General features: G+C 35.4%; 49 protein-coding genes, 1 pseudogene and 1 riboswitch. Of the genes and pseudogenes, 47 read left to right on the top strand and 3 right to left on the bottom strand.

Annotated elements, in window-relative coordinates; genetic code table 11:
- Positions 1-127: 127 nt before the first annotated feature.
- The 7 genes from ACPLVF_RS07515 to ACPLVF_RS07485 all read left to right on the top strand — a co-directional run bounded on the left by ACPLVF_RS07515 (position 128) and on the right by ACPLVF_RS07485 (position 6,270).
- Positions 128-481: an Asp23/Gls24 family envelope stress response protein gene (locus ACPLVF_RS07515; protein ID WP_424907214.1), complete on the top strand. Its 354-nt coding sequence runs from the start codon at positions 128-130 to the stop codon at positions 479-481.
- A gap of 15 nt (positions 482-496) precedes the next feature.
- Positions 497-2,134 carry a DAK2 domain-containing protein gene (locus ACPLVF_RS07510; RefSeq protein WP_424907213.1) on the top strand — a complete coding sequence of 546 codons (1,638 nt, stop codon included), beginning with the start codon at positions 497-499 and terminating at the stop codon, positions 2,132-2,134.
- A gap of 16 nt (positions 2,135-2,150) precedes the next feature.
- Positions 2,151-4,178 (top strand): ATP-dependent DNA helicase RecG, encoded by a 2,028-nt coding sequence (gene recG / locus ACPLVF_RS07505; RefSeq protein WP_424907212.1) that lies wholly within the window; start codon positions 2,151-2,153, stop codon positions 4,176-4,178.
- 117 nt (positions 4,179-4,295) lie between these two features.
- Positions 4,296-4,520 (top strand): alpha/beta-type small acid-soluble spore protein, encoded by a 225-nt coding sequence (locus tag ACPLVF_RS07500; protein WP_068748140.1) that lies wholly within the window; start codon positions 4,296-4,298, stop codon positions 4,518-4,520.
- Between the two features lie 257 nt (positions 4,521-4,777).
- Positions 4,778-5,350 carry a 16S rRNA (guanine(966)-N(2))-methyltransferase RsmD gene (gene rsmD / locus ACPLVF_RS07495; protein WP_424907211.1) on the top strand — a complete coding sequence of 191 codons (573 nt, stop codon included), beginning with the start codon at positions 4,778-4,780 and terminating at the stop codon, positions 5,348-5,350.
- Complete coding sequence (gene coaD / locus ACPLVF_RS07490) at positions 5,325-5,816, top strand: pantetheine-phosphate adenylyltransferase (RefSeq protein WP_424907210.1); 492 nt, start codon at positions 5,325-5,327, stop codon at positions 5,814-5,816. The genes rsmD and coaD overlap by 26 nt, the downstream gene beginning before the upstream one ends.
- Before the next feature lie 7 nt (positions 5,817-5,823).
- A complete protein-coding gene (locus tag ACPLVF_RS07485) occupies positions 5,824-6,270 on the top strand; it encodes an ATPase (RefSeq protein WP_424907209.1) in 447 nt (148 codons plus the stop codon).
- Between the two features lies 1 nt (position 6,271).
- On the opposite strand, the gene ylbJ is transcribed toward ACPLVF_RS07485, so the two are convergent.
- The gene (gene ylbJ, locus ACPLVF_RS07480; RefSeq protein WP_424907208.1) at positions 6,272-7,531 is read right to left on the bottom strand and encodes a sporulation integral membrane protein YlbJ; all 1,260 of its coding nucleotides are present in this window, start codon (positions 7,529-7,531) and stop codon (positions 6,272-6,274) included.
- 102 nt (positions 7,532-7,633) lie between these two features.
- On the opposite strand from ylbJ, the gene ACPLVF_RS07475 reads away from it, so the two are divergent.
- On the top strand, positions 7,634-8,404 hold the full coding sequence (locus tag ACPLVF_RS07475; protein ID WP_424907207.1) for a patatin-like phospholipase family protein: 771 nt from the start codon (positions 7,634-7,636) through the stop codon (positions 8,402-8,404).
- Positions 8,405-8,406: 2 nt separating this feature from the next.
- Complete coding sequence (locus ACPLVF_RS07470; protein WP_424907206.1) at positions 8,407-9,408, top strand: YlbL family protein; 1,002 nt, start codon at positions 8,407-8,409, stop codon at positions 9,406-9,408.
- A gap of 16 nt (positions 9,409-9,424) precedes the next feature.
- On the opposite strand, the gene ACPLVF_RS07465 is transcribed toward ACPLVF_RS07470, so the two are convergent.
- Entirely contained in the window at positions 9,425-10,672 is a 1,248-nt protein-coding gene (locus ACPLVF_RS07465) for a nucleotidyltransferase (protein ID WP_424907205.1), read from the bottom strand.
- Between the two features lie 180 nt (positions 10,673-10,852).
- Here ACPLVF_RS07465 and pta point away from each other — a divergent pair, with 180 nt between their 5' ends.
- The 31 genes and pseudogenes from pta (at position 10,853) to ACPLVF_RS07310 (ending at position 40,604) form a co-directional block, all read left to right on the top strand.
- The gene (gene pta / locus ACPLVF_RS07460; protein ID WP_424907204.1) at positions 10,853-11,851 is read left to right on the top strand and encodes a phosphate acetyltransferase; all 999 of its coding nucleotides are present in this window, start codon (positions 10,853-10,855) and stop codon (positions 11,849-11,851) included.
- Positions 11,852-11,912: 61 nt separating this feature from the next.
- Entirely contained in the window at positions 11,913-13,106 is a 1,194-nt protein-coding gene (locus tag ACPLVF_RS07455; RefSeq protein ID WP_424907203.1) for an acetate/propionate family kinase, read from the top strand.
- Positions 13,107-13,161: 55 nt separating this feature from the next.
- Positions 13,162-13,704 (top strand): YceD family protein, encoded by a 543-nt coding sequence (locus tag ACPLVF_RS07450; protein WP_424907202.1) that lies wholly within the window; start codon positions 13,162-13,164, stop codon positions 13,702-13,704.
- Positions 13,705-13,723: 19 nt separating this feature from the next.
- Entirely contained in the window at positions 13,724-13,906 is a 183-nt protein-coding gene (gene rpmF, locus ACPLVF_RS07445) for a 50S ribosomal protein L32 (protein WP_424907201.1), read from the top strand.
- A gap of 139 nt (positions 13,907-14,045) precedes the next feature.
- Positions 14,046-14,621 carry a transcription factor FapR gene (gene fapR / locus ACPLVF_RS07440; protein ID WP_424907200.1) on the top strand — a complete coding sequence of 192 codons (576 nt, stop codon included), beginning with the start codon at positions 14,046-14,048 and terminating at the stop codon, positions 14,619-14,621.
- Positions 14,618-15,616, top strand: coding sequence for a phosphate acyltransferase PlsX (gene plsX, locus ACPLVF_RS07435; RefSeq protein ID WP_424907199.1), 999 nt, complete (start codon positions 14,618-14,620; stop codon positions 15,614-15,616). Before fapR ends, plsX begins: the two co-directional genes overlap by 4 nt.
- Positions 15,613-16,599 carry a beta-ketoacyl-ACP synthase III gene (locus tag ACPLVF_RS07430; RefSeq protein ID WP_424907198.1) on the top strand — a complete coding sequence of 329 codons (987 nt, stop codon included), beginning with the start codon at positions 15,613-15,615 and terminating at the stop codon, positions 16,597-16,599. Before plsX ends, ACPLVF_RS07430 begins: the two co-directional genes overlap by 4 nt.
- 20 nt (positions 16,600-16,619) lie before the next feature.
- Positions 16,620-17,456 (top strand): DegV family protein, encoded by an 837-nt coding sequence (locus tag ACPLVF_RS07425; RefSeq protein ID WP_424907197.1) that lies wholly within the window; start codon positions 16,620-16,622, stop codon positions 17,454-17,456.
- A gap of 17 nt (positions 17,457-17,473) precedes the next feature.
- Positions 17,474-18,421, top strand: a complete 948-nt coding sequence (gene fabK / locus ACPLVF_RS07420; RefSeq protein WP_424907196.1) for an enoyl-[acyl-carrier-protein] reductase FabK — start codon at positions 17,474-17,476, stop codon at positions 18,419-18,421.
- Positions 18,421-19,380, top strand: a complete 960-nt coding sequence (fabD, locus tag ACPLVF_RS07415; protein ID WP_424907215.1) for an ACP S-malonyltransferase — start codon at positions 18,421-18,423, stop codon at positions 19,378-19,380. The genes fabK and fabD overlap by 1 nt, the downstream gene beginning before the upstream one ends.
- Entirely contained in the window at positions 19,364-20,110 is a 747-nt protein-coding gene (gene fabG, locus ACPLVF_RS07410) for a 3-oxoacyl-[acyl-carrier-protein] reductase (RefSeq protein WP_424907195.1), read from the top strand. Before fabD ends, fabG begins: the two co-directional genes overlap by 17 nt.
- 90 nt (positions 20,111-20,200) lie before the next feature.
- Complete coding sequence (gene acpP, locus ACPLVF_RS07405) at positions 20,201-20,434, top strand: acyl carrier protein (protein ID WP_424907194.1); 234 nt, start codon at positions 20,201-20,203, stop codon at positions 20,432-20,434.
- Between the two features lie 128 nt (positions 20,435-20,562).
- Positions 20,563-21,807, top strand: a complete 1,245-nt coding sequence (gene fabF / locus ACPLVF_RS07400) for a beta-ketoacyl-ACP synthase II (RefSeq protein WP_424907193.1) — start codon at positions 20,563-20,565, stop codon at positions 21,805-21,807.
- 22 nt (positions 21,808-21,829) lie between these two features.
- Entirely contained in the window at positions 21,830-22,549 is a 720-nt protein-coding gene (gene rnc, locus ACPLVF_RS07395) for a ribonuclease III (protein WP_424907192.1), read from the top strand.
- A gap of 82 nt (positions 22,550-22,631) precedes the next feature.
- On the top strand, positions 22,632-22,892 hold the full coding sequence (locus ACPLVF_RS07390; protein ID WP_068748162.1) for a stage V sporulation protein S: 261 nt from the start codon (positions 22,632-22,634) through the stop codon (positions 22,890-22,892).
- A gap of 114 nt (positions 22,893-23,006) precedes the next feature.
- A complete protein-coding gene (gene smc, locus ACPLVF_RS07385; RefSeq protein WP_424907191.1) occupies positions 23,007-26,558 on the top strand; it encodes a chromosome segregation protein SMC in 3,552 nt (1,183 codons plus the stop codon).
- 104 nt (positions 26,559-26,662) lie between these two features.
- A pseudogene (locus ACPLVF_RS07380) lies at positions 26,663-27,941 on the top strand (IS200/IS605 family accessory protein TnpB-related protein).
- 152 nt (positions 27,942-28,093) lie between these two features.
- A complete protein-coding gene (ftsY, locus tag ACPLVF_RS07375; protein ID WP_424907190.1) occupies positions 28,094-28,993 on the top strand; it encodes a signal recognition particle-docking protein FtsY in 900 nt (299 codons plus the stop codon).
- 143 nt (positions 28,994-29,136) lie between these two features.
- Positions 29,137-29,496 carry a YlxM family DNA-binding protein gene (ylxM, locus tag ACPLVF_RS07370; protein ID WP_424907189.1) on the top strand — a complete coding sequence of 120 codons (360 nt, stop codon included), beginning with the start codon at positions 29,137-29,139 and terminating at the stop codon, positions 29,494-29,496.
- A 1-nt stretch (position 29,497) separates the two neighbouring features.
- Positions 29,498-30,835 (top strand): signal recognition particle protein, encoded by a 1,338-nt coding sequence (gene ffh / locus ACPLVF_RS07365; protein ID WP_424907188.1) that lies wholly within the window; start codon positions 29,498-29,500, stop codon positions 30,833-30,835.
- 14 nt (positions 30,836-30,849) lie between these two features.
- Complete coding sequence (gene rpsP, locus ACPLVF_RS07360; RefSeq protein ID WP_424907187.1) at positions 30,850-31,149, top strand: 30S ribosomal protein S16; 300 nt, start codon at positions 30,850-30,852, stop codon at positions 31,147-31,149.
- Positions 31,150-31,152: 3 nt separating this feature from the next.
- The gene (locus ACPLVF_RS07355; RefSeq protein WP_424907186.1) at positions 31,153-31,380 is read left to right on the top strand and encodes a KH domain-containing protein; all 228 of its coding nucleotides are present in this window, start codon (positions 31,153-31,155) and stop codon (positions 31,378-31,380) included.
- Between the two features lie 53 nt (positions 31,381-31,433).
- Positions 31,434-31,943, top strand: coding sequence for a ribosome maturation factor RimM (gene rimM / locus ACPLVF_RS07350; RefSeq protein ID WP_424907185.1), 510 nt, complete (start codon positions 31,434-31,436; stop codon positions 31,941-31,943).
- A complete protein-coding gene (gene trmD, locus ACPLVF_RS07345) occupies positions 31,943-32,683 on the top strand; it encodes a tRNA (guanosine(37)-N1)-methyltransferase TrmD (protein WP_424907184.1) in 741 nt (246 codons plus the stop codon). The genes rimM and trmD overlap by 1 nt, the downstream gene beginning before the upstream one ends.
- A 68-nt stretch (positions 32,684-32,751) precedes the next feature.
- The gene (gene rplS, locus ACPLVF_RS07340; protein ID WP_424907183.1) at positions 32,752-33,096 is read left to right on the top strand and encodes a 50S ribosomal protein L19; all 345 of its coding nucleotides are present in this window, start codon (positions 32,752-32,754) and stop codon (positions 33,094-33,096) included.
- A 37-nt stretch (positions 33,097-33,133) separates the two neighbouring features.
- The gene (gene ylqF, locus ACPLVF_RS07335; protein WP_424907182.1) at positions 33,134-34,018 is read left to right on the top strand and encodes a ribosome biogenesis GTPase YlqF; all 885 of its coding nucleotides are present in this window, start codon (positions 33,134-33,136) and stop codon (positions 34,016-34,018) included.
- Entirely contained in the window at positions 34,005-34,640 is a 636-nt protein-coding gene (locus ACPLVF_RS07330) for a ribonuclease HII (protein ID WP_424907181.1), read from the top strand. Before ylqF ends, ACPLVF_RS07330 begins: the two co-directional genes overlap by 14 nt.
- A gap of 159 nt (positions 34,641-34,799) precedes the next feature.
- The gene (locus ACPLVF_RS07325; protein WP_424907180.1) at positions 34,800-36,032 is read left to right on the top strand and encodes a uracil-xanthine permease family protein; all 1,233 of its coding nucleotides are present in this window, start codon (positions 34,800-34,802) and stop codon (positions 36,030-36,032) included.
- 355 nt (positions 36,033-36,387) lie between these two features.
- Positions 36,388-37,728, top strand: a complete 1,341-nt coding sequence (lat, locus tag ACPLVF_RS07320; RefSeq protein WP_424907179.1) for an L-lysine 6-transaminase — start codon at positions 36,388-36,390, stop codon at positions 37,726-37,728.
- 124 nt (positions 37,729-37,852) lie between these two features.
- A riboswitch (cyclic di-GMP riboswitch) is annotated at positions 37,853-37,940 on the top strand.
- A 91-nt stretch (positions 37,941-38,031) separates the two neighbouring features.
- Positions 38,032-38,490 (top strand): chemotaxis protein CheW, encoded by a 459-nt coding sequence (locus tag ACPLVF_RS07315; protein ID WP_424907178.1) that lies wholly within the window; start codon positions 38,032-38,034, stop codon positions 38,488-38,490.
- Between the two features lie 80 nt (positions 38,491-38,570).
- Positions 38,571-40,604 carry a methyl-accepting chemotaxis protein gene (locus tag ACPLVF_RS07310; protein ID WP_424907177.1) on the top strand — a complete coding sequence of 678 codons (2,034 nt, stop codon included), beginning with the start codon at positions 38,571-38,573 and terminating at the stop codon, positions 40,602-40,604.
- A 109-nt stretch (positions 40,605-40,713) separates the two neighbouring features.
- Here the strand turns inward: ACPLVF_RS07310 and ACPLVF_RS07305 are convergent, their stop codons facing one another.
- On the bottom strand, positions 40,714-42,021 hold the full coding sequence (locus tag ACPLVF_RS07305; protein ID WP_424907176.1) for a purine-cytosine permease family protein: 1,308 nt from the start codon (positions 42,019-42,021) through the stop codon (positions 40,714-40,716).
- A 259-nt stretch (positions 42,022-42,280) separates the two neighbouring features.
- Here ACPLVF_RS07305 and ACPLVF_RS07300 point away from each other — a divergent pair, with 259 nt between their 5' ends.
- The 7 genes from ACPLVF_RS07300 to ACPLVF_RS07270 all read left to right on the top strand — a co-directional run bounded on the left by ACPLVF_RS07300 (position 42,281) and on the right by ACPLVF_RS07270 (position 50,180).
- Complete coding sequence (locus ACPLVF_RS07300) at positions 42,281-43,981, top strand: PucR family transcriptional regulator (RefSeq protein WP_424907175.1); 1,701 nt, start codon at positions 42,281-42,283, stop codon at positions 43,979-43,981.
- A gap of 134 nt (positions 43,982-44,115) precedes the next feature.
- Entirely contained in the window at positions 44,116-44,895 is a 780-nt protein-coding gene (locus ACPLVF_RS07295; protein ID WP_424907174.1) for an aspartate/glutamate racemase family protein, read from the top strand.
- Between the two features lie 22 nt (positions 44,896-44,917).
- Positions 44,918-46,513: a hydantoinase/oxoprolinase N-terminal domain-containing protein gene (locus tag ACPLVF_RS07290; protein WP_424907173.1), complete on the top strand. Its 1,596-nt coding sequence runs from the start codon at positions 44,918-44,920 to the stop codon at positions 46,511-46,513.
- Between the two features lie 15 nt (positions 46,514-46,528).
- Positions 46,529-47,698, top strand: a complete 1,170-nt coding sequence (locus ACPLVF_RS07285; RefSeq protein ID WP_424907172.1) for a DUF917 domain-containing protein — start codon at positions 46,529-46,531, stop codon at positions 47,696-47,698.
- Positions 47,698-47,949, top strand: a complete 252-nt coding sequence (locus ACPLVF_RS07280) for a hypothetical protein (RefSeq protein WP_424907171.1) — start codon at positions 47,698-47,700, stop codon at positions 47,947-47,949. The genes ACPLVF_RS07285 and ACPLVF_RS07280 overlap by 1 nt, the downstream gene beginning before the upstream one ends.
- Positions 47,950-47,952: 3 nt before the next feature.
- On the top strand, positions 47,953-49,038 hold the full coding sequence (locus ACPLVF_RS07275; protein ID WP_424907170.1) for a M24 family metallopeptidase: 1,086 nt from the start codon (positions 47,953-47,955) through the stop codon (positions 49,036-49,038).
- Positions 49,039-49,049: 11 nt separating this feature from the next.
- Positions 49,050-50,180, top strand: coding sequence for a DUF917 domain-containing protein (locus ACPLVF_RS07270; protein ID WP_424907169.1), 1,131 nt, complete (start codon positions 49,050-49,052; stop codon positions 50,178-50,180).
- Positions 50,181-50,640 lie beyond the last annotated feature (460 nt).

Here is a 50,640-nt window from a genome sequence, read left to right as displayed (position 1 = left end):
ATTGCAATAAATAAGTGATAAAAATTAAAAAAATGCTACAAAGCAAAAAGCTCTGAGTGTAATCTTAAAAAAAACACAAAAATATATTATAATTGAATATACATAGGTTAAAAAAGGAGGGCCAAACTTGAAAAATTTAATCAAAACTCCCCTTGGAACCATAAATATTTCTCGCGAAGTAATTGCCGTTCTTGCGGGTAATGCTGCAGTAGAATGTTATGGCCTAGTAGGTATGGTTTCTCAAAAAATGAGTGATGGTATTATTGAACTTCTTGGGAGGGAAAACTTAGGGAAAGGTGTAGAGGTACATATTGATGATAATAGTTTGACAGTAGACCTTTATATCGCCGTCCAGTATGGAATTAAGATAAGCGAAGTAGCTCATAATGTGATAGAAAAAGTGCATTATAATTTAAATAAATATTTGGGTATTGCACCAGACAAAGTAAATGTTATTGTAAAAACCGTACGCGTAAAATAAAAGGGGGTTTATGCATTGCCGCTTGAATTCATCGATGGAGATCTTTTTCGTAAGGCTTTAATTTTTGCCTCAAAAAATCTTAGTGAAAACAGGAAAATCGTAGATTCACTAAATGTGTATCCTGTTCCGGACGGCGACACAGGTACAAATATGTCATTAACCGTTGAGCAGGCTGTTGAAGAAATGAAAAAAATAACAGAAAATAATATTAAAAAATTAGCTGATGCAGCAGCCTGGGGAGCTTTAATGGGGGCAAGGGGGAACTCAGGTGTAATACTATCTCAGCTTTTTAGAGGTTTTGCTTCTTCTATCAGTGTTGATAAAAAGAGATTAAAAGCTAAGGATTTTGCCTTTTCCTTTCAAAAAGGGGTAGAAGAGGCTTATAAAGCGATATTAAAGCCGGTTGAAGGGACAATACTAACCGTTGCGAGAGAAATGGCGCAGAAATTGCAAGCAGAATCATCGAAAAATAAAGATATTATAGCGATATTAGAGGCAACCATTGAACACGGCAAAAAAATACTTGAAAAAACCCCCGAAATGTTAAAAGTACTAAAAGAGGCTGGGGTAGTGGATGCAGGAGGTAAAGGTCTTATTTTTCTCGCCGAAGGATTTTTGTTAGCTTTAAAGCAGCCTGGGGAAATACCCGACGAACTATTATCCACTGCAAAAAAAGAGGAACTTGATAAAAAGATTCAACTAAAGGAAACTGAACTTGCATTTTTATATTGTACTGAACTTATTATAGAAGGGAAAAACCAAATCCCTATAGATAGATTGAGGAGTGCTTTAATAGAATTAGGCGATTCATTAATAGCAACCGGAATGAACAATGTGGCAAAGGTTCATATACATACAAATCATCCAGGGAAAGTTTTAGAAGAAGCTTTAAAATATGGAGAATTAAAAACAGTAAAAATTGACAACATGAAGTTACAGCATCAAGAGTATATTTTAAACAATGACATAAAAAATGATATCAAAAATGACTTCAAAGAAATTTTGATAATAGCAGTTGCTTCGGGCGATGGAATTAAAGAAATATTTAAAACCCTTGGAGCTGATATAATCATAGAAGGCGGACAAACTATGAACCCAAGCACTGAAAGCATACTTTCAATTATTGAAAATCAAAGCTCGCCTAATGTGATATTACTCCCTAATAATAAAAATATAATTTTAACTGCAGAACAGGTAAAGAAAATCAGCGAAAAAAATGTGTATGTAATACCTACAAAATCAATTCCTCAAGGAATTTCTGCACTAATGGCTTATAACCCCGATTTGGATGTCCTTTCTAATGTAGAAAATATGAATAAAGCGTATAGCAATGTAGTAACTGGAGAGATAACTTTTGCCGTAAGGGATTCTAAGTGGAATGGCCATGAGATAAAAGAAGGAAATATATTAGGCATGGTAGATGGTGAGCTTAAAGTTATTGGAAATGAATGTAGAGATGTTTTATTAAAATTAATAGAAACCATGAAGGGGAAAAAGGACGGAAACCTATTGACCATTTATTCTGGTGCAGGGATTAACGAAGAAGAGACAAAGGAAGTAAAAAAATTAATAGAAAATAACTATCCTGATATGGAAGTCGAAATATATGAAGGAGGGCAAAACCTATATTATTATATACTTTCTTTAGAATAGACGCGGGGTGGTTAGTTTGGACTTAAATTCAGATGTTCGATATTTGAAGGGGGTCGGGCCGGCAAGGGCGAAACTTTTAAAAGCCCTTGAGATAAATACCGTAAAAGACCTTCTATTTTTTTTCCCAAGGGACTACATTGATCTTACTCCTGTAAAGTTGAAGGAAGCATCAGACGGGCAAAAAGCAACATTTTTTTTAACAGTCAAAGAGCAGGGCTATGATTTAAATACAAAGAGCAATATATTATTGACGAAAATTCCCGTAACTGATGGGGAATGTGATGCGAATTTAGTTTTCTTTAATCAGCCGTATATAAAACATAATTTTTATAAAAATAATAGGATATTAGTTATTGGAAAAATAAGGAAAATATTTGGACAATATGAAATTTTAAGCCCTCAGTATTATGCGGTGAACGAAGATTTTAAAAACGTTAGTAAGATTTTGCCCGTATATCCTTTGACTAAAGGTTTAACACAAAAAAATTTAAGCAAAATAATAAAAGAGGCTTTTCAAGAGTATTATAAAAAGCTGGAAGATGAAGAAATCCTTCCTCAAATAATAGTGAAAAAATATAATTTACTGCCAAAAGCAAAAGCTGTAAAAGAAATGCATTTTCCTCAAAGTTGGGATATGCTAAAAAGAGCCAAAGACAGCCTTGCCTTTGAAGAATTACTTATTTTTCAGCTGGGGATGAAGGCTACAAAAGAGTATCTTTTGGGAAAAAGAAGGAAAAATATATATAAGGATTTTAATTTGACTCCTTTTTTAAAAAATCTCCCCTTTAAACTTACTGCAGGTCAGAAAAAGGTTTTAAAAGAAATAATCCAAGATTTAAAGAGCGTAAAAGTAATGAATAGACTCTTACAAGGAGATGTGGGTTCAGGAAAGACGGTAGTGGCTGCCTGTGTTATATATCTTGCTCATAAAAATGGATATCAATGTGCGTTTATGGTTCCTACAGAGATATTAGCTCAACAACATTATGAAAATTTGAATAGATTTCTAAAACCCTTTGGCATTGTAGTGGAAATATTAAAAGGGAACATGGGAGCAAGAAGAAAGGAAATATTAAGCAAAATAAAAAATAAGGAAATTGACGTAGTGGTAGGGACTCATGCTCTTTTACAGGAAGATGTAGAATTTGCAAATTTAGGCCTTGTTGTGACAGATGAGCAGCATAGATTTGGGGTTAGACAGAGGGAGGAATTAGTAAAAAAGGGAAGCCATCCAGATGTTATAGTGATGAGCGCTACACCCATTCCGAGGACATTGGCACTAACCCTTTATGCTGATCTTGATATTTCTATTATAAATGAAATGCCTAAGGGGAGGAAGAAAGTCGCTACATATTTGGTAAGTAGTGAATTAAGGCAAAAGGTATATAAGTTTATGATTTCTGAAATTGAAAAGGGGCATCAGGTATATATTGTTTGTCCTGCTGTTGAGAAGAATGATTTTGGCCTTTTGAGCGTGGAAGAAAAATACGAAGAAATAGTTAATAAATTCCCCAAAATAAAAGTTGGTATTTTGCACGGCAAGTTAAAAAATGAAGAAAAGGATAAAATTATGGAAGATTTTATTAACAAAAAAATCGATGTACTTGTTAGCACTACAGTTGTAGAAGTCGGAGTGGATGTACCTAATGCAACCTTAATTATAATCGAAAATGCTGAAAGATTTGGCCTCGCACAGTTGCATCAATTAAGAGGTAGGGTAGGCAGGGGGAATTTAGATTCTTACTGTATTTTAATTACCGATTCACAAAATCAAGAAGCAAAAGAAAGGTTAAAAGTACTTTTAAAGACATCAAACGGTTTTGAAATTGCGCAAAAAGACTTAGAAATAAGAGGTCCGGGAGAGTTTTTAGGTGAAAGGCAGCATGGACTTCCGGAATTTAAATTTGCAGGTTATATAAACAACATTAAAATGCTTGAAGAAGCTAAAAAATTAGCTGAATATATTTACGACAGCGGTTTGTTAAAAAGCAAAGACTTTGAAAAAATACGGGAATTTATTAGTGATAAAGTAAGGCATTTATAGAAAAATTCAGAAAAAAAATTATTGATAAACTTTGGTATAATAGCCAGATAGTTCTAGTATGTAGTCCTTTTTGCGTGGAATTATAATAATAGAAAACGCAAAAAGGAGGTGAGTAAAATGGCACTTGGACAAAAAAGAAATAAACTTGTAGTTCCTGAAGCAAGAAGGGCTATGGAACAATTCAAGGCTGAAATTGCTCGCGAAGTAGGTATTACTGCTCCTCCGGATGGGTATTGGGGCAATTACTCTGCCAGGGACTGCGGTGCTGTTGGAGGACACATGGTTAAAAGAATGATTGAGGATTATGAGAGACGCTTGAGTGGTGGAACACCTACTCAGTAAATAGATAAAAAGAACAGGCTCGGCATAAGAAGAGCCTGTTCTTTTTATCTATTTATTAATAAAAAAAATGCCGGCAAAATTGCCGGCTTGGGAGAGGAGAAACCGGAGGAAGAGCTTATGGGGATTTTTCATTATATATGATATTCATTTTTTATAAATTTTATACCATATTTTGCATAAAATAAAGAGGTTTTTTATTTAAAAAATAGGATTGTTATGTTAGAATAATACTGAGACTTGCAGAAGGTGAAAATAAAATGAGAATAATAGGTGGTATTTTTAGGGGGAGGAAATTAAAATCCCTTAGAGGGATGAATACAAGGCCTACCTCAGATATTGTAAGAGAATCTTTATTTAATGTTTTAGGAGAAAAAGTAGTAAATTCAGTATTTGTTGATATTTTTGCAGGGACTGGAGCTGTTGGGATTGAGGCTTTAAGTAGGGGAGCAAGGAAGGTTTATTTTATCGAAAAGGATTACAAAGCTTGTAAAATAATAAAGGAAAATTTAAATAATTTAGGGGTTTTAAAAGAGGCAATCATTATAAAGGGAGAAGTTCCAGGTATTATATTTGATATAAATCCAGAGGACGATTTTGACATAATTTTCCTTGATCCTCCTTATAAAAAAGGTTTGACATTACCGAGTATACATGCTTTACAAAAAAAGGGCTTAATAAAAAATAATACCTTAGTTATTATTCAATGTCCTTTTGATGAAAAAGTAGATTTGCCTGAAGGATTTTCAGTAATTAAAGAGAAAAAATACGGTATTACGAAACTTATTTTTTTTAGGAGGAGTATGTGTGAGGATAGCGATTTATCCAGGTAGTTTCGACCCTATAACAAATGGACACATTGATGTAATTGAAAGGAGCTTAAAGCTTTTTGATCGTATAATAGTAGCTGTTTTAAAAAATCCAAACAAAAAGCCATTATTTTCTGTGGAAGAAAGGGTAGAAATGATAAAGGAGGCCACAAAACATATAAACAATGTAGAAGTGGAATCATTCAGCGGTTTATTAGTGGATTTTGCAAAAATAAAAAACGCAAAAATAATTATAAAAGGGTTGAGGGCTGTTTCAGATTTTGAATACGAGTTTCAGATGGCATTAATGAATAAAAAATTGGATAAGGATATTGAAACCGTTTTTATAATGACAAATACGCGGTATTCGTTTTTAAGTTCCAGTGTTGTTAAAGAAGTGGCAAGCTTTGGGGGATGTGTGAAAGATTTGGTGCCGCCTCATGTAGAAAAAAAACTAAAAGAAAAATTTTTAGAAAGTATTAAGAGGTGAGCTATTAATGGATACTTATTATTACATTGAACAAATTCAAAAAATGGTATCAGAAGCTTCTAAGCTCCCTTTTTCTAACAAGATAGTTTTGGACCAAGATAAAATTTTGCAGCTGATTGACGATTTAATTAAATCCCTGCCGGAAGAAATAAAAAAATCAAAAAAGATTTTAGAAGAAAGACAAAATATATTGCTTGAAGCACAAAGAGAGGGAGAAATGATTATAAAAGAGGCAAAGGAATATATAGAAAAAATGGTTGATCAAAATGAAATAACAAAGCTTGCAAAAGAAAAATCGGAAGAAATACTATCATTGGCAAAAAAAACAGCCCGTGAAATCAGGGTAGGTGCAAACAAATATGCCGATGAAGTTTTAGAAGAACTTGAAAACCAACTGCACAAAATCCTTCAGTCAGTTAGAAAAGGAAGGGAAGAGTTGAACAGTAAATTGTGAGTTATTTTTTAATTACTTTAAATCCAAAAACTTCAAAACCCTTCCAAAGATATATAATTGCTGAAGATATCAATAGGATAAACAAGAGCAATACAAAAACTTGACTTGATACTGAAAAAATTGACAGCCAGCTTTGGGGAGTATTTTTTGGAACAACGGCAAAAACCGGCAATGAAAAATTATTATAATCGTTTATTGGTATGGCCATTAAAGCATAAGCAGTTATTCCTGCGAACACGGCGTGTAATAATCTTGCAAAAATATAGGGCCCTATTTTTATATCTGTATCACTTACCATACTCATAACTTGAAAATGTACTGAAAGGCCACTCCAAGCTATAATGGAACTTGCAATTATTACTCTATCTAATAAAGGTGCCTGGGCTTGACTTGCAAGCTGAGTACCTAAGGTAATTTCAAAGGTTCCACTTATTACAGCCTGGGATAGATTTGGATTTATTCCGATGAGGTTTAATATTTTTCCTATAAAGGGAACTAAAAGAGAAATAAAACCTGCTACTGTTAATATCCTGATTATCACAGAAAAGAGAATTATAAATCCTAAAATAAGGAGTAAAGAATTTATAGACTCTTTTATACAGTCACCAAGCATTTTACCGATTGGCCTGCCATCTTCTTTTCTTGCTTTTAAAAGTTCTCTAACGGCTTTTAGCAATATGTTTTCCTTTTTTTTGTTAAATCCGATAGATTCGGTTTTAGGCGAGTTGAATGCATAAAATTTTAATATGATACCTAAAAGTAGAGCAGAGATATAATGAGATAGAGCTATAATAGACCCTAAGCGTACATCTTTAAACATTCCTACGGCTACTGCACCGACCATAAAAAGGGGGTCTGCAGTATTTGTGAAAGACATGAGCCTTTCAGCTTCATAAGTGTTGCAAATTTTTTTCTTTACTAATTTACCAGTGAGCATTGCCCCGAGAGGATAACCGCTGGCAAGACCCATTGCCATAACGAAAGACCCGGCTCCTGGAACATTAAATAGCGGTCTCATAAAGGGTTCAAGAAGTACCCCCATAAAGTGCACTACACCAAGCCCCATTAAAAGTTGGGAACCTATAAAAAAGGGCAGAAGTGCCGGAAGAACAATGTTAAACCAAACATCTAGGCCTTCAAAAGCTGCTTGGAAGGCTTCTTCTGGGAACCGAACTATGGAAATTGTTATAATTACCGCTAAAACTGGTAAAATAAGTTGGCTAATCTTGTATAAGCGGCTTTTTTGTATTTTGAACCGCATAAATAATGCCTCCTAATTTTTTATTACCTTCATGATAACTATGTTTATATAAAATATATATTTTTCAATTTTTACTGTTATTCATTTAAAGGGGGAAAAATTTTGGGCAAAAAAATAGGACTTGCATTGGGTTCTGGCGCTGCAAAGGGTTATGCCCATATAGGAGTAATTAAGGTTTTAGAAAAATATGGTATTCCGATACATATTATAACAGGCTCAAGCATAGGCAGTTTAATTGGAGCGCTTTACTCTGCGGGAATAAGTTTAAAAACTATTGAAGGTTTGGCATATAATATAAAAAGGCGCCATTTTCTTGATATAACCTTACCTAAATCTGGGCTTATCGCAGGTAACAAAATTTATGAAATGTTAAAATTGTTAACTAAAAATAAAGATTTTTCAGAGCTCAACATCCCCCTCGGTGTTGCTGTAACCGAATTGAAGTCAAAAAAATTGTATATTTTAAATGAAGGGAATGTGGCTTTTGCAGTTAGAGCAAGCATATCTATTCCCGGAATTTTTAATCCTGTTTTTACTCAAGATGGGAAAATTTTTGTAGATGGTGGAGTCCTGGAAAGAGTTCCTGGTAAGGCTGCAAGGGAAATGGGTGCAGATATAGTTATCGGTGTAGAACTTGGATTCAGTGAACGTCAGCGCTTTCATACCATATACGATATTTTATTTGAAACCTTTGATGTTATGGGCCGGGAAATACAAAATTTAAAGGGGTATGATTGCGATGTTTTAATAACTCCCCATTTGGAAAGGATAAATCCTATGGCTTTTGGAGAGCCTCAGTATTGCATTGAAGAGGGCGTTAAAGCAGCGGAAAGGGCAATTCCCCATATATTATCTTTATTGGAGGAAAAATAATTATGAAAAATGTCCTTAGGAAAAATTTTAAAGTCGTAATTTTAATATTAATAATACTTTTAACTTTTAATCTTTACCTCAGTAAAAATTATTCTCTTATTGCGCCCGGGATTACTGTCGATTTAAAACAAATAGTTTATGTAGAGGGAGGAGACAAGGAGGAAAAGGGCTCCTTTTATTTAACGACAGTTTCTACCAGAGATTTAAACATTCCCCTTTTCCTATATGCATTAGTGAGCCCTGCTGTTGATATAGAAAAAAAGGAAGATATTATACCGCCGGGTTGGGACATGAAAAAATACATTGAATATATGAGACAATGGATGGAAGAAAGCCAGAAAATTGCAGAAGTTGTTGCATTAAAAAGGGCGGGGTTTGATACTCAAATCCTTGGTAATGGTGCAAAGGTAGTGGAAGTACTTGAAGAAAGTCCGGCAAAGGGTAAAATTTTTCCCGGCGATGTAGTGAAAAAGGTCGATGGCGAAAAAGTAAATATTGCTGAGGAGATGATAAGCAAGGTATCAAAAAGAAAAGTAGGCGATTTGGTAACCTTAGAAATTGATAGGCAAGGAGAGAAAAAAATTATTACAATTCCCACCATTGAAAGTAAGACAGAAAAAGGCAAGGCAATGGTAGGGCTTTTGATAACCACTATGGATTGGAAACCCGTATTGCCTAAAAAAATTATAATCAATACTGGTGAAATAAGCGGCCCATCTGCTGGGCTTATGTTTACTTTGGAAATTTTAAATCAGCTTATACCCGGTGATTTAACAAAGGGCAAAAAAATTGCAGGGACGGGCACCATCAGCCTTGACGGATCTGTTGGTGAAATAGGCGGCGTAAAACAAAAGGTTTTAGCAGCTTACAGGGATAAAGCTGAAATATTTTTCGTTCCTTTAAAAAATGCTGATGATGCTAAAAAAGCTGCTAAAAATTTAAACATAAAAATAGTGCCTGTTAGAAATTTAGATGATGTTTTAAATTACTTAAAATCCTTATAGATTTAAACAGCATTGTTCAAGAGATTATTATTTTATTGTAATAATCTAAACCAAATATTCTTTGATCCTTAGAAGGCCTTACCAATGAATATATATCTGAGGCTAAAATATCTTTTTCAACTATTTTTCTTGATTCTCCCTTTATTTTACTAAAATCCTTTGCCTTTGTTATTATCGGCAGATCGGTTTTTTTTTCAATTTCTTTTAAATAGGCAAAACCTTTTTTAGAACACCCCAGTATTCTTATGTATTGAGGTTTACGGTTATTAAGATCTTTCTTTGTTATACCTAAGAGGATTTGAATAAGTATTCTTCTAATCCTTGTTTCCGGAAATCTTTTTGTTTTAATGTTTTCAATCAATTCTTGAAGATTTTTTGATTTTTTTAAGGCTTTTACAATCCTTTTATCAAGGCCTTCTTTTACATCAAAAAATGAAGTTAGATCATCATGAGACATTTTTAAGAGTAAAGCAAAAATTATTTCTTCAAAGTCTTCAAAAAAGACTGGACCTTTTTTCATTTCTAATTCCCTTTTTATTACTTCTAAAGTAAAATAAGGCAGAGAATCTTTTAATTCTTTCCTATTTATTACATCCTCCTCACTGCCATTGTCTTTTAAAAATCGTCTTACAGCTGTAGCACTTGGAAGAGGTTTTAATTCTGTTTCATGATAGTCAGAGCCTTTGCGCAAAACTGGAAGAATTTCAATGGGGTATTTATTTTTTAAAAGGGCTTTGCAGTATTCAATTCCTAATATAAAATTTGGTTTTTTTAAAAGGGTGGAAAGTTCATCTTCTGGGATGTCCTTTTTCAAAAATTCAATTAAAGCAGCCTCTCTTGCAGAGGGAAAGGATAAGCCTTTTTTCAAGTTAATTTTTAACAATTCTTTAAATCTTTCGGGTTCTTGTATCAATATTTCTGCAATTTTTTTTAATTCTTTTTCTCTTTTTTCTTCTACACCAAAACTTAAATAATTAACAATCTTAATTTCTCCCAAAAGGTTAACTGCAGCTTCGGCAAAAACTTCTGCAGTACTTGTTGCAAAAACTGTAGGTAGTTCGATTACTATATCTGCACCACCTTTTAAAGCCATTTCTGTTCTTGACCATTTATCAAATATTGCTGGTTCTCCCCGTTGGACAAAATTACCGCTCATTGTTATAATCACTGCGTCAGGTTTATATTCTTCCTTTATTTTTTTCAAATGATAGTAATGCCCATTATGAAAAGGATTGTATTCAGCTATTATTCCAATAATTTTCACGAAAATATTCCCTCCTTTAATTAAAATATTAAAGCTCCTTAGAAGGAAAATCAAATTTTTTATAGAATTTTAAACTCTGTTATTTAAAGCACTTGTAATTAGACATTAAATTGATATATTATTAATTAGTTAGATTAATAATATTAGATTAATAATATTAGCTGAAAGGGGTATTTACATATGGATTTAATTCAAAAGATAAGGGAAAGGGCAAAGGCCACTAATAAAACAATAGTTCTTGCAGAAGGAATAGAGGAAAGGGTTATAAATGCTGCTGTAAAAATTCGCGATGAAAAAATAGCAAAGGTAATACTTTTAGGTGAGGAGAAAAAGATTAAAGAAGTAGCAGGGAATCTTGACTTATCTGGAATTGAAATTATTGACCCAAATCTTTCCGGAAAAACCAAGGACTATGCAGCCCTTTTATATGAACTGAGAAAAGAGAAGGGTATGACAGAAGAAAAAGCAATGGAACTCGCAAAAGACCCCATTTGGTACGGCACCTTAATGGTTAAAAATGGTGATGTTGATGGAATGGTAGCAGGTGCAATAACTGCAACAGCTGATATTTTTAGACCAGCTTTTCAGGTTATAAAAACGGCTCCAGGAGTAAGCGTAGTATCCAGTGCATTTATTATGGTTGTTCCCAATTGTGAATACGGTTCAAACGGTATTATTCTTTTTGCTGACTGTGCGATTAATCCAAATCCTGATGCAAAACAGCTTGCAGAAATTGCTATTGCATCTTCAAGGACGTGGAAGGCTTTAATGGATGAGGAGCCTATAATAGCGATGCTGTCCTTCTCTACTAAAGGAAGTGGGCAGCACGAAATGGTGGACAAGGTGGTAGAAGCCACAAAAATATTAAAAGAAAAAGCCCCTGATTTGAAAGTAGACGGCGAATTACAAGCTGATGCAGCCCTTGTTCCAAAGGTTGCAAAAACAAAAGCACCAGGAAGTGAGGTAGCAGGAAGAGCCAATATACTCATATTCCCTGACTTAAATGCGGGTAATATCGGATATAAATTAGTCCAGCGCCTTGCAAAAGCAGAAGCTATTGGACCAATCAGCCAAGGGCTTGCAATGCCTATAAATGATCTTTCAAGAGGCTGCAGCAGCGATGATATTGTTAATGTTGCAGCTATTACTGCTTTACAAGCTCAGAGCTTAGTAAAATAATTTTTTAAAAATCAAATTAAAATAAATTAAAAAATATATAATTAAGAAAGGGTGTTAATTGGTGAAAGTACTTGTAATTAATTGCGGCAGTTCCTCATTAAAATATCAGCTCTTTAATATGGAAGACGAATCGGTAATGGCAAAGGGGCTTGTTGAGAGAATAGGTTTAGAAGGTTCGATGTTAAAGCATCAGCCTGCTGGAAAGGATAAGGTGGAAATCACTGCTGAAATTCCCAATCATAAGGTTGCAATAAAGGTTATGTTAGATGCATTATTGCATAAAGATTACGGTGTAATTGAAGATATTAGGGAGATTTCGGCGGTAGGACACAGGGTTGTTCATGGAGGAGAGAAATTTTCCGGCTCTGTTTTAATTGACGATAAAGTGATGGAAGTATTAAAAGAATGCATAAGCCTTGCACCGCTACATAATCCGCCTAATATTTATGGAATAGAAGCTGTAAAAGAACTATTGCCTGATGTGCCAATGGTAGGTGTTTTCGATACTGCTTTTCACCAAACTATGCCTGAATATGCTTATATTTACGGAATACCTTATGAACTTTACCAAAAATATGGTGTAAGAAGGTATGGATTCCACGGCACTTCTCATAGATATGTCTCACTTAGAGCAGCACAATTTTTAGGGAAACCAATAGAAAGCCTTCGCCTTGTTACTTTGCATCTTGGCAATGGTTCCAGCATTTCGGCAGTAAAATATGGGAAATCTGTAGAAAACAGCATGGGCTTTACTCCTCTTGAAGGAATACCGATGGGAACAAGATGCGGAAACTTAGATCCATATATACCAATTTTCATTATGGAGAAAGAAGGCGTAGGCCTTGATAAAATAAATGATTATTTAAACAAAAAATGCGGTGTATTAGGCATCTCGGGAGTAAGCAGCGACTTTAGAGACATAGAACAAGCTGCTGCAGAAGGAAATAAGAGGGCAAAACTTGCTTTAGAAGTTTTCACATATCAGGCTAAAAAATATATTGGAGCTTATGCTGCCGCAATGAACGGCCTTGATGCGGTTGTATTTACTGGAGGAATAGGTGAAAACTCCATTCTGGTGCGCAAAATGATTTGTGAGAATATGGACTTTTTCGGAATTAAGATAGATGAAAACAAAAACAATGTCCGCGGGAAAGAAGCCGATATATCAACTGAAGATGCGAAGGTAAGGGTTTTAATCATACCGACCAATGAGGAGTTAATGATTGCAAGGGACACAGTGGCTCTTATTAAATGATTAATAATTATTGACATAAACTTTTTATAACCTTATAATAAAGAAGATATTTTTAATGAAGGTGAATCACTTGCAAATTAATATTTCGGAAATAAAAAACAAAGTTGGGGCATCTTTGGAATTTGAATTTGAAGAAAAAATAGACAAAATTGAGTATAAAAAAGAAACTTTAAGATTTACTGAACCTATTAAAGTTATGGGAAGAGCTACAAATTTGGGCAAAAAGATATACTTGGTTGAAGGCAATATAAGGGCATCTTTAGAAGATAACTGCTACAGGTGTTTAGAAATAACCCCGGTCCTTCTTGATTTGAATTTTTCGTTCCGTTTTGGTGAAAATATTAAGTCAAGTCTTGAGGAACCTTATTTAGATGAAAATGGAAATGAAATTTTTCCAATAATCGGTGAAAATATTGATTTGGACCTTTTGATTGAAAACGAAATTATATTAAACTATCCAACAAAGATTTTATGTAGCCCCGACTGTAAAGGTATTTGCGAAAAATGCGGGAAGAATCTAAATGAAGGGGATTGTAGCTGTAAAAGAGGCGCAATTGATCCAAGGTTAAGCGCCCTGGAAAAATTCTACAACAGGTAGGAGAATAGGAGGTGTAAATATGGCAAACCCAAAGCGAAGGTTTTCAAAAGCAAGGACCGGCAAACGCAGAGCCAATTGGAAGTTAACTGCACCCAATTTGGTAGAGTGCCCGCAGTGCCATGAAATGAAAATGCCTCACAGGGTATGTCCAAACTGTGGTTACTATAACCATCGTCAGGTTTTAAAAGTAGAGGCTGAATAAATTAGAAATTTGCCAATAAAAGGAGAGAAACGTGTGTGTTCTCTCCTTTTTTATTTTTGATATTGATTTTTACTAACTAATAGTATAAAATATTAGTAGTTACTGCTAACTGTTGTTGTTAATTTCAGAGGTGAGGTATTTGAGTAAAAAAAATTTATCTAAAAGAGATAGGCAGCAGGAACTTCAAAAATTGCTTGAAAGCGACCCTTTTTTGACCGATGAAGAGTTAGCCGATATTTTTGATGTTAGTATTCAAACTATTCGACTCGACAGAATGGAGTTAAAAATCCCGGAATTAAGGGAAAGAATAAAGCAGGTGGCTCAAAAAAACTATTCAAAGGTAAGGGCATTGAGTGCAAAAGAAATAGTAGGAGAATTGGTCGATATTGAACTTGGTAAAAGAGGGATTTCCATCCTTGAAACTACCGATGAAATGACTTTTGAAAAAACAAAAATTGTAAAGGGTGAATATATTTTTGCACAAGCGAATTCCCTTGCAATAGCGGTTATTGATGCAAATGTGGCTTTAACTGGTGTAGCGAATATTAAATATAAATATCCTGTAGTTTCAGGACAAAAACTCGTGGCAAAAGCTGAGGTAACAAGGGTTAGGGGAAATAAACACTTTGTATTTGTGAAGGTCTTACATAAGGAAAAAGAGGTTTTTAGAGGGAAATTTATTTTAGTTTCATTGGATAGCGAGGTGAGCCAATGAAAATAATTGTGGATGCTATGGGGGGGGATTATGCACCCCGGGAAGTCGTAAAAGGTGCAATTAAAGCTTTAACGGAATTAAATTGTGAAATTATTTTGGTAGGCAAAGAAGAGAAAATAAAAAGAGAGTTAGCCGATTATAAAGGAAGTTTTGAAATTGTGAATGCAGAAGAGGTAATAACAAATGATGAATCTCCTGTTAAAGCTGTGCGAGCGAAGAAGGATTCTTCAATTGTCAAGGGATTAAAACTATTAAAAGAAAGAAAAGGAGATGCCTTTGTTTCTGCAGGAAACACAGGGGCTTTAATGGCTGCCGGCCTATTTAGCTTAGGGAGGATATCAGGCATTGAAAGGCCAGCAATAGCGGTACTAATCCCAACAGAAAAAAGACCCACGCTTTTATTGGATGTGGGGGCAAACAGCGATGTGAAGCCCAAAAACTTGGTCGAATTTGCAGTAATAGGCAGTGAATTTTATAAAGAAATAATGGGAGAAAAAAACCCAAGAATTGGACTTTTAAATATTGGTGTAGAAGAAGAAAAAGGGAATATGGTGGTAAAGTCTGCTTATAGCCTCTTAAAAGAGCTTAAAACTGTAAATTTTAAGGGAAACGCAGAAGCAAGGGATTTTTTCAAAGGTGATTTTGATGTGGTGGTCTGTGATGGATTTACTGGAAATATTTTTTTAAAAACTGTAGAAGGGTTTGGAAAATTTCTTTTTGATAAGATGAAAGCAGAGTCAAAAGCGAGTATTACATATTCCATTGGAGGACTTTTACTAAAACCTGCTTTAAAGAAAATCAAAGATTCGCTGGATTACAGCGAATACGGAGGAGCTATCTTATTGGGGCTTGACGGTGTATTGGTAAAATGCCATGGATCTTCAGACAATAAAGCTATTTTTAACGGTATAAAAGCAGCTTTAAATTTTGCAAAAAGGGATATAACCTCCAAAATGAAAGAAGCACTCAAGGGATTAGAGGAGGTAGAAGCTTGACGAACAAAATAGGTATTTTAGGTATAGGTTCCTATTTGCCAGAAAAAGTGTTGTCTAATATTGATTTAGAATTGATGGTAGATACATCCGATGAGTGGATTAAAGAAAGGACGGGAATTAGTTATAGAAGAATTGCTGAAAAAGATGTATCCACATCGGATTTGGCCTATGAGGCATCAAAAGAAGCCCTTAAAATGGCAAATTTAAAACCAGAAGATATTGACTTAATAATAGGAGCTACCGTAACACCGGATATGCTTTTTCCTTCCACGGCCTGTTTGGTGCAAAAAAAGCTAAATGCTTTTAACGCGGCTTGTTTTGACCTTTCAGCGGGTTGTACCGGCTTTATATACGCGTTAATTTGTGCTCATGAGTTTGTAAAAAGCGGCATGTATAAAAATGTGCTGGTTTTTGGTGCGGAAACCCTATCCCGGATAGTAGATTGGGAAGACAGGAATACATGCGTCCTTTTTGGTGATGGGGCAGGTGCTTGTGTTGTAGGAAGGGTAAATGAAGGAGGAGTTATTTCGAAAATTTTAGGAGCAGATGGGACGAAATCTGACCTTTTGTATCTTCCCGCAGGAGGTTCACGGGAGCCTGCGAGCTTTGAAACCGTGAAGGGAAAAAAGCATTTCATTAGGATGAATGGCAGAGAGGTATTTAAATTTGCTGTATCTATAATTGAAGAAATGGTCATAAAAATGAGTAATCAGAGTGGATGCCAAATAGAAAAAATCGATTACTTTGTTCCCCATCAAGCGAATATAAGGATAATAGATTCTGCTTTTAAAAGGTTAAGGGTGCCTTTTGACAAGGTTATTGTAAATCTTGATAAATACGGGAATATGTCAGCGGCGTCAATTCCTGTTGCGTTGGATGAAGCTGTTAGAACAGGGAAAATAAAAAAAGGAGATAAAATTATGCTTCTGGGTTTCGGTGCAGGATTAACCTGGGGTGGAGTGTTGATCGAATGGGGTGTATAAAAATTAGGGAGTGATATATTATGGAAAGAATAAAGATAGTTACTGACAGCACATGCGACCTACCAACTGAAATGTTAAAGGAATACAACATAACTGTTGTTCCTCTTAAGGTTTACTTTGGAGATAAAGAATATAAAGATGGGGTAGATATTACTGCCGAAGATTTTTATAAAATGTTAAAGACTTCACCTCATCACCCTCGCACATCCCAACCTTCACCCTATGATTTTGTAGAATGCTACAAAAGTTTGAAAAAAGATGCGGACAGGATTATTTCTATTCATATATCCGGAAAATTGAGTGGAACTTACAGTTCTGCTCTAATTGCGAAAAAAATGCTCGATATACCTGTAGATGTAATTGATACCGAGGGTGCTTCGATTATGGTAGGTTTTATAGCAAGAGAAGCAGCAAGGGCTTCAATTCATGGAAAGTCAAGGGACGAAATAATTGACATAATAGAAAACTTAAAAAGGAAAATAAAGATTTATTTTTCAGTAGACACTTTAGAGTATTTGCAAAAGGGTGGAAGGATAGGAAGAGCAGCAGCTTTTATAGGTACTCTTTTAAATATAAAACCAATTTTAACTTTAAAAGAAGGAATTATTACACCCGTTGAAAAGATTCGGGGAAAAGAAAGGGTATATCTTAGATTAATCGAATTGATAAAACAAGAAAATATACAAGGACCTTTAACTATAGCGGTAATGAATTCAAATGCTGTGGATGAAGCAGAAAAATTTAAAGAGATGCTCTTAAAAGAATTTAATATAAAGGAATTAATAATAGCTAACTTAGGGCCTGTCATAGGAACCCATACGGGTCCCGGTGTAATTGGGGCAGTATTTTACTATTAAGTTACGGGGGGAAAGGAATGTTTCACACCGAAATATGCGAACTTTTAGGGATAGAATACCCTATAATTCAAGGGGGAATGGCTTGGGTTGCAACGGCAGAACTTGCAGGAGCTGTTTCTAATGCTGGAGGTCTCGGAATAATAGGTGCAGGGAATCTTCCACCTGAAAAATTAAGGGAAGAAATAAGGAAGGTAAAAAAATTAACGGTTAAACCTTTTGGGGTAAATGTCTACTTTATGTCGCCTTATTTGGATGAGGTAATAAAGGTAGTTATTGAGGAAAAAGTACCTGTAATTACTACAGGAGCTGGTAACCCCGGAAAATATATAGATTCTTTAAAAAAAGCTAATATAAAGGTAATTCCTGTTGTTGCATCTGTAGCTCTTGCAAAAAGGCTTGAGGGCATTGGTGTTGATGCGGTAATAGCTGAAGGTATGGAATGTGGTGGTCATATTGGGGAAATTACTACCATGGCGTTACTTCCTCAAATTGTGGATGCTGTGAATATTCCCGTAATAGCTGCTGGCGGCATTGCGGATGGGAGAGGATTTTTAGCATCCTTGATAATGGGGGCAAAGGGGGTACAGATGGGAACCCGCTTTATATGTTCCGAGGAGTGTACCGTGCATGAAAATTATAAAAAGGCTATTATTGATGCAAAAGATAGGAGCACTGTTGTTACAGGAAGGCCTACAGGACATCCTGTTAGGGTATTAAAAAATAAACTTTCACGGGAATTTGAAATTTTAGAACAAAGAGGAGCAGATATCAAAGAATTCGAGGCTTTAGGAGCAGGAAAATTAAAAGCAGCGGTCGAGGGAGATATAGAATACGGCTCTTTAATGGCAGGTCAAATTGCAGGGCTTATTAAAGATATAAAGCCAGTGAAAAAAATCATAGAAGATATTATTAAAGAAGCTGAAGATATTGTATTATCAATAAGTGAAGGAAGGTTGTGGAAGTAATGGTTAAGATAGCTTTTTTGTTCCCCGGACAGGGTTCACAATATGTGGGGATGGGCAAGGATTTATACAGTAAATTCAAGATTGCGGAGGAATTATTTAAAAGAGCAGACGAGGTTTTGGGTTTTCCTATTTCCCGAATATGTTTTGAAGGTCCAGAAGAAAAATTAAGAGAGACCGAAAATACACAACCGGCAATACTGATACACAGCTTAATATGTTTTCATTTATTGAAATCCTATGGTATTAATCCCGATATTACATGTGGACTTAGCTTAGGGGAGTATTCTTCCTTAGTTGCAGCAGAAGCTCTTTCATTTGAGGATGCTGTAGTTCTTGTAAAAAAGCGGGGAAAATTTATGCAGGAAGCCGTTCCTATTGGTGCTGGCGGAATGGCTGCTATTATGGGGCTTTCGAAGGAAAAGGTTTTAGAAGTTATAAAGTTGGCGTCAAAGGAGGGAGTAGTTGAAGCGGCAAATTATAACTGCCCTGGGCAGATAGTAATTTCTGGTGAAATTAAGGCGTTGAAACTTGCTATGGATATTTCAAAGGAATACGGTGCTAAAAAGGTTATGATGTTGAATGTTAGCGCACCTTTTCACTCAAGCCTTTTAGAAAGTGCAGGTGAAAAACTAAAAAAGGAACTTGAAAATATTAAAATTTCAAAACCTAAAATACCTGTAGTTTTTAACGTAAATGCGGAAGTGGAAGAAGAACCTCAAAAAATAAAACAACTGTTGATAAAACAGGTCAGTTCACCAATTCTTTTTGAAGACAGTATAAGAAGGATAATAAAAGAAGGAGTAAATATTTTTGTAGAAGTAGGACCGGGTAAGGCCTTAAGTGGATTTGTAAAAAAGATAGATAAAAGTGTTGAGGTATTAAATGTTGAGGATGAAGAAAGCTTAGAAAAAACGATAAATTTTTTAGGGGGATTTATAAAAAATGAATCTGCAGGGTAAAGTAGCTGTGGTTACTGGCGGTTCAAGGGGTATAGGAAAAAGTATAAGCCTAAAATTAGCCGAACTGGGCAGCACTGTAGTGATAAATTATGTTAAAAATGATTCTTATGCCCTTGAGGTTGCCCAGCAGATTGAAAAAATGGGCAAAAGTGCGTTTTTGGTGAAAAAAGATGTATCAAAAATTAATGAGGCAGAGGAGTTGATTGAAGAGGTATATAAAAAATTTAATAGTATTGATATATTGGTAAATAACGCGGGAATTACGAAGGATACACTGTTTTTGCGAATGACCGAAGAGGATTTTGACAAGGTTTTGAACACGAATTTAAAAGGAACCTTTAATGTTACAAAAGCTGCGGTAAAATACATGGTCAAAAAACGTTATGGAAGAATAATAAATATATCATCTATAGTAGGTATTTACGGTAATGTTGGGCAAGCAAACTATGCTGCTGCAAAAGCAGGTATTATAGGGTTTACAAAATCTTTGGCAAAAGAATTAGGAAGCAGGGGTATTACTGTAAATGCTGTAGCTCCAGGGTTCATAAAAACTGATATGACTATACCCCTTATTGAGAAGGAAACTGAAGAGAAAATAAAAGAAAATATTCCCTTGAGGCGAATTGGTCTTCCAGAGGATGTGGCAAATTTAGTGGCTTTCCTTGCTTCCGATGAAGCTTCTTACATTACTGGTCAAGTCATTGCTATTGACGGTGGTTTAACTTTGTAATAATCTTATTATTGAATAACAGAATAAATTTTTAGTAGTATAATATTATAACTAAGGGGAACTTTTTAATATTTGAAGGGAGGTGAAGTAATGGAGATTTTAGAGAGAGTAAAGAAAATTATTGCTGACCAGCTTGGAATGGATGAGGATGATATTACTCCCGATGCTTCTTTCATAGATGATTTGGGAGCTGATTCTCTTGATATTGTTGAACTTATAATGGCTTTTGAAGAAGAATTTGACTTAGAAATTCCCGATGAAGATGCAGAGAAGATTAAAACTGTTCAGGATGTTGTTGATTACATAAAAAATCGCATTGGATAGAATAACCTAATTTTAGATGGGTGTGTAAAGCAAAGTCCCGTGGATATCTACGGGACTTTCTTTAGATATAAAAAATTATTTATGAAGAGGTCTAAAAAGATTAAAATAGTATTGGAGGAGATAGACTAATGAGAAAAAGGGTAGTAGTTACAGGACTTGGAGTAGTATCACCTGTTGGGATAGGGATTGATAAATTTTGGAATTCATTGATAAGAGGGATATCGGGAGTAAGCCTTATAGATTCAATAGATACGTCTGATCTCCCAGTTAAGATAGGTGGAGAAATAAAAGAGTTTAATGCCGAAGATTTTATAGATAAAAAAGAGGCTAAAAAGATGGATAGATTTACTCATTTTGCAGTTGCTGCTGCAAAAATGGCAATAGAAGATGCGAAATTGAAAATAGATGATACAAATAATGAAAAAATTGGTGTGGTTTTTGGATCTGGCATAGGAGGAGTTATAACTTGGGAAGAACAGCATAAAGTTTTGTTAGAAAAAGGAGCTAAAAGGGTAAGCCCATTTTTCGTACCTATGATGATAGTCAACATGGCTTCAGCTCAGATTTCAATGATGTTTAACTTAAAAGGACCAAATTTTACTACTGTAACAGCATGTGCGTCAGGTACTACAGCTATCGGAGAAGCTTTTAAAATTTTACAAGAAGGTCGTGCAGATGTTATTATTGCAGGTGGTACAGAAGCCCCAATTACACCCCTTTCTATTGCTGGCTTTTCTTCTATGAAAGCCCTGTCAACGAGAAATGATGATCCTCAGAGGGCTTCAAGGCCTTTTGACAGAGAAAGAGATGGTTTTGTAATGGGTGAAGGTGCGGGAGCACTTGTCCTTGAAACTTTGGAAAATGCCTTGAAAAGAAAGGCAAAAATTTATGCTGAGGTTTTGGGATATGGCTGTACAGCAGATGCCTATCATTTGACTCAGCCTGCTCCCGATGCCGAAGGTGCTGCAAGGGCAATGGAAATAGCAATATCTGATGCAAATATAAGACCTGAAGATATTGATTACATTAATGCTCATGGAACATCTACGCCATTAAACGACAAATTTGAAACCATCGCTATTAAAAAAGTCTTTAAAGAGCATGCGTATAAACTTTACATAAGCTCAACAAAATCTATGACAGGACATTTACTAGGAGCTGCTGGAGCTGTTGAAGGAATAGCGACTGTTTTGACAATTTATAATGATGAAATTCATCCTACCATAAATTACGAATATGAGGATCCAGAATGCGATTTGAATTATGTTCCCAATAAATCCATAAAAACAAAAGTTAATTTTGCCCTTTCAAATTCAATGGGATTTGGAGGGCATAATGCGAGTATAATATTTGGAAAATATAAAGGAGATTAATATAATTTTAGGAAGGGAGTTTATGGAGGAGCAAAGGAAAATAAAGCTTTATGAGTTCCAAAAGAAAATAGGAATAAATTTTAATAATTTAGAATTGTTAAATAAAGCTTTTATACACCCTTCTTTCTCTTATGAGAGGCATACAGGGAATGAAGAAAATAATCAGAGACTGGAATTTTTAGGAGATGCAGTATTACAACTTATTATAAGCCAGTGGATTTATGAAGAGTTTCCGGAGTGTTCAGAAGGGGAATTGACTAAAATAAGGGCTTTTTTGGTGTGTGAAGATAGCCTTTCTAAAATATCAAAGAGTTTATATTTAGGCGATTATTTAATTTTAAGCAAAGGAGAAGAACTTAGCGGGGGAAGGGAAAAAAATTCGATTCTTGCTGACACTTTTGAGGCTTTGCTCGGTGCGATATATCTTGATCAGGGACTTGAAGCTGCAAGAGAATTTACAATGGAAAGATTTAAAGACATGGTGGGAAAATTAAAGAAAGGCATTATTATTACGGATTATAAAACTACGCTACAAGAGATACTGCAGAGAAAATCCCCAGACAGAATATTTTACAATGTAATAAAAGAAGAAGGCCCAGATCACGACAAGACTTTCTATGTTGAAGTGAAATGGAAGGATGAGGTTTTAGGAAGAGGGTTAGGGAAAAGTAAAAAGGAAGCGGAACAACATGCAGCTAAAGAAGCTATAGACCGTCTTGATAAAAAGTATAAATTTTGGTAATTATTTTTTATAGAAAGAAGGAATTTTATAAGTCTCATAGAATATAAAATAATAAAAATATTTTAGAGGGGGTAATTTTGTAATGGAAGTACTAAAGGTATCAGCTCAATCAAAACCTAAAGCTGTTGCTGGTGCACTGGCAGCTGTGTTAAGGGAAAAAGGAGTTGCAGAACTCCAAGCAGTGGGTGCCGGTGCCGTAAACCAGGCTGTTAAGGCCATTGCAATTACAAGAGGTTTTGTTGCTCCGAATGGTTTAGATTTAGTAGCTATTCCTGCCTTTGCAGAAATTGAAATTGACGGAGAAGAAAGAACGGCAATAAAATTTATTGTTGAACCCCGTTAAATTGTATTGCAAGTAAAATACCTGTCTTTCAAAGGCAGGTATTTTTATTTTGAGAGATTTTATGATAAAATTTATAATATTGTATGTCTTATAGTATATCGATAGGAGGGTAAAATGTTTCTTAAAAAACTTGAAATACAAGGATTCAAGTCTTTTGCCGATAGAATACATATAGAATTTCAGCCCGGTGTAAATGCGATTGTCGGCCCAAATGGCAGCGGAAAGAGCAATATTACAGATGCAATAAGATGGGTTTTAGGAGAGCAAAGCATAAGGAGTTTACGAGGAAGCAAATTAGAGGATATTATTTTTGCAGGAAGTTTAAAAAGAAAACCTCTTGGGATGGCAGAAGTAACCGTTGTCTTGGATAATGAGGATCATTTTCTACCCCTTGATTTTACTGAGGTATCTATTACAAGAAGGGTATTTCGCTCTGGTGAGAGCGAATTTTACTTAAACAAGGTGCCCTGCAGATTAAAAGATATACAGGAACTTTTAATGGATACGGGAATAGGAAAGGATGGCTATTCGATAATAAGTCAGGGGGAAATCGATGAATTCCTATTATCAAAGCCGGAAGAAAGACGGTTGATTTTCGAGGAAACGGCAGGGATTACAAAGCATAAGGCGCGCAAGAAGGAGTCAGAAAAAAAGCTTGAAGAGACTTCAATGAATATTTCAAGATTGGATGATTTGATAAATGAACTGGAATTTCAGTTGGAATCGCTATATGCGGAAAGGGAAAAAGCAATAGAATATAAGAGACTTTCTGAGATAGAAAAAGAGGTTGAAGTAAATATTATTTTGATGAAGTATGAAAAACTTGAAAGGGAAATAAAAAGCTGTGAAGAAACTTTGACAAAAAAAGAAGAAGAATTGGAGAATTTAAAAAATAATGTTTCTGAAGCTGAGGAGAAATTAAAAAGTAAGAATAATTTATACGAAAAGGAATTTTTAAGGTTAGAAAATTTAAAAGAAGAGGTGTTCAAAAAGACTGCAGAACTGTCAAATTTAAATAAGGATTTAGAATTTATTAAAGAAAAATTAGAAGAGTATAAGAAACAAAAAATGGAACTATTAAAAAAGATTGAAGAATTGTCAGGCAAAAAGTTAGAATACAAAAGGAATTTAAAAGAAAAAACCTTACTTTTAGAAAGGAAAATATGTGACGGAAATTCTCTTGAAAGCAAGGTATCAGCTTTAAAAAAAGAAATTGAGGACATAAAACAAAAAATATTTAATGAAGAAAAACAGATTGAGGATTTAAAATCCTTTGCAATAGAGTATTTAAACTCTATTTCTGAGAAAAAGAATATTCTTTCAAGCCTCAAGACCATGAGCGATACCCTTAAGAAAAGAAAAGAACAGATTTTGGAGGAAATAAACAGGTTAGAAAAAATAAACCATATTACCTTTCAGGATATCGACAGCATTGATAATAAATTAAAAAAATTAGAACACAATTCTTTAATATATAAAAACGGCGTAGATAGGTTGGCAAATGACCTTTTTAAACTTGAAAGTACAAAAAGGGAATTACAAAAATTATTAACGGATAAAATATCGAAATACCACGAGCTACAATCAAGGTTAAAGGTGCTTCAGCAGCTTGACAATAATTATGAAGGATACCCTTCAGGGGTTAGGAATCTGTTATTAGACCTGAAAAATGGTAAGGTAAAAATACCCGGAATTTACGGTTCATTAGCAGAACTTATTTTTGTTGAAAAAGATTTAGAAGTAGCAATAGAAGCTGCTTTAGGGGGCTCTCTTCTTGATATAGTTTGTGAAAATGAAGAAGCTGCAAAAAAAGCGGTAGAATATTTAAAAAAGAATAATTTGGGTAGGGCTACCTTCCTCCCCCTTACTATGATGAGACCGAAAATTGTAAATAATGAAGAGCTGAACCAATTCAAAAATAATAAGGGCTTCATTGGTGCTGCCGAATCCCTTGTAAAGTATGATAATAAATTTAAAAACTGCGTCTTAAATTTACTGGGAAGGGTATTAGTTTTCGAAGATATCGATTCTGCAATATTATCTTTTAAAAAGAACCCCTCTTTTAAAATAGTTACATTAGATGGAGAGATAATTAGCCCGGCAGGTTCTATAACAGGGGGAAGTTTTAGAAAATCTTCATTATTGCTAAGCCGTAAAAGGGAGATTGTTTTATTGAAAAATGAGCTGGATAAAATTAATGAAGAAACAGCGGTATTAAATAACAAAATATACCAAATTGACCGTAAAATTGAAAATAAGAATTATGCGGTAAATTACTTTAAAAAAAATATTGAAACAATTAAAATAGAGATTGCTGGGTTGATCCAGGAAAAGAAAGAAAAAAAGAAAATTCAAGAGGAAAGGAAGGAAAGGATAGATATTCTCAATTTGGAACTTAATCAGATCGAAAAGGATTTGCAAGAGATTGATATTGAGATTGTTAAAACAAGGGAAGCCATTGATGAAATTAATTCCAACATAGAGACTAACCAACAAGAAATTGAAAAAATTAAAAAGAGTATAAACTATGTTCTTCTAATTAAAGAAAAAAAAGAAAAAGAATTGGAAGAAGTTGAAGAGAAACTTGCTTTATTTAAAAATGAGGAATACGGCTTAAAGTTAGAAATACAGCATACAGAAGAAAATTTAAAAGCTATGAAAAAGGAAATCTTAGATTATAGTCAAAGATTATCAAAGCTTTACGAAATAGAAGAAAAAACTATTGATGAAAAAAATATTAAAGAAAAGACTTTTTTAGAAATTGCTGCAGAAAAAGATTTTTTAGAGAAGGAATACGAAAGGTTAAAAGTAAATTTTAGAGAAATTGAGGATGAAGCAAAAAATTTACAGAAGGAGATAAGTTTAATTAGAAAAAAATTAGAAAAACTTGAAGCTTTGGTTAATGATTTAAAAATAAAAAAAGCATCCTTTGAGTTAGAAAAAAAATTCTTAGAAAACAACCTTTTTGAAAAGTATAAGTTGAATCTTACGGAAGCACTAAAACTGAAAAAAGATATTGGGGATATTCAAGAAGTCCAAGAGGTTTTAAATAATGTTAAAGAAGAAATTTCTAAATTAGGAGAAGTTAATTTAGGTGTAATAGAAGAATATGAAAAAATAAAATCAAGACAGGATTTTTTAAAATCCCAAAGAGAAGATTTAATAAGTGCAAAAGAAAAATTAAATAATTTAATTTATGAGATTACAAAAACTATGGAAAAGATGTTCGTAGAAACTTTTGAAAAAATACGAGCGGAATTCCAAAAAGTTTTTGCAGAACTTTTTGGAGGAGGAAAAGCTGACATTTATTTAATAGACAAAGCCTCGCCCCTTGAAACGGGTATTGAAATTGTAGCACAGCCTCCTGGGAAAAAACTTCAAAATATAAATTTGCTTTCAGGAGGGGAAAGGTCCCTTACAGCAATTGCTTTATTATTTGCAATTTTGAATGTTAAACCTACTCCCTTTTGTATTTTGGATGAAATAGAAGCCGCTTTGGATGATGCTAATATTGAAAGATTTGCAAATTACGTAAAAAAAGTATCAAAAAATACTCAGTTTATTATTATTACACATAGGAAAGGTACTATGGAGATAGCCGATGCATTGTACGGCATCTCAATGGAAGAAACTGCGGTTTCTAAAGTGGTATCCATTAAAGTTTGAGGAGGTTAGCAATAGTTGTAGATGATAATGCAAAACGGTATAATACTAATCAGGTAATAATGAATGTTGTTAAGTATGCATAAAGCTAAGAGGTGCTAAAAAACATGCTAACAATCCAAGCTAAACTTGTTTTTGACAGTAAAGAAGATAAACAAGAAGTATTAGACCTTATGAGAAGATGGTCATCCTGCGCAAGATTCGCATATAACAGACTTTTAGAAGGTAAAAGCAGAAATACACTAAAAAAAGAACTTCAAGGGATTTTTAATTTAAATTCGAGGTATGTAGATGATGCGATAATGAAGGCAAAAAGCGTTTTAGAGTCTTGCAAAGAAAGGGAAGAGAATCCGAGGAAGGTTATCTTTGGCGGCAGGAGTCTATTTGAAAAACTAAAGAAACGGCACATAAATGGAAGAGCATACAAGGAGCTAAAACTTGAGTGGCAAGAAAGAAGGAAAGGCAATCTCTACTCAAGGGGAGATAAGAGCAAGAAAGGGAACCTGAATACAAGGATCGAGATAGATGAATATGGTATGAGATTAAGGATAAACGTAGGGGAAAGAAAGTATGTATATCCCAAGATACAAGCGGGATGGAAAAAAGGAAAGAGCCGGGAGGAATTACTACAAGCAATAAGCACCAGGGAAGAACCATATTCCGTCGAGCTAAAACTCAAAAACGGGAAGGTATATGCTTACTTTACAATTGAAGAAAACTTTCCGGAAGTTTTGGTAACAAAGGAAAATGGAGTTATAGGCATAGATGTTAACGCATATCCGGACCACATAGCGTGGTCAGAAACAGATGAGAACGGTAAGCTTGTAAGTTATGGCAGAATACCGATGCCTGAACTTACAAGCGGCAATTCAAATAAGAGGGAATATTATAGATGGCAGTATGCTCATGAAATAGTAAGGATAGGTCAATCCTGCCTATACATCAGTGATAGGGATGCTGAAGTATGCACCGCAGTATATGATAAGCAAGGACATAGCAGCAGCGTATGTCATAGCAAGAAGAGGACTTGGATTAAAAGAGCAAATTCCCGAAGGGTATATGGCAATTCTAAAAGATTTAGATGCTGACGAATTGGAGGAATTAAAAGAGCACGTAAAGAGAACGGTTAAGAACAAACAACTAAAGAAAAGGCAACTAAAGGAGATAGACAGAGCGATAAAACTGATAAAAAGCCTTGGGAGTGAGCCAGGGAAGGCACTAATACCTCTGGGTGGAACAAGTATTAGTGCCTATAGCACAAGCTATAATCTCTGGCGAGTTCTCAAGGTAGCGGTGGTAACGCCACTCTCCCCTGAGAGGGTATTAAGGGACGTCTCTGTCCTGAAGGGAGTATTACATTCAGGGCAAGTGGGGAGACCCGGTTAAGGGCGCGAGTTCCTGCTTCTTGGGGCAGGGGCTATGGGAGTGCTTAAATACCGCCTGCTGGGAATGAGCACTCTCTGAAAGGGCGGAATACAAATAGCCCAGCCGTCTAAACTGGGAAGTTTGTCACAGTTTAGATGACCAGGTATAATAGTATGGGGTTTTTTAATAAAATAAAAGAAAGTTTATCTAAGACAAGAAATAATTTAGTAAATAAACTGGAAGGAATATTTAAATTTTCGACAAAAGTGGATGATGAAACCTTAGAAGAGTTAGAAGAAGCATTAATAACAGCAGATATTGGCATAAAAGCTACCGAAAATTTAATTTCAAAGTTAAAGGAAAAGGTAAAAGCCAACAGAATAAAGGATACTGAGGAACTAAAACTGGTTTTAAAAGAAGAAATGATAAACCTTTTCCCAAAACCCAGTTTTAATTTAAAAACACCAGTTATAATTTTAATAGTAGGAGTAAACGGTGTAGGCAAAACCACTACTATTGGAAAACTCGCAAATAAGTTAAAATCGGAAGGCAAAAAGGTTATTATTGCAGCAGCTGATACCTTTAGGGCAGCAGCGGTGGAGCAGTTGGCCATTTGGGGGCAAAGGGCGGGTGTAGAGGTTATTAAGCAGATGGAAGGGTCGGATCCATCTTCCGTTCTTTTTGATGCAATTCAAGCAGGAAAAGCTCGCCGTGCAGATGTTATTATATGCGATACTGCGGGAAGGCTTCATACGAAGAGAAATTTAATGGAGGAGTTAAAAAAACTTTACAGGGTTGCCGACAAGGAATTCCCTGAAGCAGAAAAAATAAGTTACCTTGTTTTAGATGCTACTACAGGACAAAACGCCATTGCGCAGGCTAAAATTTTTAAAGATGCGGTTAATGTAAACGGCATTATCCTCACTAAATTAGACGGAACTGCTAAGGGAGGAGTAGCTCTGGCTATTGCTTCAGAAATGGAAATACCTGTATGTTATATTGGAACCGGTGAGGGTATTGAAGATATTGCAGAATTTAATCCGAGAGAATTTGTAGATGCAATTTTTAGTTAATAGCTTCTTTTGGTATTTCTCTTGCAACTGCTATAATTTTTGCGAAAAGAAAAATGTTTTGATACATGATTGACAGTGAGATAATTTTTGTATAAAATCTGTATGTAAAGCATTTATACTTTACAGATGAAAAGATGAGGAATATGGAAGATATTGTAAAGCTTAGTTTGTTATATGATTTTTACGGAGCGCTTCTCACAGAAAAGCAGAGGGAATATTTCGAGCTTCATTATTTTAATGACTTAAGCCTTAATGAGATTGCCCAGCATTTTAATGTGACCCGCCAAGGGGTGTTTGATATTATTCACCGTTCCTTAGAATTTTTAAAACAATGCGAGGAGAAATTAGGGCTGGTTGAAAGGTATTTAAAACAAAAAAAGGTTTTGGAAAGGATAAAATCTCAATTGGAAGAAATTCGGCCTTATATAAATAGCGAAGGTTCTGGTATTTTAGAGCGAGCAATTAGAGATTTGGAAAAGCTCGTAAAAGAAGGGTGGGAATAGATTGGCTTTTGAAGCCCTTGCTCAAAAATTAGATGCTATTTTTAAAAGGTTGCGTGGTAAAGGAAAGCTTTCCGAGTCGGATGTAAAAGAAGCAATGCGGGAAATTAAGCTTGCACTATTGGAAGCAGATGTAAATTATAAAGTAGTGAAGCAATTTATTGCAAAAGTCACAGAAAGGGCTGTAGGTCACGAAGTAATGGAAAGCCTTACTCCGGGGCAACAGGTTGTAAAGATAGTTTACGATGAATTGACGGAGTTGATGGGTTCTAAGGAATCAAAACTCAACTTGAAAGGGAATCCAGCAGTTGTTATGCTGGTGGGATTACAGGGTTCTGGTAAAACAACCACTGCGGGTAAATTGGGCCTTTATCTTTCAAAGATGGGTAAACGGCCTTTGCTTGTGGCGGCTGACATTTATCGTCCGGCGGCCATAAAGCAGCTACATGTAGTAGGGGAAAAGGTGAAAGTACCAGTCTTCTCTATGGGGGAAAAGAATCCTGTAGATATTGCGAAAGCTTCGATAGAACATGCTTTCCGACACGGAAATGATGTAGTCATAATTGACACTGCAGGAAGGCTTCACATAGATGAAGAATTAATGGAAGAACTGCAAAATATTAAGAGGGTTGTAAATCCTTGCGAAATTCTCCTTGTAGTCGACAGTATGACTGGTCAAGATGCTGTAAATGTTGCTGAAACTTTTCACAGTAAATTGGAGCTTACAGGCTTAATTCTTACAAAACTCGATGGTGACAGTAGAGGTGGAGCTGCGTTATCAATTAAGGCAGTTACAGGATGTCCTATTAAATTCATTGGAATGGGAGAAAAATTAGAGGATTTAGAACAGTTTTACCCCGACAGGATGGCTTCAAGAATCCTCGGTATGGGCGACGTTTTGAGCTTGATAGAAAAAGCTACTGCAAATATAGATATTAAAAAAGCTAAGGAATTGGAAGAAAAAATAAGAAAAGAGCAGTTTGATTTAAATGACTTCTTAGAGCAGTTGAAACAGGTCAGAAAGATGGGCTCTCTTGAACAGATTTTTTCAATGATACCAGGTTTTTCGCCTCAAAAAATGCAGGGCCTTGATTTTAATGAAAAGGAACTTGTTAAAATAGAAGCAATAATTAATTCTATGACAAAGGAAGAAAGGAGTAATCCTTCAATAATTAATGGCAGCAGAAGAAAAAGGATAGCAAGAGGTAGTGGGACCACTGTTCAGGATGTAAATAAACTTTTAAAACAATTTGAACAGACGAGAAAAATGATGAAGCAATTAGCTGAAATGGAAAAATCCCATAAAAAAGGGAGATTTAAATTACCCTTTTTCAATTTTTAAAAGGAGGTGAAAAAATGGCAGTAAGGATTAGATTGAGAAGGATGGGGGCTAAAAAAAGGCCATTTTATAGAATTATAGTGGCAGACAGCAGAAGCCCTCGGGATGGTAGGTTTATTGAAGAAATAGGGTATTATAATCCGCTTACAGACCCTGCTGAAATCAAAATTGATGAAGAAAAAGCCCTTGGATGGATCAAAAAGGGTGCACAGCCTACCGATACAGTAAAGTATCTTTTTAAAGTCACAGGTCTTTTAGAAAAAATTAAGAATAAAAATGAAGATTCCAACCAAACTCCAGAGGCAAAGGAGGAGTAACAAATGGTAGAATTGGTAGAATATATAGCAAAAGCATTAGTTGATCATCCTGAAGATGTAACGGTCAATCGTGTAGAAGGAGAGCAATCGGTAATTCTTGAATTAAAAGTCCATCCTGACGATATGGGCAAAATTATCGGAAAGCAGGGAAGGATTGCAAAAGCAATTCGCACAGTAGTTAAGGCTGCTGCTGCCAAACAGGGTAAAAGAGTGGTAGTAGAAATCCTATAAAAGCGGGTTAGGATACTACCTAACCCTTTTTTAAGGAAATGGAGGTCATCGGTTTGAAACAATACATAACCGTTGGCCGAATTCTCTCTCCTTGGGGAGTAAAAGGCCAGGTTAAGGTTGAACCCCTGACCGATGATATAAAGAGGTTTAAAAATCTAAAAGAAGTTTTTTACGAAGAAGGGAACAGCTTAAAAAAATTAAATATTGAAGAAGTAATTTTTATAAGAAATGCTTTTGTAATTATAAAATTTCAAGGAATAGATGATAGAAATGAGGCTGAAAGATACAGAAATGTATATATAATGGTTGACCGAAAGGACGCAGTTAAATTGCCAAAAGGACGCTATTTTATATGTGATATAATTGGTCTTAAAGTTTATACTTTAGAAGGAGAATACTTAGGAGAAATAACAAATGTAATTCAGACGGGAGCAAACGATGTATATGTTGTAAAAAGCAATGAAGATAAAGAAATATTAATTCCGGCCATAAAGGAAGTAGTAAAAAATATTGATGTAGAAAAGGGCTATATGCTTATTTACCCTATGGAGGGATTAATTTAGTGCTTAAATTTTTTGTTCTTACTATTTTCCCCGAATTTTTTGAAAGCCCCCTTCATGTAAGTATTTTAAAAAGGGCAATTGAAAAAGGGCTAATTGGCGTAGAGCTTATTAATATTAGGGATTTTGCAAGAGATAAACATAGAAAGGTTGACGACTATCCATACGGTGGCGGCGCTGGAATGGTAATGAAGCCGGAGCCGATTTTTGAGGCCGTTGATTATGTTAATTCTGTAACTAAATCATCAAAAAAAAGGATTATTTTGCTATCACCCCAGGGCAAAATATTTAATAACGAGATAGCTAAGGAACTTTCAAAAGAGGATGAATTAATAATAATATGTGGCCACTATGAAGGGGTAGATGAAAGGGTAAAAACCTTGATAACCGACGAAATTTCCTTAGGTGATTTTGTCCTTACAGGAGGAGAGATACCGGCACTTGCTATAATAGATGCAGTATCAAGGTTTATACCAGGTGTTTTAGGCAGTGATGAATCTGCCATAAACGAATCTTTTACCGATGGATTATTAGAATATCCCCAATACACGAGGCCAGAAGAATACAGGGGGCTTAGGGTTCCTGAGGTGCTCCTGTCTGGAAATCACCGCGAAATAGCCCTTTTTAGAAGAAGGGAATCTTTAAGGCTTACTTATGAAAAAAGGCCGGATTTATTAAAAAAAGCTAAATTAACTGAAGAAGATAAAAAACTACTTAAAGAACTTAATATCAATTTAGAATGACACCTTTGTTGTAAATGAGACTTCCTTATGCTATAATAACACTTGTTAAAAGAAGGGAGGTTTATGAGATGTCCGATATTGTCAGAGCAATTGAACAAGAACAGATGAAAACGGATATACCGGATTTTAGGCCCGGCGATACCGTAAAAGTATATACAAAGGTTATTGAAGGAAACCGCGAAAGGATTCAGGTTTTTGAAGGAGTTGTTATTGCGAGAAAAGGCGGTGGACTTAGAGAAACCTTTACTGTAAGGAAAATTTCTTATGGTGTCGGTGTCGAAAGGGTATTTCCGCTTCATTCGCCAAGGATAGAAAAAATTGAAGTTGTCCGCAAAGGTAAGGTACGCAGGGCAAAACTTTATTACTTGAGAAAACTAAGAGGAAAAGCAGCAAAGATAAAGGAAAGGGACTGATGGCAGTCCCTTAATTTATTAAAGAGGTGATGGTAGATTGGAAATTCAATGGTACCCAGGACATATGGCGAAAGCAAAGAGGCAGATGAAGGAAGTTTTAAAAGTAGTTGATGCGGTATTAGAATTGGTAGATGCGCGAGCACCTGAATCCTCACACATTCCCGATATTAGAGATATTGTTAGTGAAAAACCAATTATCAGGGTTTTAAATAAAGAGGATTTGGCCGAAAAGAATGTTACCGAAAACTGGATTAAATACTTTAAAAACCAAGGTATAACTTCATTTTCCGTTGATTCGATCCATAAAGAAGGGATAAAAAATATTATCGATTACCTGAAAAGGATAAAAAAACAAAAAAATGGTGTGGTTCGCTGTATGGTAATGGGGGTACCAAATGTAGGAAAATCTTCTTTTATAAATCAAATAGCTGGGAGAAAAGGGGCGAAGACAGGAGACATACCCGGTATAACAAAGGGTAAAATGTGGTTAAAAGTGAACGAGGATTTGGAACTTCTTGACACACCGGGGATTTTATGGCCAAAGTTTGATGAAAAGGAAGTAGGAATTAAACTTGCAATATTGGGATGTATTAAAGAAGAAATCTACGACGCTGAGGAAATAGCTTTAATATTAGTAGATTTTTTGATTTTTAAAGCAAAAGAGGAATTAATGAAGAGGTTTAAATTGAATACCTTAGGTACACCACAGGAAATTTTAGAGAAAATAGGCGAAAAGAGAGGATGCCTCCTGCCCGGAGGTAAAATAGACACCTTGAAAGCTGCTAAAATTGTGTTAAAAGAGTATCGCGAAGGGAGAATTGGTAGAATCTCCTTAGAAGAACCAGAGAATAAAGGTTTTTGGGAAAAATTCAAGAATAATATTGAAGCTAAGGAAGAAGGTTTTCTTTATGAAGAGCATTAAGACTGAAGAAGAGAGGTTAAAACAGCTGTTTAAATTTGAGAAAGATCTTAGAAAAAAAGGTTATAAGTTAATTGCAGGTGTAGACGAGGCAGGAAGAGGACCGCTGGCGGGACCTGTCGTTGCTGCTGCAGTGATACTGCCGGAAGATGTATTTATTCCTAATTTGAAGGACTCAAAACTTTTAAGCGAGAAAAAGAGAGAAGAAGTTTATGAAGAAATAGTCAAAAATGCAATTGCTTATTCTTTTTCAGTAGTTGATGAGAGATACATCGATGAAAACAATATTTTAAAGGCAACGCTTTTTGCCATGAAAAATGCAGTGTTGGGGTTAAAAATCCCTCCCGATTATGTGATAGTAGATGCTTTAAAAATACCTGAAATTGACTTTCCGCAGGAAGGTATAAAGGGAGGAGATAGGATCTGCGGAACTATCGCAGCCGCATCAATAATTGCAAAAGTTGAAAGGGACAGAATTATGAAGCGCTACCACGATATATATCCCCAATACGATTTTTTACATAACAAAGGGTATGGAACAAAAAAACATATTGAATCCATTAAGAAATATGGATATTCGCCTATACACCGAAAAACTTTTAGCATTAAAAATATTGATAAATAAAAAAATATCTTGTATCTATAGCTCAAATTTCATAATACAATTTTTGCCATTAAAGTAGTGCTGAAAGAAACCATTTTTTACGCTATTTGTATTATAACAATATTTGAAGGGAAAATATTTTATAAAAGTTAGTTTATTTAAAAAATAGGAGGGTGTTAAATGGCAAAACAAAACGGAGAAATTCGTGGCCCTATTAGGGCGGGAGATTATCTACCATTACATCAACTTCTTATCTTAGGTCTACAGCACACCTTTACAATGTTTGGTGCTACAGTTCTCGTTCCGCTTTTGACAGGTCTTGATGTTGGAGTTGCTTTGTTTACTGCTGGTATCGGTACATGGTGGTTTCATTTAGTAACAAAGATGAAGGTTCCAGTATTTTTAGGGTCATCCTTTGCTTTTATTGCTCCTGTCGCTTTAGTTGTAAAACAGTACGGTATACCTGCGGCTCAAGGTGGAATAATAGTTGCTGGTCTTATATACTGTGTTATGGCAGCCCTTGTATATTTCTTAGGTCCAAGCTTTATAGAAAAACTATTACCGCCTGTGATAACTGGCCCTATTATTATGGTTATAGGTTTAACTCTTGCACCTGTTGCTATAAGTAATGCCAGCAAAAACTGGATTATAGCCTTTATAGTTTTATTAACAGCAATAATAATTAATATTTATGGCAAAGGTTTTATTAAACTTGTGCCGGTTATAATAAGCTTGATTGTAGGTTATATAATTTCAGCAATTGCGGGGATAATAAATTACGAACCCGTAATACAAGCCCCGTGGATAGCAATGCCCAAATTTACTTGGCCAGTATTTAATGCTGCTGCCATTGGACTTATTGCACCTGTAGCGGTGGCTACAATGGTAGAGCATGTAGGAGATGTCCTTGCAGTAAGTGCGACAGTAGAAGAAGACTTTATTAAAGATCCTGGACTACACAGGACATTAATCGGAGATGGCATTGGCACTTCCATTGCAGGGCTATTTGGGGGGCCTGCAAACACAACTTATTCGGAAAATACAGGTGTTCTTGCTCTGACAAGGGTATGGAAACCCGAAGTAATGAGAATTGCAGCTAGCATGGCCATACTCCTTTCTTTTATTCAAAAAATAAGTGCGGCTATTAGGACCATTCCCGAACCAGTAATCGGGGGAATTTCAGTTGTTTTATTCGGGATGATTGCAAGCATAGGTATAAGGACGGTTGTAGAAAATCAGGTTGACTTTAAACAGCCAAGGAATCTCATAATAGCAAGCGTAATTCTTGTCTTAAGTATTGGTGGAGCAGTTATTAACATTGGTAGTTTCAAAATGGGTGGAATGGGTTTTGCTGCTTTGGTAGGAATTATATTAAATCAAATCCTCCCAAACCATGAGAAAACCACCGAGTGATAATACTTTTTAAAACAAAGAAGGTAGGAAAAATCCGACCTTTAATACGAAACTCAATCACGATCCTATAAAACCATGGTAAAGTATTTGGAAGATGCTAAAGATAGGCTAAATATCGAGGTGGCTCTTCAAATTTACAAAATATTAGATAAAAAACAAATAAACGATAACCTTCGTTAATAAAAGATATACGCCGATATTTTTTCAAAGGTATCGGCGTATATTTATTAATTTTAATTAATTCAAATAAATGCAAAAGTTTATGGTTAAATAAAAAGATATTGAATAAATACACAAAAATATGTATAATTATAAGCATAGTTACAAAAATTATAAAATTAAGGAGGCAAAAAAAATGTTGTCACCCCATGAAGTGATACCTACCCTTGAAAAGTATATTTTGGTGGATGGTTATCCAATAGTGGTTGATTTGGAGAAGTCTTATGGTAGTCATGTTGTAGATGCAAGAGATGGCACCGACTACCTTGATTTTTACACCTTTTTTGCATCTTTACCCTTAGGATTGAACCATCCAAAACTTGCCAATGAGGAATTTAAGGAAAGGGTATTTAGAGCTGCGGTTAACAAAGTAGCTAATTCGGATATGTATACTGTAGAAATGGCACGATTTGTGAAAACCTTTATGGAAGTTGCCGCACCGGAAAATTATGTGCACCTTTTCATGATAGACACAGGCACCTTAGCCGTAGAGAATGCACTAAAGGTTGCGATGGATTGGAAGGTGAGGAAAAATTTAGAAAGAGGTTATAATGAGAGTGCTCAAAAGGGAACAAAGGTTATACACTTTAAGGAGGCTTTTCACGGAAGGTCAGGTTATACCCTTTCCCTTACTAATATTGCAGACCCGAGAAAGAATATGTATTTTACGAAATTCAACGATTGGCCGAGGATAACAAATCCCAAGATAAAGTGGCCATTGGAGAAGCATTTGGACGAAGTGAAAAGGGCGGAAGAAGAAGCAATAAGCCAAATTAAAAAAGCTATAAGAGATAACCCTAATGATATATGTGCGATAATAATAGAGACGATACAGGGAGAGGGAGGAGATAACCACTTCAGGCCCGAGTTTTTGAAGGCATTGAGGGAGATATGTGATGAAAACGAGATAATGCTTATTTTTGATGAAGTGCAGTGCGGTATGGGCATAACCGGGAAGATGTGGGCATTTCAGCATTATGGGGTAGAGCCGGATGTATTTGCTTTCGGGAAAAAATCACAGGTATGCGGTATATTATCTACGAGGAGAGTAGATGAGGTAGAGAAAAACTGCTTTGTGGAAAGCAGCCGTATAAACTCCACATGGGGCGGGAATATAGTAGATATGGTTCGCTCAACAAGGATACTTGAAATTATAAAAGAGGACAATGTATTAGAACATGTAAACGAGGTATCAAAGGTTTTACATAAGTATTTACATGCATTAGAAGATGAATTTCCCGAATTGGTAAGCAATGTAAGATATAAGGGGTTAATGGCGGCTTTTGATTTACCGAATCAGGAATTACGGGGTAAGTTTTTGAAGTACTGCTTTGAAGAGAAGATGATTGTTTTGCCGACAGGAGTAGTGGGGGTAAGGTTTAGGCCGATACTTACGGTTACGGAAGAAGATTTGATGGAAGGTTACAAACGCATGAAAAAGGCTTTAATAAAAGTAAGACAAGAAAATAAATTATGATGTTGTGTTTTAACAGTTTCCTTAGGGCCTTCTATCAAGGTTAATGAGAAGGCCCATTTTTTATAATATTCTAAAACCTAAATAAAAAAATATTGACGAAAATTGTAAAATATGGCAATATAAATATTGATAAAGGCAAACCCGCTGAAAAGCGGGGACGCAAAGCCACGGGCCTAAATCCCTAATTGGGACATGGTAGCCGGGCTGCCGAAGAGTGTATGAAAATTAATATTCTGCGGCAGCCTTTCGCAGGAAGCCGCTTTTTTTATGTTTAAAATTACAGTTAAAAAAGGGGGGAAAGTAATGCCTAAGCAGTTGGTTGTTTTTGGCCTTGCAGAGGAACTTTATGGACTTGATATCTTCGATGTGCGTGAAGTTATCAAAGATGCTCCTATTACAAAAATACCTAATGCGCCTGAATTTGTAGAAGGTGTGGTAAACTTAAGAGGTAAAATCATACCGGTTATAGACCTTAAAAAGCGCTTCGGGATTGGGAAGGGAGAAAAAAGTAAAGACAGCAGGATAATCATAGTGGAAATATCAGGGCAAGAAGCGGGTCTGATAGTTGACTCGGTAGATGAAGTAATAACCATTGACGACAATTCAATCGAGCCTGCACCACCTGTCACCACAATAAACGCTGCTTTTATTGAAGGATTAGCAAAGAAAGAGGACAAGCTTATTATATTGATAAAACTTGACCTTCTTTTAGATGCGGAAAAGAAGGAAGTTTTAAAAAATATAAGTCAGCAGGTTAATTAAGTGAAAATAATTAAGTAAAGGGGGTTAAGGTCGCACATATATTATATAAATATTACAGCGGTGTGCGACGAAGGAGAATTATGTTGGGGATAAGTACAAGTTTAAGGACGAGAATGACGGTTTTATTTGGGCTTGTTGTTTTAATAGGCTGTCTTGTATTATTTTTTGTAAGTGTAAGCCGCGCTTCAAGCGCCCTTGAAGCCCAAGCAAATGAGGCCTTATTAAAAACTGCGAAATTGGCAGCCGAGACTATAGATACACGTGTTCAAGCAAAAATTACCATAATTGAAAGCATTGCGCAAAGGAATATTATAAGGGGAAAATCGGGCGATAGAGAAGCTACCCTTGAAGAGAAACTGCAGCTCCTAAGAGATGAATTAAAGAGAATAGAAAGCCAAGGGTTTAAGCGATTAGCCATTGTGGATAGGAACGGCAATGCTGTTTATCAAGATGGAAGCACCGCAAATTTGGCAGATAGGGATTATTTTAAAAAGGCCCTTGAGGGCAAAACCAATATTTCCACTGCTCTGATAAGCAAAGTCGACCAGACCGTAATCTTTGGTATTGCAACGCCAATCCGCCACTACGCCAGCAACGAAATCATAGGTGTTTTGGCGGGTATAATAGATGGTGAACAACTAAGTCAGCTTGTTTCCTCAATAAACTATGGACGCACAGGTTACGGCTTTGCTGTGGACAGCACTGGGAAAATGATAGCGCATAAAGAATTTGAAAGGGTAAAGAATCAGGAAAACATAATAGAAGAAGCAAAGTCTGATTCTTCCTTATCTGCTCTTGCATCCATTATTTCCAAAATGGCAAATGGAGAAGAAGGAGTTGGCCGATATACCTTCCAGGGTGTAGAAAAGATAGTCGGTTATGCTCCTGTAAAAACTACAGGATGGTCAGTAGGTATTAATGTCCCTGTAGCTGAAGTGATGGAAAGGGCTTCAGGTTTAAAGCAGGCCATGATAATAATTTCGATAATAATTGTAATTATTGCATTGGCACTAACCTTTATAATAGCGAGAACTATTACAACGCCGCTGATACTTGCTGTAGACCATTTGGGTCTCATAGCAACAGGAGACTTTACAAGGGCTGTTCCTGAGCAATTCCTCCATCGCAGTGACGAAATAGGAAAGCTTACACAGGCTATCGATAAACTGCAGGCCAATATTAGGCCATTGCTTTCAGGCCTAAAAACCGACGCAAAGACATTGGCTGGAAATTCCGATGCCTTGAGTGCTGCTTCCCAAGAAATAGCTGCTTCTTCCAACGAGGTTGCAAAAGCTATTCAGCAGGTGGCTTCTGGAGCATCTGACCAAGCCCAAGATTTGCAAGAGATAGTGACCCTTATAGGGAATATAACGACAAGCTTAGAAAAGGTATACAATGAACTTAGTCACGTAAAGGCAAACAGTGAAGAGACTTCTCGATTAGCAAACACTGGAAAGAAAGAGTTAGACAATCTTATTTCTTCAATTAGGGGAGTGCGTGAAGCATTTGGGGTAGTAGTTGAAAGGCTTGAGGCTCTTAAAGGTTCGGTAGACCAAGCAGGGGAAATTTTGGAGGTTATAAAGGGAATAGCAGAGCAGACAAATTTACTGGCATTAAATGCAGCTATTGAAGCAGCGAGAGCTGGAGAAGCGGGGAGAGGGTTTGCTGTTGTTGCAGCTGAAATAAGGAAACTTGCAGAGCAATCCCGTGTATCTTCTGATAAGATAAGGGCTTTATTAAACGATATAACCTCGGAAACCGATGAGGTTGTAAAGACTTCTGAAGAAGTAACTACTCAGGTGAATAACCAATTAGAGAATGTAGAAAATACCGTCAAAGCTTTTGATGACATATTAGAGTCAGTAGCAGCTATAGCGCCGATGATTAAAGCGACATACACAGAGGTGGATAATACCGTAAAATCAAAGGACATAGTATTAGAACGTGTTCAGAGCATAAGTGCAGTTTCAGAGGAGACATCAGCGTCTGCTGAAGAGATATCGGCATCTGCCGAAGAACTTTCCGCATCAACAGAAGAGATAGCTGCAAATGCACAGCAAATTCTGGAAGTTGCAAAGAGAATGGAAGAAAAGGTGGAACAATTCAAGGTATAAAGTTAATATTTATAATGGATTAAATTAGAAAACAGGAGAGATTGATAAAACTCTCCTGTTTTTTTAATTGGTATTATATTGTTTTTTAATTAGTATTATGTTGATAGATTTATTTTGTACTACTGTAATCTATATCAGTTTTTGGTTTAAGGAATAAGTCTAATACTCTGTGGTATACATAATATATAAGCCCGCCAATAATCATACCATTTATCGCTGGTATGAAAAATTTAGTTTTCCATGAAATTAATCCGCCGATTAGTACGGAAATTAATCCAGGCAAATAAATTCCTTCCTTTTGAATAAATTTTTTCTTGGATACGAAGTAATATTCAGTGATAATTACACCAGCAACTGGAGTAACCCATGAAGCCAATATTGATACAAAACCGAGAAAACGGCTTACTATACCTGAAATAGCTAAAATTGTCCCAAGAAATGCTGCTATAAATGTAAGATAGAATCTACTACCGCCAAAAACCTTTTTTAAAGCCAATCCAGAACTATATGCCGCTGTAATGCATGTAGTCCATTGCAGGAGAAAAACAAAGATTAGAGCCATTGAGGGCATTCTCAATTTCATCATAACCTCTACAATGTTCCAGGGTTCCTTAACCCCAAGTTTAGTTGCTGAAAGGGCCATTATCATACCTGCTATAGTGAGAACAGAAGTAGCCGGGAAGAGGCCAATAATGCCCGAATATGCGACATCACTCCATTTATTTTTAATCCATCTTGTGTAATCAGCTACAAAAGAACATCCAACAGCGATCATACCTATCTGCAAATTTATACCCCAAAAAATTCCCATGTTTTGAGCAGGATTATATGTCCAAAGTCCGGTTATTCCAATTCCCATTATGGCTTTGGCTACACCAAATATAATAATATAAACCATTATCGGCAAACTTACCCAGTTAAGCCATGCCATGGAAAGTATTCCATACATTGCTGGCAGTGCAAACACAATACCGAAAATCAATGTAATAATATTATATAAAGTTTTGCTCATTGGGATTATCGCTGCCAGTGCCTGTGTTGCTATTTCAACTTCAATTCCATACCATGCTATACAAGGGATAGCTGTTACAATGAAGGATGTGGCTATATTACTCCCATACTTACCGAAAGCACATTCACCGATATAATAGGTATTAAGCCCTTGTTCTGTTCCAATTTTACCGAGAGGAATGTAAAATAATATTAAAAGTGCTATTAATCCTCCAAACATAGCTGCAACAGCTTCTGAAAATTTAAGTCCGTAGATTAATCCTCCGCCAGCCATGCTACATGCTAAAACAGCACACATGCCAATATAAACGCTTGCTGCATAAAACCAATGTCTTCTGAGATTTGATGGGATAGGTTTTTGGGAATACTCTTCTTCAAAACTCACCTGATTTTTTTTGTCCTCCATAAAAACTTAACCCCCTTTTGCTATTTATAAATTTAGCTAGATAAAATAAAAGTGAAAAATAAAAAAAGTAAAAAAATTTAGAAGAACGATTATAAGATGGATTTTAAAAAAAATTAACACAAATACAAAAAAGTTGGTATAATATATTCAACAAAATTTACGATTTTCCTGCTGATTTAGACAAAATAGCATTGTTACAAAGTAACAAATTTATAAAAAAATGTTGTCTTTAATAGACAGTAATGGAGGTAAAAAAATAATGGAAGGTATTACTGTTAAAGAGGCCTATGAAATTTTAAAAGAATATGGAGTTAAATGGGTAGCAGGGATAGAAGGTGAAAATAGAGTTGTAAAATCAGTAAGCGTTATAGAGATTCCTGATTGTTTTGAATGGCTTCAAGGAGGAGAGATGATTTTAACAACTTTATATCAATACAAAACCTTAGATGAAAAGCTTGAACTTATAGAAGGATTAAATAAAGGAAATGCAGCTTGTATTGCTATTCATCCCGGGAAAGAGGCTTGTATGAATATACCTGATATACTGATTGATTTAGCAAATAATCTTAGATTTCCGATTTTTATAATACCCAAAAAGTTACCTTATGCATTGATTATTAAAAAGATTTATGAAGCTTTGCTGAATAAAGAAGAACTTGCTTTAAAAAAATCATTAGAAATAAATTCTTTAATGAATCAAATACTTATATCTAATGGAGGCGTTCATGAAATTATAGACAGGTTATCAACTATTATAAATAACTGCGTGGTTTTTGCTGATGAATTTTTCAGGCCAATTGCTGCTGTTTTTAGGGGAAAATTTAAATCAAATGTAGAAGGTATGCTATCAGAACTGTGTTGCTATGCAAAGGAATATTTTAAAAAAAATTCTAATGTTAGATTGCAAAAAGAAGTGAGAGAAATAGCTCGTATAACTATAAAAAACGGTTTTGATGTGATAGTACACGTAATTAAAATCAACGAATATATTGACAATTATCTATTAATAATACAAAACCAAAATTTAACGGAATCTGAAAATGAATTGTACAAAATAGCTTTATCCAGTGCTATTACAGCATTAAAAATAGAAAGATTAAAAAATCTTGCTGTTTTAGAGGCAGAGGAAAGGCTAAAATTTGATTTCTTTGATGATATAATAAGCGGGACATATTCATCAGATGAGCTTATGAAAAAAAGGGCAAAGACAATAGGGCTAAATTTATTAGATAAAAATTTTGTAGTAATTTTCGATATAGACCAATTTGAGCAATACTATAAAGAGAATATTGAAAAAGGAGAAACCCATATTCAAAAGGTAAAAATGGATTTAAAGAAATCTATTGAAGAAGCAATAGAAAAAATTAGAAACAGAGTGATTCTTTTTCTACCTAAAAGTGATGAATATATTCTAATAATAGGATTCAATAATATAGAATATGCAAAAGAAGCGATGTATAAAAATGTTTTAATCGACTTGTTTTCAAAGGTTACGAAAAATTTTACAGTTAAAAATCCCGGAATAACCCTATCAATAGGCATAAGTTCAGCCTTAGAAAGCATAAATGAACTGAAAAGAGCCTATGATGAGGCTGCATTTGCAAGGGAAATAGGGAATAAATTGTTCGGTTATGGTAAAATTTTCTTTTATGATGATTTAGGCATTTATAAAATAATATCAATCCCTAATAAATTAGAAGATATTTTAAGAGATAGATGGTTTTATAAGCTGTATGACTACGATAAAAATAAGAACGGCAATTTAATAGAAACCCTGGAAATTTTTTTGGACAACAAATGCAGCATTAAAGAAACTGCAAAAAAGTTATACACTCATCCCAATACAGTAAAATACCGTATTAAAAAGGTAAAAGAATTAATAGGGGAAGATATTTTACAGGATGAACAAAAAAGGCTTTATTATCACATTCTTATTAAAGCTATAAAGATGCTGCAGTGAAATTTTTTTTATTATGCAATAAAAATCTTGTTCTTATAAAACAAAAAATTTATAGTTTTTTGTCTTAAAAAGATATAGCAATTTAAATTAATAAAAAATTATTATAAATATAAAATAGTTAAGCAATAGGGAGGATGGTGGTATTGGCAAAAATATTATGGATTAACCCAGTAGGGACCGATACCTTTGATAAGCCGATTAAAGAAGCCTTGGAAGAGATCAAACAGCCGGAGACTGTAGTTGATGTTGTGTCTTTAAAGAAAGGGCCTATGCACTTAGAATACAGATATTATGAGGCTTTGGTTATTCCAGATGTTTTACATGTTATAAAACAGGCAGAAAAAGATGGCTATGACGCGGCTGTAATTGGTTGTTTTTATGATCCAGGGCTTCATGATGCGAGGGAAATAGTGGAAAAAATGGTTGTTACCGCTCCGGCCGAAGCCTGCATGCATATTGCAGCAACTCTCGGGCATAAGTTTTCTATTATAGTTGGAAGAGATAAATGGATTCCTCAAATGATGGACAATGTGGTATTAAACGGCCTAAAAGACAAATTGGCATCATTCAAATCCTTAGGGCTTGGAGTTTACGACTTTCACGCTGATGAAAAACTTACAATACAAAAATTAAAAGATGCTGCAAAAGAAGCTGTTGAAAAGGATGGAGCCGAAGCGATAATACTCGGCTGTACAATACAGTTTGGATTCTATAAGGAACTTCAGGAGTGTGTAAAGGTGCCGGTGATTGATGCAATAATAGGGCCTTTCAAATATGCAGAATTTCTTGTAGAGTTAAGAGACAAATTCGGTTGGCTCCATAGTAAGAAATATGGTTTTGAAACTCCACCTCTTTTTGAAATAAAGCAGTGGAAATTAGAGGAACAATATAATATCAAAGGATTGTGGGAATAAAAAGATTTAAGGGGGAAAAAGTATGGAAAAGGATGTCAGAATTGGATTTGATGTTGGCGGTACTTTTACCGATGGAGTTATGATAAGAGGTAAAGAAGTTCTGGCTAAGGCAAAAGCACTTACTACGACTGATGTAACAACAGGAATAATTAATGCCCTCGATATTTTGCTAAAATCCGGGAAAGCTGATGTTTCCGAAATTGGCATGGTGTCCTTAGGAACAACCCATACAACAAATGCAATAATTGAAAGGAGAAATCTAAATAAAGTAGGCATATTCAGGCTTGGTGCACCTGCTACTACAGCTATTCCTCCACTGACGGGTTGGCCTGAAGACTTAAAAGAAGCTATCGGTGGAACAGATAATATATTTATTATCCGCGGTGGAAAAGAGTATGACGGAAGAGATATTGTGCCCCTTGATGAAGAGGCTATTAAAAAAGCGTGCGATAAAATAAAGGGTAAAGTTGATTCAATAGCGATAACAGGTGTGTTTTCACCTATGATACCGGATCAAGAGGAAAGAGCTGCTGAGATAATAAGGGAAGAGCTTGGAGATATTCCAATAACACTTTCAAATCATATTGCATCTATATCACTTCTGGAAAGAGAAAATTCTACTATACTGAATGCATCAGTTATAACTGTTATGAAAAGGGCGGTTGATGCCTTAAAAAAAGCAACTAAAGAAAGGGGTATTGATTCACCACTTTTTATAGTTCAAAATGATGGAACTGTAATGTCAGCTGATTATGCAGTGAATTACCCAATTTTCACAGTTGCCTCAGGTCCTGCAGCTAGTGTCAGAGGGGCAGTGTTCCTTTCGGGGATAGATAACGGCGTTGTAGTAGATATAGGAGGAACTTCGACGGATATTGCTTATATTGTAAATGGTTTCCCGAGAGAATCTTCCATAACTGTAACAATCGGGGGAGTAAAGACGAATATTCGTTGTCCTGACCTCATGTCGATTGCTTTAGGAGGAGGTACAATAGTAAAGACTAAAGGAAATGAAATTATTGCTTATGGTCCTGAAAGTGTAGGATATAATCTTGTAAAGCTTTCTAAGTCATTTGGGGGACCAATTATAACAACTCATGATATTGCAGTAGCCAAGGGAATACTCGATAGAAAACTTGACATATTCGATACAGATTTTGCTCCTTATATCGAGAAGGTTAAGGCTTTGGATAAAGATTTGGTAGAAGCTGCCTATAATAAAATAAAAAATACTTTAGAAATAGCTATTGACCAGATGAAAACTGTAGCTGGGGATGTTAAAGCAATTTTTGTAGGTGGAGGTGCTTTGGTTGTACCAAAAGAGAACTTAGAAGGAATTTCAGAGGTTATAATGCCACCTCATTTTGAGGTATGCGGTGCTATTGGTACTACAATAGCCGAAATAGGAGCTTATGCTGAAGGAGTTGCGGATTTAGAAATTGAAAATAGAGAAGAGGCTATTAACAAAGTGATTGAGAAGGCAAAAGATGAGGCAGAAAAAGCTGGTGCATTAAGAGATTCTGTGGAAGTGCTTGATGTAGAAGAAATTCCGTTTGCCTATATGCCCGGAAAACGCGAAAAGATAAGAGTAAGAGTAAAAGGCAAAATATTTGACTAAGGAGGTAATAAGACAATGAGTAGTAAGGTTTTTGAGACATTGGAGCGATGGGGAGTAAAAAATTATAAAATTATAGATAAGAAAGCAGTTAAAGAAATTACTTTGGGTGCTTCTATCTTGGCTACGGGTGGAGGAGGAGATCCTGAAATTGGACTGTTATGGGCATATAAGGTACTTGATGAAGGAAAAACCATCGTAATGATAGATCCAATGGATGTGCCTGATGATATATTAGTTGCTAGCTGTGGCTGCCTTGGAGCACCGGTAGTACTTACTGAAAAGCCGCCTTCATATGATGTTTTGAATAACGCGATAAAAAAGCTCCAACAGTACCTTGGGAAAAATTTAGAGGCTATGATTCCAATAGAATGCGGCGGAGTGAATTCTACGGTAGCGTATGCAGCAGCAGGAGAATTTGAGGTTCCGGTGATAGATGCAGATGGAATGAACAGGGCTTTTCCTGAGCTGCAAATGACTTCATGGGTTACAAATGGTGTAAATGCTTCTCCTACTGTATCATGCGATGATCGAGGAAATGTAACTATAATTGATACTGGTGATGACAACAAGATGGCAGAAAATATAGCAAGGCGAGCAGCTATGGCGTATGGTGGTATTTCCTGGATTGCTACCTATCCTATGACGGGAAAGCAGGTGAAAGAAGCTTCTATCCTCAACTCTCAGAGTATTGCATGGGAACTGGGGAAAGCTGTATACCGTGCGAGAGAAAAACACCTTGATCCTGTTAAAGAAATGCTCGATAGCCTGGAAAACACAAGAAATGTGAAAGGAATGAGGGTTTTTAAAGGTAAAATTGTAGACATTTCAAGGGAATTTGGAGGTGAAGCTACTAAAGGATTCAGTCTTGGAAGAATAAAAATGGAAGGTCTTGATGAATATAAAGGCAGCGTGGCTGAAATTGACTTTCAAAATGAATGGCTTAATTTGAGGATAGACGGAAGGATAAGGTGCTTGCCGCCTGACCTCATAGCAATAGTGGATTCAGAAACGGGAGAGCCGATCCGCACAGATATAATGAAGTACGGTTATAGAGGTTCTATTATACTAATTCCAGCCCATGAAAGAATGAGGACACCCAAGGGCATACAATTGTTTGGACCAAGGTATTTTGGGTATGATATGGATTATGTGCCGGTAGAAGAATTGAATAAGGAGGTAATATAATGGCTGGTGGTTTTAACGAAGCGGAAAAAGCCATTATAAAGTTTGTAAAGGAAAACCCTTATTGTGAAAGGAAAAACTTAATTGAGGCTTTGGGTGGTATCCCAGGCTTAGAAGAGGCATTGAATAAATTGGCAGATGATATGGTACTGATAGAACTTACAGGGCCCACAGAATCAAGCCTTGAATCAAGGGTGCCTAAGAAGATTTACATAATAAATCCGGAAAAAGAAAATGAATTAGAGGGGATATAAATAATGGATTACAAACATCGAGTAGATAATCTTATAAAGCTGATGAAAAAATTAGATGTGGATGCGGCAATTTTGGGGGATAGAGCAAATGTAAGATATTTTACAGGCATGAGGTTTAATGCCGCATCCTTTTCTATACTTTTTATTTCCAAGGATGGCGATGTGGTGCTTTTAACGGCTGTTCTGGATTATAACCGAGTAAAAAGAGATTGCTGGATAAAGGATGTCAGGAAATTCCCGGAGGATGATCCAAATTATTTAAAACCTTTAAAGGAATTGCTTTATGGGAAAAACATTAAAAGGATCGGTGTTGAATTTTCTTCAGTAACTATGGAAAAGGAAATTTTGATAAAAGAAGTCACTAATGCAGAACTTGTAAATATACAAGACGATCTTCTCAAGTTTAGAATGATTAAAGATAAGGAAGAGATCGAAATTATAAAGACAGCTGCAAAAATAGTTGAAAAAGCGATGATTAAAGCAATCGATAGTATTAGAGAAGGGATTAAAGAATATGAAGTATCAGCTATTGCTCAAGACGTTATAATGAGAGAAGGGGCGGAGGGACTATCCTTTGAACCTTTTGTCATGTCGGGAGAAAATGCATGGTTGCCTCAAAGATTTTCTTCTGATAAAGAACTAAGGAAAGGGGAACTTGTGCTGTTTGATTTAGGATGCGTTTACAATGGATACTGTTCGGATATTACCAGGACTTTTTCCTTAGGAAGCTTATCTTCCGAGCAAAAAAATATATTTCGGGTTGCCTATGAAGCCCAGCAGAGAGCCATAACTGCAATAAGACCGGGCATATTAGCAAGAGACATAGACAAAGTAGCAAGAGATTATATTGCCCATAACGGGTATGGAAAGTATTTTCCACACCTTACAGGTCACGGCCTTGGACTCAGTATTCATGAGATGCCTATATTAGATTCAAATAGTGATATTGTACTTGAGGCGGGTATGGTAATTACAATCGAACCGGGTATATATGTTGAAGGAGTAGGGGCTGCGCGAGTTGAGGATATGGTATTGGTAACAGATAGCGGGTATGAATTACTGACAAATGCTCCTCGCGAGCTGATATAGAGGTGGTTTTTATGGGTGTGCGAAATATTTTAAAAAGCTGGGATATAAAGGATTATAAAGTTGTTGATGAACAAGGTCTTAAGGAAATTACCCTTGGAGCTTCGATCCTTGCTACGGGAGGCGGCGGTGATCCTGAAATAGGGTTTTTGTGGGCGCTGAACGTGCTAAAAGAGGGGAAGGAAATAATTTTAATAGATCCAAAAGACATGCCAGATGATGCGATGGCTTGTATGGCTGCATGCTTAGGTGCTCCTGTAGTGCTTACGGAAAAGCCGCCGGGAGGCAAGGAAGTGCTGTGGTGTTTGGAAAGTTTGAAAAAATATTTGGGAAAAGAGATTCAAGCGATTATTCCTCCAGAGGCGGGGGGCGTTAATACACCTGTTCCTATGGCAGTAGCGGGAGCTGTTGGTATACCTGTTGTCGATGCAGATGGAATGGGAAGGGCATTTCCAGAACTCCAAATGACATCATTTTATACTCATGGTGTTATGCCTTCTCCGACAGCTGCTGCCAATGAAAAGGGAGCGGTTACTATTGCTGATACCGTTAGTGCTTTAATGGCAGAGAGAATAATAAGAAATGCAGCTATGGCATATGGAGGTATATCCTGGATTGCAGGATATCCGATGACGGGTAGCCAGCTCAAAAGGTCTGCCATATTTAATTCCATTTCAAAAAGCTGGGAACTTGGGAAAGCAATTTATAATTGCAGAAAAACTCATGAGGATCCTATTGAAAAAGTTGTGAAAATTGTTGGAGGATACAAAGTTTTTAAAGGAAAAATAGTTGATATATACCGCGAATTTGGTGCGGAAAAGACAAAAGGATTTTCTATGGGAAAATTAGTTTTAGATGGGCTTGAAGAATATAAAGGTGAAAAAGCCATTGTTGATTTTCAGAATGAATGGTTAAGGCTTGAAGTAAATGGAAAAGTAAAATGTCTACCACCAGATTTGATAATGATTTTGGATTCGGAAACTGGAGAGCCAATAAGGACTGATATAGTAAAATATGGATATCGTGGAAGCATAGTAGTAGCCCCAGCTGATGAGAAGATGAGAACTCCCATGGGCATAGAAACATTTGGCCCAAAATATTTTGGTTATAAAGAGGATTATATCCCAGTAGAAGAATTAGTATAAACCTCCCTCAAAAATACATTATTTTTACAGGGTATTCTTTGTGAATACCCTGTTTTTTTATTATTTTCCGCTTAGCCTATTCTAATTATTCAGCGAATAATTTTGTTATTATAGGATAAAAATACAAAGAAAATATATTTTAAAAAGATATTGAAAAAAATATAAAAAAATACAATTTTAAACATATTTGTTTGGAAAGTGTAAGTATAAATGTTTCAAATTATATAAAATGCTTTTATTCCATTAATTATTATGACATTTAAAAGCGAAATTTTTTTTTATCCTTAAAATATTGTCAGATCAAAGGGGTTTTTTATAATTTGCTCAGTGAGCAAATATTTTTGCTTTAATAGGACAAAATGCAAAATAACAAGAAATTATTTTTCATAAATTATTATTAATTTTCAAAAAAAAAAAAAAAAAAAAAAAAAAAAAAAAAAAAAAAAAAAAAAAAAAAAAA

The sequence above is a fragment of the Thermovenabulum sp. genome, from assembly GCF_049701175.1.
In the GTDB taxonomy this organism is placed as follows: Bacteria; Bacillota; Thermosediminibacteria; order Thermosediminibacterales; family Thermosediminibacteraceae; genus Thermovenabulum.
The sequence above is the reverse complement of the archived record's forward strand: the minus strand, read 5'-3'. Positions and strand labels throughout refer to the sequence as shown.

Coding starts and splice junctions, on each gene's coding strand:
- ACPLVF_RS07500 (WP_068748140.1), top strand. CDS start 4,296: ATGGCACTTGGACAAAAAAGAAATAAACTTGTAGTTCCTGAAGCAAGA.
- rsmD (WP_424907211.1), top strand. CDS start 4,778: ATGAGAATAATAGGTGGTATTTTTAGGGGGAGGAAATTAAAATCCCTT.
- ACPLVF_RS07485 (WP_424907209.1), top strand. CDS start 5,824: ATGGATACTTATTATTACATTGAACAAATTCAAAAAATGGTATCAGAA.
- ylbJ (WP_424907208.1), bottom strand. CDS start 7,531: ATGCGGTTCAAAATACAAAAAAGCCGCTTATACAAGATTAGCCAACTT.
- ACPLVF_RS07470 (WP_424907206.1), top strand. CDS start 8,407: ATGAAAAATGTCCTTAGGAAAAATTTTAAAGTCGTAATTTTAATATTA.
- pta (WP_424907204.1), top strand. CDS start 10,853: ATGGATTTAATTCAAAAGATAAGGGAAAGGGCAAAGGCCACTAATAAA.
- ACPLVF_RS07450 (WP_424907202.1), top strand. CDS start 13,162: ATGAAGGTGAATCACTTGCAAATTAATATTTCGGAAATAAAAAACAAA.
- rpmF (WP_424907201.1), top strand. CDS start 13,724: ATGGCAAACCCAAAGCGAAGGTTTTCAAAAGCAAGGACCGGCAAACGC.
- plsX (WP_424907199.1), top strand. CDS start 14,618: ATGAAAATAATTGTGGATGCTATGGGGGGGGATTATGCACCCCGGGAA.
- ACPLVF_RS07425 (WP_424907197.1), top strand. CDS start 16,620: ATGGAAAGAATAAAGATAGTTACTGACAGCACATGCGACCTACCAACT.
- fabK (WP_424907196.1), top strand. CDS start 17,474: ATGTTTCACACCGAAATATGCGAACTTTTAGGGATAGAATACCCTATA.
- fabD (WP_424907215.1), top strand. CDS start 18,421: ATGGTTAAGATAGCTTTTTTGTTCCCCGGACAGGGTTCACAATATGTG.
- fabG (WP_424907195.1), top strand. CDS start 19,364: ATGAATCTGCAGGGTAAAGTAGCTGTGGTTACTGGCGGTTCAAGGGGT.
- acpP (WP_424907194.1), top strand. CDS start 20,201: ATGGAGATTTTAGAGAGAGTAAAGAAAATTATTGCTGACCAGCTTGGA.
- fabF (WP_424907193.1), top strand. CDS start 20,563: ATGAGAAAAAGGGTAGTAGTTACAGGACTTGGAGTAGTATCACCTGTT.
- rnc (WP_424907192.1), top strand. CDS start 21,830: ATGGAGGAGCAAAGGAAAATAAAGCTTTATGAGTTCCAAAAGAAAATA.
- ACPLVF_RS07390 (WP_068748162.1), top strand. CDS start 22,632: ATGGAAGTACTAAAGGTATCAGCTCAATCAAAACCTAAAGCTGTTGCT.
- smc (WP_424907191.1), top strand. CDS start 23,007: ATGTTTCTTAAAAAACTTGAAATACAAGGATTCAAGTCTTTTGCCGAT.
- ftsY (WP_424907190.1), top strand. CDS start 28,094: ATGGGGTTTTTTAATAAAATAAAAGAAAGTTTATCTAAGACAAGAAAT.
- ylxM (WP_424907189.1), top strand. CDS start 29,137: ATGGAAGATATTGTAAAGCTTAGTTTGTTATATGATTTTTACGGAGCG.
- rpsP (WP_424907187.1), top strand. CDS start 30,850: ATGGCAGTAAGGATTAGATTGAGAAGGATGGGGGCTAAAAAAAGGCCA.
- ACPLVF_RS07355 (WP_424907186.1), top strand. CDS start 31,153: ATGGTAGAATTGGTAGAATATATAGCAAAAGCATTAGTTGATCATCCT.
- rplS (WP_424907183.1), top strand. CDS start 32,752: ATGTCCGATATTGTCAGAGCAATTGAACAAGAACAGATGAAAACGGAT.
- ACPLVF_RS07330 (WP_424907181.1), top strand. CDS start 34,005: ATGAAGAGCATTAAGACTGAAGAAGAGAGGTTAAAACAGCTGTTTAAA.
- ACPLVF_RS07325 (WP_424907180.1), top strand. CDS start 34,800: ATGGCAAAACAAAACGGAGAAATTCGTGGCCCTATTAGGGCGGGAGAT.
- lat (WP_424907179.1), top strand. CDS start 36,388: ATGTTGTCACCCCATGAAGTGATACCTACCCTTGAAAAGTATATTTTG.
- ACPLVF_RS07315 (WP_424907178.1), top strand. CDS start 38,032: ATGCCTAAGCAGTTGGTTGTTTTTGGCCTTGCAGAGGAACTTTATGGA.
- ACPLVF_RS07310 (WP_424907177.1), top strand. CDS start 38,571: ATGTTGGGGATAAGTACAAGTTTAAGGACGAGAATGACGGTTTTATTT.
- ACPLVF_RS07305 (WP_424907176.1), bottom strand. CDS start 42,021: ATGGAGGACAAAAAAAATCAGGTGAGTTTTGAAGAAGAGTATTCCCAA.
- ACPLVF_RS07300 (WP_424907175.1), top strand. CDS start 42,281: ATGGAAGGTATTACTGTTAAAGAGGCCTATGAAATTTTAAAAGAATAT.
- ACPLVF_RS07295 (WP_424907174.1), top strand. CDS start 44,116: ATGGTGGTATTGGCAAAAATATTATGGATTAACCCAGTAGGGACCGAT.
- ACPLVF_RS07290 (WP_424907173.1), top strand. CDS start 44,918: ATGGAAAAGGATGTCAGAATTGGATTTGATGTTGGCGGTACTTTTACC.
- ACPLVF_RS07285 (WP_424907172.1), top strand. CDS start 46,529: ATGAGTAGTAAGGTTTTTGAGACATTGGAGCGATGGGGAGTAAAAAAT.
- ACPLVF_RS07280 (WP_424907171.1), top strand. CDS start 47,698: ATGGCTGGTGGTTTTAACGAAGCGGAAAAAGCCATTATAAAGTTTGTA.
- ACPLVF_RS07275 (WP_424907170.1), top strand. CDS start 47,953: ATGGATTACAAACATCGAGTAGATAATCTTATAAAGCTGATGAAAAAA.
- ACPLVF_RS07270 (WP_424907169.1), top strand. CDS start 49,050: ATGGGTGTGCGAAATATTTTAAAAAGCTGGGATATAAAGGATTATAAA.